Raw genomic sequence first — 57671 nt, forward strand, 5'->3', positions numbered from 1 at the left:
CTGTTGCAACACGCTGCTCAACGACTTTATCAAGCCCAGCAAACGCACCACCACAGATGAATAAAATTTTCGATGTGTCCACTTGCAGGAATTCCTGCTGTGGGTGCTTACGACCACCTTGCGGTGGAACAGAAGCAACAGTACCTTCGATCAGTTTCAACAATGCTTGCTGAACACCTTCACCCGATACATCACGCGTGATCGATGGATTGTCTGACTTACGAGAAATCTTATCGATTTCATCGATGTAAACAATGCCTCGTTCCGCTTTTGCTACGTCGTAATCACACTTTTGCAGTAGCTTCTGGATGATGTTTTCTACATCTTCACCAACGTAACCCGCTTCAGTCAGCGTGGTTGCATCAGCCATTGTAAAAGGTACATCCAGCATACGCGCAAGCGTTTCAGCCAGTAATGTTTTACCACTACCTGTAGGACCGATTAACAAGATATTACTCTTGCCTAGTTCTACACCTTCGCTGGTTGTATCACCATTACGTAAACGTTTGTAATGGTTATATACAGCTACAGCTAGGACTTTTTTCGCATGATTTTGACCGATTACATAATCGTCAAGATTGGTGCGAATCTCTTGCGGTGTTGGAAGCTCATTGCCATCGCGTTTTGGCATTACTTCTTTAATTTCTTCGCGAATGATGTCGTTACAAAGATCGACACACTCATCGCAAATATAAACAGAAGGGCCAGCAATCAGCTTACGAACTTCATGTTGGCTTTTGCCGCAGAAAGAGCAATAAAGCAGTTTCCCACTACCATTCTCTTTTCGCTTATCTGTCATCCGCTAACCTCTTTTCGGGTTTAACCCCATCATTGCCTTGTTTTGAGTGTATAACAACTCTGGTTATTTTGCTCCGTGCCTACGGTGAGTAAGCCCGAACAATTTAACGCAAATTAGTCACGTTTATTCAAAACAGCGTCAACCAAGCCATATTCAACTGCTTGATCTGCAGACATAAAGTTATCACGATCAGTATCGCGCTCAACCACTTCAAGCGGCTGACCAGTATGTTCTGCTAACAAGTTATTCAGTTTTTGCTTGATGGTTAGAATTTCTTGAGCATGAATCTGAATATCAGAAGCTTGTCCTTGGAATCCACCCAATGGCTGGTGAATCATCACGCGAGAATTAGGTAATACAAAACGCTTACCTTTCGCGCCACCAGCAAGTAAGAATGCACCCATAGAACATGCTTGGCCCATACATACTGTACTTACATTTGGTTTAATAAACTGCATGGTGTCGTAAATAGACATACCTGCAGTTACGCTACCGCCTGGAGAGTTAATGTACAGGAAGATGTCTTTGTCTGGGTTTTCAGACTCAAGAAATAGCAACTGTGCAACTACTAAGTTTGCCATATGATCTTCAACCTGACCGGTTAAGAAAATCACACGCTCTTTTAATAGTCGGGAATAAATGTCGTAGGAACGTTCACCACGAGAAGTCTGCTCGACCACCATAGGAACCAGCGCATCCATAATTGGCGACATGGCGTTTTTTTCTTGGTAGCTCATAACGTTATTTCCCTAAAATAAATGGCCCGAATGAAATGACTCACACGGACCATTGTTAGCAGAAGATTCGAAGCAAAGTCAAATCTCTACAATAATTTCAGTAAATTAAGCTGCAGGTTGTTGGTTCATTAGCTCGTTGAAGCCAACTTCTTTTTCAGTAACCTGTGCTTTAGCAATTAGCGCATCGATTGCTTGCTCTTCTAGAGCAACGTTACGCATATTGTTCATCATTTGTTCGTTTTGCTCGTAGTAAGCAACAACTTCTGTTGGATCTTCGTATGCAGAAGCCATTTCGTTGATAAGTGCTTTAACGCGCTCATCATCCGCTTTTAGCTCTTCAGACTTGATTACAGCACCAAGAAGAAGACCAACAACTACGCGACGCTTAGCTTGTTCTTCGAACAGTTCACGTGGTAGCTCAGGCATGTTTTTAGCGTCGCCGCCAAAACGTTGTGCCGCTTGTTGACGAAGAACGTTGATTTCTTGGTCGATAAGCGCAGCAGGAACAGCGATGTCGTTTTGCTCGATTAGGCCGTTAAGTACTTGGTCTTTAATGCGACCTTTAACAGCTTGCTTCATTTCGCGTTCCATGTTCTTACGAACTTCAGCTTTTAGGCCGTCTACAGAACCGTCGTTCACGCCGAACTTAGCAACGAACTCTTCAGTTAGTTCAGGTAGCTCTTGCGCTTCAACTTTGTGTAGTTTGATAGCGAAAGATGCGGCTTTACCTTTTAGGTTTTCAGCGTGGTAATCTTCTGGGAAAGATACTTCTACTGTGAACTCTTCGCCCGCTTTCTTACCTACGATACCGTCTTCAAAACCAGGGATCATACGACCTTGGCCCATAGCAAGTGCGAAACCTTCAGCTTTACCGCCGTCGAATTCTTCACCGTCGATAGAACCGTTGAAGTCGATAGTTACACGGCTGTCAGCAACAGCAGCAGCGTCTGCTTCAGACCATGTAGCTTGTTGCTTACGTAGTGTTTCGATCATAGTGTCAACGTCTTCTGCGTTAACTTCAACTGCTGGTTTTTCAACAGCAATTTTGTCTAGACCTTGAAGTTCGATTTCTGGGAAGATTTCGAAAGACGCTTTGAATACTAGGTCTTGACCTTCTGCGAACTCAACTGGAGTGAAAGTAGGTGCGCCAGCTGGGTTGATTTTTTCTTTAACGATCGCTTCGATGAAGTGACGTTGCATTACTTCGCCCATTACTTCTTGACGAACAGATGCACCAAACATGCGAGCAACCATTTTGATTGGCGCTTTACCTGGACGGAAACCATCGAAACGACGATTTTTAGCGATTTTTTGCAGTTCAACTTTTACTGCATCTTCGATGTTTGCAGCAGGAACTGTGATAGTTAGATGGCGCTCTAGGCCTTCAGTGGTTTCAACGGTAACTTGCATTTTATTTAACCTCAAAACTTACTCAGATCACTGAGTGATGTTGCCGATCAGTTCAATCTGACGGTGGCATCCTTTCGTGTTATGGCGATTTAGATAAACCTACCACAACGCCTTAATTCTGATAATTTCTACCGCTGTCGACAAAAGCCGTTTCAGGGATAGAAATTAAAACGCGGCATTATAACGGTCTGATACTCTCAGGTCGAGACTACAGCCCATAAACCGTGGCATCTCCACAAAATAGGGGCTAAAAATCGATTTTCAAGGGAAATAACGAAAAAAATCAGTTTAAATGCCGATTTTGTGCACAGACCACCAATTGGTAGCAAACGGTTGTTTGAAGTATGAACAGGCTATTGAGGTTGGCGTCGTTGTCATAAACGGCACTAAGAGGAAGTGCATTGGCCTAAACGAAAAAAACCGTACTTAGCTTTCGCTAGGTACGGTTTCTTAAAATAATGGCACGCCCTGCAGGATTCGAACCTGCGACCACATCCTTAGAAGGGACGTGCTCTATCCAGCTGAGCTAAGGGCGCACTGTAACGCTGTCGTGCGTTATGGGTCGGAATTATACGTTGCTACTCTCTAAGGTCAACGGTTTTTCCTTTTTTTTAATTCTTATAACTTCAAGCGGTTAAACTTAAAGCGTTCTATAGAATATCGCGTATGTTATGATGATTCTATCGCCAAGCCAATGCTGTTTTTTTATTCACACCAAAAAGACTACATTGCAATTAAATAAATACTGAATCGACTTTTTCTTTGCTTCAACGCAAGGCAAACGTTTGCGTTATAGATCTTGCTCACAGTATCTGCGACAATATCCCATCAATAAAAAATGGTGAAAACAACATTTAGCTTTCATCCGTTTTTATTATTTTACAGTTGATACGCTACGAGCGTGCTCGTTAGCAATAAGTCAGAAGGAAAACCATGAACGCTCAAATTATTGATGGCAAAATCATCTCACAAACTGTTCGTCAGGAAGTCGCTGCTCGTGTAAAAGCACGTGTTGATGCAGGCCTTCGTGCGCCAGGTCTTGCTGTTGTTCTGGTTGGCCAAGACCCAGCATCACAAGTTTACGTAGGCAGTAAGCGTAAAGCCTGTGAGGAAGTGGGCTTTATCTCAAAATCTTTTGACTTACCAGCAACAACCAACGAAACAGAACTGCTGGCGTTAATTGCTGAGTTGAATGCCGACAACGAAATCGATGGTATTTTAGTGCAACTACCTCTACCTGCAGGTATGGATAGCACGGTTATTCTAGAGAGCATTACGCCAGAGAAAGACGTAGATGGCTTCCACCCTTACAATGTCGGCCGTTTATGCCAACGCATGCCAAAACTACGCTCATGCACGCCCAAAGGCATTATCACCTTACTAGAGCGCTACAACATCCCTACTCGCGGTAAGCATGCTGTTGTGGTTGGCGCATCGAATATTGTTGGCCGTCCAATGACAATGGAATTACTGCTTGCTGGCGCCACCACAACCACCTGTCACCGTTTTACGCAAGATTTAGAAGGGCATGTTCGCCAAGCTGATATTGTGGTCGTCGCAGTGGGTAAACCTAACTTTATTCCAGGAGATTGGATCAAAGAAGGCGCAACCGTGATCGATGTGGGTATCAACCGCTTAGAGACGGGTAAGTTAGTCGGTGATGTCGAATTTGATGTCGCGAAAACAAGAGCGAAGCACATTACCCCTGTACCAGGTGGTGTCGGACCAATGACGGTCGCAACGCTGATTGAAAATACCCTATTAGCCTGTGAGCAATTTCACAGCTAAACCTAACGCTATCGACAGTCAGGTTTATACCGCCCTGGTGCTGATGATGCCGGTATGAGAGAAGATAGTTCAGATACAGATACTAAAAAAGCAGCCCATGGCTGCTTTTTCTATACCCCTAAATCAATAGCAGATTAGAGTGTTTTGGCGAGCTCTTTGATGTAAGCCGTGAAGTCTTCACCTAGTACATCATGGCGCATGCCATATTCAACAAATGCTTGCATGTAACCTAATTTACTGCCGCAGTCATGGCTAACACCTGACATGTGGAATGCATTAACTTGTTGTTTTTCCATCAACATATCAATCGCATCTGTCAGCTGAATTTCATCACCTGCGCCCACAGGGGTCTTTTCAAGTAAGCCCCAGATCTCAGCAGGCAAGACATAACGACCAACAATCGCCAGGTTTGATGGCGCAGCCTCTACCGCAGGCTTTTCAACCACTTTAGTCATCGCCGCCGTTTGACCGGCTTTCAGGTCTGCACCGTTTACATCAGCCACACCATAGTTTGACACTTCGCTCATTGGCACAGGTTCAACCAATACTTGGCTGATACCGGTTGTATTGAACTCCGCCACCATCGCCGCCATGTTTTCACTGCGCAGATCACTGGCCACGTCATCCAAAATAACGTCAGGCAGTACAACCGCGAAGGGCGCATCACCAATCAGAGGATGCGCACACAATACCGCATGGCCTAAGCCTTTCGCTTGGCCTTGGCGTACATGCATGATGGTGACATCTGGTGGACAAATCTTTTGTACTTCTTCAAGCAGCTGACGCTTAACACGTTTCTCTAGCGTTGCTTCTAGTTCAAACGAGGTATCAAAATGGTTCTCAATCGAGTTTTTCGATGAGTGGGTCACCAAAATAATCTCTTTGATACCCGCCGCTACACACTCGTTCACCACATACTGGATAAGAGGCTTATCAACAATTGGCAGCATCTCTTTAGGGATGGCTTTAGTTGCAGGCAACATACGCGTGCCTAGGCCAGCAACAGGGATCACGGCCTTACGGACAGGGGAAGATTGTGTCATGTTCAATTCCATGAATATTAATAAACTGGCGCTACTATAACAAAATAGCTATAGCCGAGTAAGCACCTTATAAGTTGAATGTATTATTCGCTAACTTGCTCGAATAAAAGGGCTAGAAATCTATTTTTTTACAATTTCAGTATTATCCACACTGACTCTGACCTCTTTACCCAGTAAGTTAATCAGCATAAAGGAACGCTTTTCACCATCCGGTTCATGGTACATAGCTTCAATGCCTTTGAATTGCCCTTTTTCAAGCACTAGCGTCTCACCAGGCTGTGGCAACATGGATAATTTTGAACGCTGTTCGTCCGTATTTTCATTGAGCATCAAGCCATACAATAACTCAGCGCGAATAGGCTGTGGCATTCTGCCTTGGCGAATAAAGTCCGCCACACCGCGTGTTGAGCGTATTGTTGTGTAACTGATCTCTTCCGGATCAAAGTAGACGAACATGTAACTCGGGAAAAGTGGTTCTTCTACCTCGATACGTTTGCCTCGTACTAGTTTATTAATCAGCACTTGAGGGTAATAGCATTCTACGCCTTGGCGGTCGAGGTTAAGAACAGCGCGTTCTTGTTCGCTGCGTTTACAATAAAGAAGAAACCATTCTTTCATCATGTATCCATTTATCATTCAGATTACTCGGTAAGGTTATCAGTTTCCCTCATTTTTGCCCAACAGCTTTGTCTCTAATACGTTACTTTAGCGCTGAAACACCTAGTAACATTTGTAACAACCATGAAAAAACGAATTAAGCAGAATATAAAGCCAATATAAAAGTAAAAAACAAAACCTTTAACCACAAGTTAAAGCCAAAGCAGTCAAATAAACCCAAACAGCTGCTGAAAGATTAGATTCCATATTTGACTACAAAGCAGTCAAACCCATATTTTTCAATCACTTGCAATTTTAACGATTTGTTTTGCAAATGTGAAAACTTGCAGATGATTGTTTTGTCCTTTATAAAAACAGGCAAATTAAGCAGACACATAACAAACCTTATAAAGAGAATAATTATGAGCAATCGAAGTAGCGGTACCCTTTTAGGGCACCCAAAAGGCTTGTTCTTACTGTTCAGTACTGAACTGTGGGAACGCTTCTCTTACTATGCGATGCGTGCAATTTTAGTATTGTACCTCACAGATAAGACCATGGATGGTGGCTTAGGTTGGTCAACCCAAAGTGCGCTTGAGTTATATGGTATCTACACCGGTCTCGTTTATATCACTCCCCTTATTGGTGGATGGATTGCCGATAACTTCTTAGGTCAACGTCGTTCAATCATTATCGGCGGTATTTTAATGGCACTAGGGCAGTTTACCCTGGCACTGCCTCACAGCATGATTGACCCGCACGCAATCAATGCTTTTTACTTAGGTTTAGCACTGCTTATCATAGGTAATGGTTTATTTAAGCCAAACATCTCAACCATGGTTGGCGATCTATACACCGATGGTGATAACCGTCGTGATGGTGCTTTTACTATCTTCTACATGGGTATTAACCTAGGTTCTCTACTTGCAGGTATTATTGCTGGTTCAGCATCTGCGGTTTACGGCTGGAAAGCGGGCTTCTTAACCGCAGGTATCGGTATGATTATCAGCCTGATTACCCAGCTAATCTTTGCTGAACGCCTATTAGGTAATATCGGTAAAGAGCCAGCAGCAAAACGTGCTGCAGCAATGAACAAATCAGGTAAGAAAGAGCCACTGACGCGTCAAGAACGTGACCGTTTGAAAGTTATCCTGATTATGGGTTTATTTGTGGTGATCTTCTGGGCAGGCTTTGAACAAGCTGGCGGCCTGATGAATATCTTCTCACAGCAATACACAGATCGCATGATCGGTAGCTTTGAAGTACCCGCCGCTTGGTTCCAATCACTTAACCCGTTCTTCGTTATTACACTGGCACCGGTTATTGCAGCTATCTGGGTTAAATTAGGTCCAAAAGAGCCAAGCTCTCCTGCAAAATTTGCTATGGGTCTATTCTTTCTTGCGCTAGGTTTTGTGTGCATGATGGGTGCGGTAATGCAGCAAGGTGGCGATCTAACCGTTAAGACATCAATGTTCTGGCTAGTTGGCGCATACTTCTTCCACACACTTGGTGAGCTTTGCTTATCACCAATTGGCCTATCTATGGTCACTAAGTTAGCGCCACTTCGCCTCGCCTCTCTCATGATGGGCGCATGGTTTGGCTTTAATGCGATTGCTAACTATGTTGCAGGTATCATTGGTGCCAACGTTGGTGAAGCAGGCCCTATGGCTATCTTTAGCGGTATTGCTATCGCAGCAACAGTGGCTGGCGTGCTGCTACTACTTTGCTCTAATCAATTGATTCGCTGGATGCACGGAGCTGAAGGTCAAATCGTTGAAGATGATGAAAAACTTGAAGTGGAAACAGCAAAAGCTTAGTACTTTCGCTAAATAACACGACTCAATCGAAAAAGGTTGCTCTATGAGCAACCTTTTTTTATTGGTACAGATGACGCGCTACTATCATAAACCGCAGCGCTTAATGGTCACGCTAAAGCTGGCTGAACCAATTTCACTTAAAGATAGACGACCACCCGACTCTGGTAAATACATTCGACTGACACTATTTTTGCTCGCATGATCGCCAAGCCAAGCTTGCGCCGACACTGATTGCGTACCGTCACTGGTCTGTAACTGGGCCCCTAAACCAGTAGAGAGCACTTGAATACTGCGATCACAGGCATCAAACATACCAAAGACACCACGAATTGGTGACGCATACCCTGACTGATGCATGCCCTTTTCTATCAGATTGACTAAATGATTTAAATCACTCTCATCAGCCATCCGGGTGCGGAGGTAATCATTAAAAAAAGCACGGATCAGCAAAGTGGTTGCGGTACTATTTTTGCCAACAGCAGAGTCAATCAAATAGAAGGCCAATCGACCATCCATCAGCCAAGTGTAATCAAGTAACACAGGTTGAACATCGGCAGGTTGCAAAACACAATAATTCAGCTGCCAGTCACCTTGGCGAGATTGCGTTTCTGGCATCAAGCCCATCAATAATTCGCGGGCGGCTTTGGGGTTGTCTTGTAGCTCTTGAATATGCCACTCAAGCTCTTCATCCACCGCGCCGCCATCGTCGGCAATATTGAACCAGGTATTCGAGAAGTCTTGCTCTACAATAGAAGAATCTTGCGATTTCAGCACCGATAACATGGCTGATTTCAAAACCATAATGTTCTCAAGAGGTTTGATGAGAAAGTCTTTCACACCATGGCGCAGTGCCGTCGCAACATCCCCCATGTCACCCGTACCTGAAATCACAATGACTGGGAGCATTGGATACTGAGCCGCAATCTCTTCAACAAACTCCATCCCTGTCATGACTGGCATGGATAAATCACACAGCAAAATATCTGGAATCGCATCTCGCAATGCACGCAACCCTTCAAGACCATCTTCCGCTTCACGCACTTGGCAGCCTTGGCTTTTTAAAAAGCCAACGATCATATTTCTGAAGATAGGATCATCTTCAACCACAAGCACGTCTTTTCCTTCAAGCAACGATTGCGTCCTCCATGATTGGGCAGGAGTATCTACTCCATGGGTCGGGGTTAATCTAGATTTTTGTCTATCAAGTTCACTGTGCATAAGCGTACCAGATTGTCTATCAACCTAATAAAAAGCATAGGTGCTAATTAGTGTTTCGTCAGGATAGATACCAATCCAACGGCAGCAAACGTCAATAATAGAATCTAGTTCAAAAAAAACAGCGAAATCACCTCAAATGGACCGTCAAATTGACTCAATTCAAGCGCTTTACTTGATTCACAGCAAATGAGGCTCTAATTACAGCCACTACATCACATTTTTGTTATACAATTCACCATTATGAGTTTTCAGTATTGATGTTTATATGAAACTTGACGATTTGAATTTATTCCGCGTAGTAGTGGAACAAGGTAGCTATACCGCCGCCTCACGAAAGACCCAAGTACCCGTTGCTACGCTAACGCGTCGTATTCAAGCGCTTGAAGAATGTTTAAGTATTCGCTTACTCAATCGTCATGCGCGTAAATTATCGTTAACTGAAGCAGGACAGCGCTTTTATGATGATTGTAGCCCACTCCTCGCCCAACTCGTAACGACAACACAGCACATCAGTGAAGAGTGCAAGGGTGCGGCAGGTAAGCTCCGCATAGCAGCGCCGTCGAACCTGACCAAGGTGATGCTGCAGCCTATGCTGAATGCTTTTATGAAAGAGCATCCAGCGATTAATCTCGAACTACACATGAGTAGCGAGCCAGAACAGCTCGACCCTACCGACTGGGATGCCATTTTCCGTGTCGGTCCACAACGAGACTCTACGCTGATCGCACGCAAAATCAGTTCAGTGAAAGATATCTTAGTGGCTAGCCCGTTGTACTTGAAAAACAACCCTGCGCCAAAACATGCCCAAGAACTGCATGAGCATACTTTACTAAAAGGCAATCCTCTGCTTCGCTGGCGTTTAACAGATCATCAAGGCGAGACCATTACGATCAATGATCCTGGCCGTTTTGAGGCGAACCAACTTAACGTGGTTCGTAAAGCCTGTTGTGCCGGACTAGGCATTACGCTAATGCCAAATGTGATGCTGGAACACTACATAGAATCTGGTGAGCTAGTGCGGATCTTAAAAAACTGGTCAGCAAATCCGCGAGAGGTCTTTTTACTCTATAACCATCGCGATTATCAGCCAGAAAAGCTGCGCTTATTCATTGAGTTTTCAAGCCATTACTTTGAATTAAGCTAACCGTTAAATACCATTCAGCCAGCAGCTTCCCTGCTGGCTGTTTCATTTCTTGCACCTAATACCTTCCTGGTTACCTTGCGCAGCACCCAATCAGTGACTAAATGTTAATAATGGATACATTCACAGCGAATGTTAACCGTACCATTGTATTAGCCATGGCTGAGGTGTAGTTCAATGCCATACTGACATAACCCGGTAATAACGAGGAAGCGTTATGATTTTGGGACATTTATTTGGGCTATACGCTCACCCTAAGCAAGAATGGAAAACCATCGATAAAGAACATGAGGGCATTGGTAGCAGTATCAGTCATATTCTTTTAATCGCCCTACTGCCATCAGCCTTTGCCTATATTTCCAGTGTCTTTATCGGCTGGCGGATAGGTGTTGGCGAGCCACTATTTCTAACCCCAACCAGCGCGATAGGCATGTCGGTGGCAATGTACTGTGCGCTCGTTGCTGGCGTTTTTGCCCTTGCCTACCTGAGCTACTGGATGAGTCATACCTTTGGCTCAACCCCAACCTACACCCAAGCACTGGAACTGGCCGCTTATACTGCCACGCCACTCTTTATGGTTAGCATTGCGGCGATATATCCACATGTGTGGTTTTTAATGGTGGCAGGGCTTATAGGTATCGCCTACTCCGTATATCTACTCTACACAGGCGTACCGATATTGATGCATATTCCAGAAGAACGTGGCTTTATTTATGCCAGCTCCATTGTTACTTGTGGCTTGGTATTACTCGTCTCTATCATCGCATCCACTGTAATTTTGTGGAATCTAGGGCTAGGGCCGATTTTTAGCCACTAATAAAAACCACCAGTCGCTTATATTTCAATAAAAAAACGGGAGCACCATGTGCTCCCGTTCAATGTTTATCTTTTCTAATTTCAGGCGTTAGCTTAAACGCCTTCGTTATGTAGCTCTAAGTTCGCCAAATCTTGTTGAATTTCACGCTGAGCTTTTGAATCTTCACTACGTAACGAATCAAGGTAATCAAGGTAGGTCTGGTCAATATCACCTGTTACATAGCTGCCATTAAATACTGACGTTTCAAACAGCTTCACATCAGGATTACCTTCTGCGACGGCTGCAACCAAATCGTCTAAGTCTTGGAAGATCAGACCATCAGCACCAATGAGCTTGCTGATCTCATCCACTTCACGGCCATGCGCAATCAGTTCATTGGCTGTTGGCATATCGATACCGTATACGTTAGGGAAGCGTACTTCTGGCGCCGCTGATGCTAAATACACTTTGTTTGCACCGGCCTCGCGTGCCATCTCGATAATTTGCTCTGATGTGGTACCACGTACGATTGAATCATCAACCAGCAGCACATTCTTACCTTTAAATTCAGAACGGATTGCGTTCAACTTACGGCGAACTGATTTACGGCGCATTTGCTGACCCGGCATGATAAAGGTACGGCCAACGTAGCGGTTTTTTACAAAACCTTGGCGGTATGGTTTATCAAGGGTACGCGCGATTTCAAGCGCACTGTCGCAAGACGTTTCAGGAATAGGAATAACGACATCGATATCCATATCATCCCACTCGCGCTTAATTTTTTCGCCCAGCTTAGTGCCCATGCGAACACGCGCACCATACACTGAAATTTTATCGATGAAAGAATCAGGACGAGCAAAATAAACGAATTCAAACACACATGGATTTAAAACGGGATTATCCGCACATTGCTCAGTGAACAACTGACCATCAAAGGTAATGTAAACCGCTTCACCTGGAGCAACATCGCGTACGAAATCAAAACCAACCGCATCCAAAGCCACAGACTCAGACGCCACCATGTACTCTGTATTGCCATTATATTCGCGCTTACCTAAGCAAAGCGGACGAATGCCATTAGGGTCACGGAACGCCATTAAGCCATGGCCAATTAGCATGGCTACGACAGCGTACGCCCCTTTCACTTGACGATGAACAGAACGAATTGCACCAAAGATATCACTCGGTGAAATCGGAGAAGACACCGATTTTTCTAGGTGATGAGCAAGAACGTTCAATAACACTTCAGAATCTGACGTCGTATTTACATGGCGACGGGCTTGGCTAAACAATGAATCACGCACTTCATTGGCGTTCGTCAAGTTACCATTATGCGCTAGCGATAGACCGTATGGCGAGTTCACATAAAAAGGCTGGGCTTCTGATGCGCTCGAGCTACCTGCCGTTGGGTAGCGAACATGGCCAATACCCACATTCCCTTGTAAGCGTTGCATGTGCTTCGCTTCAAATACATCACGAACTAAACCGTTAGCCTTACGCAGACGAAAACGATTGCTTTCTAAGGTAACAATACCGGCAGCATCTTGGCCGCGATGCTGCAGCACGGTCAATGCATCATAAATAGATTGATTTACCGGGTTTGAACCCACGATTCCGACAATACCACACATGTCCTAAATCCTCGTCACGCATATAAAGCCGGCGCTATAGCGCGCCGGGTAAAAAGCTTGATGTGTCTTTGATGTAGGTGAAGAACCATTCAATCACTACGCCAAACTGAGGGATCAATTGTGATTGTTTCCACCAATCAGCACTTGAGAACCCAGTAAAGGCATCAATGAAAAATAGTACCGCAGAGACAATTAACACCCCTCTCACGCCACCAAAAACAATTCCTAAAACACGGTCTGTCCCTGACAGCCCCGTCTTTTGCACTAGATGTCCAATCACATAGTTCACTACCGCGCCAACAATCAGCGTGGCAATAAATAAAGCGGCGATGGCACTGCCATTGCGTACCATTTCGTCCTTGATGTTAGTGAAGTAAGCAGCTAACTGCGTATAAAAATTGCTGGCAACAAAAAATGCCGCAAACCAAATCACTAACGAGAGTGCTTCTTTAACAAAACCGCGGATAACACTAACCAGCGCTGAGAAGCCAATTACGCCTAAAATTACGTAATCAATCCAAATCATCATTTGTTGTTTTCGCCTTGATGGTGCGTATTCTAACAGAAAAAATGAGAACGCAAACGTTTACCTAAGGGTTTAGTGGGTTAAATCTAAGCAATTGACCTTTCAAACCCGTAATTTTTTCTAATTCTTTAAGCTCAGCAGATAGCGCATCTTTTGAAACATTTGGTCCTACCACAACGCGAGCATAATCGCCTTTTTTAGGCTGCTTAGGAAAAACGTGGGCTTGATAGCCTGATTTGCGCAATTTAGCCACCAGCTTATTGGCATTATCAAAATTACCAAATACGCCTAACTGAATAACCCAACCGCTTTCTTTGTAACCTTCTTTAACAGGTGCAACGGTTGGTTTTTCAATTTTAACCGGTGCAATATCCACAGCTGAAGTTGCAGATTCACTGACGCTGTCGTCTTCGACGACAACCATGACAGGCTCATCAGGTAAATCGACATCGACAAACTCTGGCTCGGGAATTGTTTCATAAGCTTGTTCAGCTTCAAATTCTGGCTGCAAAGGTATGCTGGCAAACTGCTCTTGGTAATGCTGCTTTTTACCGTCAAAAAGATCCGGTAAAAAAATCACGCCAAGTGCGACTAATAAAATGGTGCCAACTAATCGGCTTTGAAATTTACTTGCCACAGTTACTCCTGTTTAGCTGTAATATGGCTTGCGATTTGACCTACAGTGTAAAACGAGCCAAACACGATTACCATGTCCTGCTCAGCGGCTTGCGCTAATGCATGGTCATAAGCCTGTTCAGGTGAAGCAAAGCCGGCTACCGAACCTGTGAGGTTAGCAATGATTTCATCTGCTTTCGCGGCGCGAGGGCCTTCTAACGAGGCAGGATACCAAGCATCAACCACCGTTTTCATTTCAGCGATGGTCGCTGGGATGTCTTTGTCATGCAGCATAGCAACAACCGCATGAATACGTTGCTTTCCTTCCGAAGCTTTGATTTTTTCAAGTTGCTGAGCGAAATATTGTGCCGAGTGTGGGTTGTGCGCAACATCCATAATCACCAATGGCGATGTGCTAATGCGTTGCATGCGCCCTGGCAGTGATGCCTTTTTTAAACCATTAACAATGTTACAGTCACTGATATCCAAATCCGCGGTACCCAAAGCCATCAATGCGGTTGCCGCATTAGGTAACGGTAGTGAAGGTATCGGTAAATCGGTTAATTCAAAGCAGCCACTCTGCCACTGCCATTGTTCACCCGTTACTTGATAATCAAACTGGTAACCCACTTGGTACAACTTGGCGTGAATGTCGTCAGCATGAGCAGCAACACTGGCTGGCGGTTGAGGCTGACCACAAACTGCTGGCTTATCGCTACGGAAAATACCGGCTTTCTCAAAGCCAATCACCTCAATATCATCCCCGAGCCAATCAACATGATCGACAGCAAGGCTGGTGATCACAGAAACATCGTGATCAACAATATTGGTCGCATCCAGCCGTCCGCCTAAGCCAACTTCCAGAATGACAACATCAACTTGGTTGGTCTTAAAGAGGTCGAGTGCCGCTAAGGTGCCGAACTCAAACAAACTCAGGCTAATTTCACCACGATACACCTCTACAGCGGCAAACGCTTGGCTGTGACTTGCATCGGCAAGCTCTTCACCATTAATGCGCACACGCTCGTTATAACGCACTAAATGAGGAGAACTATAAACGCCGACTTTGTAGCCTGCATCTAATAAAATGGCTTCTAGAATGGCACAGGTCGAGCCTTTGCCATTGGTGCCCGCTACCGTAATTACTTTTGGCGCAGGTTTGATTAAATTGCCACGCTCGGCAACGGCTTGAGCGCGATCTAGCCCTAAATCAATAGCACTGGTATGTAATTGTTCTAGATAAGTCAGCCATGAGGTAAGCGAGGCTGTCGCTGAAGGTGCTATCAGATCTGTCATCGAAAAATTGTTCACTTAATCACTAACTTGTTGGTACGCACTATACCAAATTGACCGTTATTGCGAAAAACAAAAACGCCGACGAAAGTCACTTCCGTCGGCGTTTTAACAAATATTTACAAAGCGAAGGCTTACTCGGCTTTATCCGCCTTTACTTCTACTTCGACAGCTTTCGGTGCGCTGTCAACCGATACCACTAGTGGCGATGCTTGATTTGTCATCTTAGCAATAAGACCACCGATGCGCTGACGCATTTCACGGCGGTCAACGATCATGTCGATAGCACCATGCTCAAGCAAGAATTCACTACGCTGGAAACCTTCAGGAAGCTTCTCACGTACTGTTTGCTCAATCACGCGTTGACCAGCAAAACCGATTAGTGCTTTTGGCTCACCAATGTTGATATCACCTAGCATAGCCAAACTTGCCGATACACCGCCCATTGTTGGGTCCGTCAGTACCGAGAAGAAAGGTAAGCCTTTTGCTGAAAGACGCTCAAGGGCTGCACTGGTTTTCGCCATTTGCATTAGCGACATTAGTGCTTCTTGCATACGCGCACCGCCACTTGCCGAGAAACAAACAAGTGCACAGTTGTTTTCCATTGCCGCTTCGACCGCTTTCACGAACTTAGCGCCTACAACAGAACCCATAGAGCCGCCCATGAAGGAGAACTCAAACGCACAAGCGATTACATCTTGGCCTAGCAAGGTACCTTGCATGACAACCAAGGCATCTTTCTCACCGCTGTTCTTCTGTGCAGTAGAGATACGATCTTTGTATTTTTTTGAATCGCGGAACTTCAGTTTATCTTTCGGTTCCATGTCTGCCGCTAACTCCACTTGACTATCTTTATCAAGGAAGGTTTCTAAACGGCGACGTGCTTTCATACGCATGTGATGATCACATTTTGGACACACTTCTAGGTTAGCCTCTAGATCAGCGTGATAAAGCACTTGTTCGCAAGAAGTACACTTGGTCCACACCCCTTCAGGGATTGACGCTTTGCGAGAAGAAACAATGTTGCTCTTCGTTAGGATCTTTTCAAGCCAGCTCATGAATGACCTTTTTTATCTAAAAATTCCCCCGCAAAAAAGCAGAGAAAGCAAATTCGTTTAATTATTAAGAGAGGAATTAAAGCACAAAGTTGCCAATCTGTAGATAAAAAACTGGTTGTACCTTGTGACCTCAACGTAAATATAATGAAGTAATGCGCAACTAGGCACATTATTTCACTCGTATTTACTCACATTAATCTTCAATAAACAGCGGCCCAGCAGGTACATGAGGTAAACCATGCTCAGCAGGATAATCGACTTCGATCAGGTATAAACCTTCAGCTTTAGCTGTTACTCCCGCAATTTGGCGGTTCTTTTGCTGTAATAACCACTCAATCCATTCAGGCTTTTCTTCGCCTCGACCAACTTTAATCAAGCTACCAGTGATATTGCGTACCATGTGATGTAAGAAGGCATTGGCTTTGATATCAATCACAATATATTGGCCGTGGCGCGTAATATTGATGTGATGCATATGGCGAAATGGGGTATTTGCCTGACAGTGTGTGGCACGGAAAGAGGTAAAATCGTGCTCACCAAGCAGATATTGCGCAGCTTGGTGCATCAATTTTTCGTCAAGCTCACCATGATAATGGCTCACACCACGCGCCAAAATTGCCGGGCGGAATGCATGATTTGAAATAATGTAACGGTAACGGCGTGCCGTTGCAGAGAAGCGAGCATGGAAGTCTTCTGTTACTTCATGTGCCCAGCGAACAGCAATGTCTTTCGGCAAGTGGGTATTGACGCCCATCGTCCAGGCCGCCAGCTTGCGATTTGAATCGACATCAAAGTGAACCACTTGTCCAGTGCCATGTACGCCAGCATCTGTGCGACCCGCACAAAATACTTCAATCGGTTGATTGGCAATTTTAGACAAGGCTTTTTCTAATTCACCTTGCACACTCACTACATCTAGTTGACGCTGCCAACCATGATAATTTGCACCGTCGTATTCGATACCTAACGCTATTCGCATAATCTACTTCGTCTTGCCTAGGCCCACAGAGCCCTATTAAATGTATATATTGCGGTGATTATAAGGGATGGCAGAGTCAGATGCGATAGCTACACCTACTGCACGCATGCTATCACGGCTTTAATCCGCTTTTTCTGGGCATAAAAAAGCGCGACACTCATTGAGTATCGCGCTTAATCATCATCTGATGAGCCGGTGATTCACTATCAGTGATTGACCATCAACGGGCCGTTTTTAATAAATTGGCTGCTTCTTGAGCGCTTTGGGCATCACCGTTTTGGGCAATATCTTGCAGCAAATCAGCAGCACCTTCTGCATCATTCATTTCAAGGTATGCTTTTGCTAAATCTAGCTTACTTGCATACTCACCTTGGCTATCTACATCGTAGTCAGGTACGCCCGCTAAAATATCAGGAAATTCATCTAGCCCAACATCAAGGTTCAACGGTGCACTATCAAGGTCAATATCTAAATCAATATCATCCAGATCAGACTCTTTCAGTAGCTCATCAATGCTAATGTAAGACGCCGGTGACGGTTTAGCTTCGTCTAACAGCTCACTATCGGCTTCATGGTATTCAGCTTCTGGCTCACGGCTTCCCTCGCTTTGATAAGGGCTATGATTACCAGCCGCTGATTCCGCTTGCGGGGATGGCGCACGCTCTTCAAGGCTGTCGTCACTCGCATCAAGTAACAGCTCTTGCTCATCCGCATCATCCAGTAAAGATTCCGCATCAAATCGATCGACCTCTTCGACTTGCATTTGCGGCTGCTCCGACCAATCTTCACTCACAAGGCGAGGCTCTTCAGAAGCGGCAGCCCACACAGCGGCATCATCTTCTGACATTTCTAGCGATTGATCGTCTAAGAACGGGTCATCATTGAATAACAGCTGATCACGCTCCTGGCTTTCAATATCATCCAAGCCAATTGGGATCTCATCCGTCAGTGTTTCACTATGAGCAACGGCCTCTGACGGCTCATCAAACGCCGTCAAATCAATGTCAGGAGCGGCTGAATGAGAGGGGGCAGCGGTATCGTTATCAGCATCAAGGAACGCATCAGGATCTGTCAGCAAAGCATCCATATCTAAACCAGCACTATCAACAAGTTGCTGATCTATTTTGTTACTTGCTAATGGCGCGGCTTGATCATGTGCCGATCCTTGCGACTCTACGGCGCTATCGACTAATGCGTTCGCTGAAAGTCCTTGCTCAATGTCGTACTGTTCTAGCTCGTGCTGCTCATCGAACGATGCTTGGCGCGCATCATCTTCACTGAATTCAGGCACGCTATTAAGATCTATCGTCTCAAATTCAAAGTCAGGTTCTGTTTTAGCAAGGTTAAAGTTTTCACTCTCTGCTGCGTGAGAAGCCGTCTCTTGCTCTGGCGTTGCAAGCACATCGCTTTCTGACTCAATAGCCTCAGGTTGTGTATCCAGCGCATCTTGCTGTGCTACGTCATGCTTTGCTTCTGAAGCCTCTACAGCCTGTTGCAGCTGCTTAACCACGTTATCGAGCGCTGACTGTTGCTCATCAGCCACATCTTCTAGCTCAGGCTCTAACGCCTCTGCTTCAGGATCAAATAACGCCGCATGCTCATCAAACTCAGGCAATTCATCATCACGAATCACATCTGATGCTTGATAGTCTGTAGATTGAGGCGCATCAGGTTCCACATACTCTGAGGCTTCTGGATCACTTAGCGCGTCGTCTTCTGTAAATTCAGGGAAGTCATCCAAACTGAAAGCTGTGTTTTCTGGCTGAACATGATCGTGTTGCGCCGCTTCAGCATGCTCCATTTCTTCCAGTAACTCATCAACTCGGCGACCGATTGGCGAGCTTTGTTGTGGCGTATCGTCTAGTAGTCCTTCGACTTCAGCAACAATCTCATCATAGTGATGATCGTCTGAATCCTGAGTACTTTCGTCTAAAGAATGACGAGGTTCCGCAGAGTCAAGATCCGCATTATCTGCAGCCAGCTCTTCTGCTGCATTGGCGATATTATCTGGCTCTGACAGTGTATCGTCATGCTCAAGATTGACATCGTCACCGAGTGCGAGGTCATGCGCTGTATTTTGCTCAATATCGTCATCAAATACGACGTCATCTTCCGCGGTTACTGGTGCCGTTTCATCACTCTCAAACGGGTCGCGCTCAGGCTCAACGACAGGTGTTAGTGCATCCGTCAGAATATCGTTAAAGTCAGGTGCAAAATCGGCATCTTCCTGCTCGGTAGCGGCTGCTTTTTCAGACTCTGCCTTTAGTGGCTCTTGCGCTTCAATTGCCGGTGCTTCGAACTCTGGTTCATCATAAACAGATTCGTTAATCTCTACTTGAGGGCTGTACGCCTCTAGTAGAGCGTCTAGATCGTCAGTAGCAACGTCTAGCTGTGGTTGTAGTTGTTGCTGCTCTGACTGAGGCTGTTCTTGTTCTGGCAGAGCTAACTCAGGCTCAGGCGCATCAACTGTATCCAAATCAGGAACAGCTATATCAGCCGCCTCAGAATCAGCTATCTCAGAAATAACAGATGCTGAATCGACAGGCGCTAAACCTTGTTGCGCTAGAATGTCATCAATATCCATTGCAGACATTTCATGCGATGGTGTCTCTGACGCTAACGATGTCGGCTCAAATTCAGACTCAGACTCAGACTCAAGGCTTGAAGGCTCGGCGCTTGTTACTTCACTGCTTGATGATTCAATCGTATCACCCAATAGCTCATCAAGTAACTCAGTGCTATTTTCATCAATGATCAGCTCATCGATGTTGATCTCATCGTTCGATATATCATCTACATCAAGATCACGATCAAAGCTGTTCATTTCATCATCAAGTGATTCATCTTCATCACCCAACAATTCATCTAGCAGCGCAGTACTGTTTTCATCAATTTCAATATCACGGCTAAATAGCTCGCTGTCTTGCTCATCGTCGCCCAGCAATTCATCGAGTAACGCGGTACTGTTTTCATCCAATGTAATATCAGAGGTGTCGCCTAAATCATCATCTTCATCGTCGATAAGTTCATCTAGCAGCGCGGTACTGCTCTCGTCCAGCAGCCGCTCACTGTCATCATCGCTATCAACACTGCTATCCTCTGCGAAGCTCGTCGCAAAGATATCATCGATAAGGTCTTGTTCTGACTGAGGGGAAGCAGGCATAGGCTGTGCCTGCTGCGTGTCCGCTTCGCTAAAAACCGACGCTGCTTTTGCCTCTGATGACAAGGCCGATTCGGGATCTGCCATCGCACTGGCTTCCGCTAAAGCGGCATCAATCGCTGCTTGCTCGGCCAGTTCATCGCTGACCGCTTGTTCAGGCGAGTCAAAATCATCGCCTGAATCAAAGCTATCAAACAGTGCATCTAATTCACTTTGTGCGACAACCTCATTGCTATCATCTTGCTTGGTTGCACTGCTTGAATCTGCTTGCTCGGCTTCAAGCAGTAATTCATCAAGTAGAGATTGATCAAGCATGCCATTATCAAGCAGCTCGTCATTACTATTGTCATCACCGTCAGAGAGATCAAAGTTTGGTTGTTCATCATCTTCTTTTAGCGATTGCTCCCACATCGCCGCAAGCGCTTCATCCGAACTCAGCTCAGAGGACTGATCCATTTCATCCAGCGCACGCTCCATATCTTCAAGGCCAAGCGCTTTTTCATCGCCTGTCACTGAAATACTGCTCGCACCACCAAGTGGACCATCAATATCAAAGTCATCACTTGACGATAAATCTAACGTGTCGTCATCGTCACTAAGCTGTGGTGCAAACAAGCTATCTTCAGGATCGTCGAACAAGGCATCATCTTGCGCAAACAGATCATCAATATCATCACTGTCACTTAAAGCGAGCTCTGCGTCAGGATCAGCCGCACCAGCCAGTAAACCATCATTTGGCGGTGTAATGGCAGGATCGGCCGAATTAGGGCTATCTAACGACTTCACGTCGTCTTCATCTTCTTCTTTACGACGGCCAAATAGGAAATACGAAACCACACCCGCAATCAGGGCGCCAGGAATAAAGGCTGCTGCCGCGAGTGCCCATGGATTCGCAATAAGTTGATCCAGTAACGATGGCTCTTCAACCACAGGTTGCATTTCAATGGTTTTTTGTTGCGCTAAGAAATCTTTAATCTCATCACGCAGTATTCCATCACTGGTTTGCTGATCTTGCAATGCCGCTACTTCGTGTTGCATTTCAGATAAACGCACACGCAGTAAGTGATTGCTTTCCAACAACTTAGTAATTTGAATGTCAGAGGCATCAAGCTGATCTTGCAGCGCTGTCGGTGGCGCTTTATTCGGCTTAGGTGGAATTAAAGTTTCAGTTTCTGCTAGTGTCGATGCACTTATTGGTTCAACCGTCGTCGCTGCTACCGTCGGCTGTGACTGTGTTGTATTCGCCGTACGCGTTGGCGCTGTGGTCGCCGACTCCGTTGTTGTTCTCGAAGAGGTTGTCGCATTCGCTCTTGGTGTCGTCGTAGCGGCGGTATTGCTACGCGCAGCCGTTGAGGTCGCTCGACGTGCGGGTTGCGAAGTCTTATCTTGCTCTAACTGTAATTTTACCGCATCGGTGTTTTCACGACGGATCTGAGTCAGCGTAGGCATATCCAAACGGCTACCCGGAATTAAGCCATGAATATTATTTGCTTCAAATGCTTGCGGGTTAGCACGATAAATCGCACCAATCACTTGATACACAGAAACGGAACTTGAAGGGCGATATTTAGACGAGATCCCCCACAGCGTTTCATTGGCTCGCGTCGGTCCGTATTGATAACTACCTTGGTATCGGCTCACTTCCGCGACGGGTTGGCTAATATCACGGTAACGTTCAGTGACTACAGATGTGGGTTGGTCTTCCTCAGGGCCAAGAATGCGTACGGTATTTGCTTGTACCGGAAAATGAATAGCCGTCGTTGCAATGAATGCAGGAAGAATAAAACGTTTGATCAGGTTAGATACGTCAGGCACGGCCTGCAGTCCTCTCTGGCGGAAACTAAAAGTCGATTAGATAAATGCAGTCTATAACAACACTTATCAAAACCACTTACTCTGGGTATTACTATATCGGACAGACAACCTGAAACTGTAGTATTCCTACCAAAAATGTGGGGTTGCTGGAAAATTTATTAAAAGGAGCAGCAAAGATGCCGCTCCTTGTCTATTACAGCCTATCGCTAAGAAAAGACCGCTGATTATAGGTAATCAGCAATCAGTCGCTCAGCAATTTGGACACTGTTAGTCGCAGCGCCTTTACGTACATTATCCGCAACAACCCACATGTTTAAACCGTGTGAGTGGCTAATATCTTCACGTACACGTGCAACCATTACATGGTCTTTACCTGTCGCATCAGATACCTGTGTTGGGTAATCATTACCTTGGAAAAGCTCAATACCTTCTGCGTTTTCTAGCAGTTGTAGTGCTTCTTCAATATGTACTTCTTGACGCGTTTCAACATGAACCGCTTCAGCGTGACCATAGAACACAGGGACACGTACACAGGTTGGGTTCACACGAATCGTGTCATCGGCAAAAATCTTCTGGGTTTCCCACACCATTTTCATTTCTTCTTTGGTGTAGCCGTTATCCATGAAGCTGTCGATATGCGGCAAACAGTTAAATGCAATTTGTTTATCATAAACACTGTTTTCAGCTGGAAGGCCATTCAATAGCTTCGCAGTTTGACCTGCAAGCTCGTCGACACCTTTTTTACCGCTGCCCGATACCGATTGGTACGTTGATACGTTAATACGCTCAATGCCGTATGCATCATGAATTGGTTTCAGTGCCACCAGCATCTGGATTGTCGAACAGTTAGGGTTCGCGATGATGTTACGGTTACGGTATTCCGCAATCGCATCGGGATTCACTTCAGGCACAACCAGCGGTACATCGTAGTCATAACGGAAGCGTGATGTGTTATCAATCACGATCACACCTTCATCCGCAGCGATCGGCGCCCAGCGGTCTGAAGCTTCTGCACCTGCTGAGAACAAAGCAATATGTACTTGTGACCAATCAAAATCTTCAACGTTGGTAACACGTACTGATTTATTTTTAAAACGCAGTGTTTGACCCGCACCACGCTCAGAGGCTAGCAAGTATAAATTGCGAACAGGAAAATTGCGTTCCTCTAATACCTCAACCATAGCTTGACCTACAGCGCCAGTTGCGCCGAGTACGGCAATATCAAATTCCTGACTCATTGCGTTTCCTCAATTGTAAAACCTAATTTAGCCAGCGACTCTACCCCAAAACTGGCCTCTCCTGCTACCGTAATCGCACTATATTCACGTCGATCCCAGTAATTTTTACGCATCAAATCAAATGCGGTTGCCATCTTGGCTTCATCACCTTGGGTTTGCAGCATAGTACGACGAAATAATGCATCGTCTTTGCGAATATCATAAATCAATTGGATCAGTGAAAATAAATCCTCTTCCGACCAAGAGCGACTCAATGCAACATAAGGGATCGGTGCTTGTGGCAATAAACTCGCCGCTTCGACATGCGCTGATGTTGATTTTGCGTCTCGATCAAGACCAAAATTAGCATCCGCAAGAAAATCACAGTATTGGTTATACACCATAGTGGTGCCGCGCGCTTTTCCTTCTAAACCGTAGCCTGCGATATGCGGAGTCGCAAACGCCAATAAAGGGAGTAATTCCAATTCAACCTGCGGCTCTTGTTCAAACACATCCAATACCGCGGTCAGGGCTTTACCTTGTCCAGTAAGGCTCTGTTGCAGGGCATGTTTTAGGGCTTGGTTGTCCACCACAGGGCCACGAGCCGCATTAATCAAGATCGCGTTATCTTGTAAATTCGCTAAAAAGCTCTCGTCGACCAAATGGTATGTCGGGTATTCGCCATCACGGGTGATCGGCGTGTGCAGCGTGATGACATCGCACTGCTCACGAAGCGTTTCTAACGATGAAAATTCACGGCTATCGCCTGCCGCTTGCTTGATCGGGTCATTCAATAAATAACGAATACCTAAAGCGTCCAAACAGCCTGCGAGGTAAGTTCCGACATTGCCCGCCCCCACAATACCGACGGTTTTATCAAAGATAGAAAAGCCTTGCTGCTGACCCAACACCATCAAGCTGCTTAGCACATACTCAGCGACACCCACTTTGTTACAGCCAGGCGCGGCAGTAAAAGCAATGTTCTTATCAGCCAATAACACTTGATCGACGTGGTCTTGGCCTGCGGTTGCCGTGCCAACAAATTGAAGTCGGTTCGCTTTCGCCAGTAACTGACTATTTACCTTGGTCACAGAGCGGATCATCAAGGCATCAATATCCACTAAATCATCACAGGTCAGCGTACGCCCGGGCTTAGTCATCACATGCCCAAGTTGACTAAAGAGTGCTTTTGCATAAGGCATATTTTCATCGATAAGGATGTTCATTGATTCTCCGAAAGCTAACAACTGCGAGCAGGTATAATACCCTATACCAATCTGGGTAAGTAAGTGGGCAGGTGATTTTAACCAGCAAGACCGATCAAGCCGACATACAGCACAGGTTCAGGTGGCGTATGATAAAAGGCTCTCGATAGACGCTATACGCTAGAGACAAAAAAACCCAGCGTAAGCTGGGCTGAAAGTCCGAGAAAAATCATCTGTTACTCTGAGTAACTAGTACCTACGATACGATGTGCGTCTGTTTACAGGCACCGGCTAAAAATATTGAAATAGTAGAGGCCTCTGGACAAGTCATCTAATCTTTCATTTTAGTCGGTGCCAACCTCGGAAAATAGGTTTAAGGGGTAAACAGGCAAGCCACTTATTTCGCCATTATCTTGCTTACCTGTCGTTTTTACACCTTAAATTAAGCTTCGTACTTCTTGATCACTAGCGTTGCGTTAGTGCCACCAAAACCGAAACTGTTCGACATTACTGTTTTCAGTTCAGTATCGCGCTTCTCAGTCACGATATCTAAACCTTCAGCAGCAGGGTCTAAATTGTCGATGTTGATACTTGGTGCAACAAAGCCGTGCTCTAGCATTAGCGTCGAGTAAATCGCTTCGTGAACACCCGCCGCCCCTAGTGCGTGACCCGTCATTGCTTTAGTTGCTGAAATAGCTGGGCAGTTTTCGCTAAATAGCTCTTGAATCGCACCTAGCTCTTTCACATCACCAACCGGTGTTGAAGTGCCGTGAGTGTTGATGTAATCCACTGGCGCATCAAGATCTTGCATTGCCATCTTCATACAGCGCACCGCACCTTCACCTGATGGCGCTACCATGTCGTAGCCATCTGATGTCGCGCCGTAACCGACAATTTCACCGTAGATCTTCGCGCCACGCGCCAATGCGTGCTCAAGTTCTTCAACCACTAGCATACCGCCGCCACCAGAGATAACAAAACCGTCACGGTCTGCATCATAAGTACGAGATGCTTTTGATGGATCATCGTTGTACTTAGTCGATAGCGCGCCCATGGCATCGAACATCATGGTCAGAGACCAATCAAGTTCTTCACCGCCACCAGCGAAAACAACATCTTGTTTGCCCAGCTGGATCAGCTCTAGTGCGTGACCAATACAGTGCGCCGATGTCGCACATGCAGAGCTCATAGTGTAGTTAACGCCACGAATTTTAAATGGTGTTGCCAAACACGCTGAAACTGTTGAAGACATAGTACGAGGTACCATGTATGGACCTACGCGCTTCACGCCTTTTTCACGAATAATGTCGACTGCAGCAACTTGGTTGTACGATGATGCGCCACCTGAACCCGCCACCAGGCCAGTTCGGTCATTAGAAACTTGTTCTTCAGTTAGGCCGGCATCTTCAATTGCCTGCTCCATAGACAAATATGCAAAGCCTGCAGCATCGCCCATGAAACGCATCTTTTTACGATCGATATGCTCAGAAGGCTTTAATTTAAGATCGCCCCAAACATTGCTGCGTAATTTCATTTCAGCAAATTGTTCAGAGAAATTAATGCCAGATTTACCTTCTTTTAGCGATTCCAGCACTTCGTTTACGTTGTTACCAATGCTGGATACGATACCCATGCCTGTAATTACGGCTCGTTTCATGATGAATTCCTACTGATATTTAACGAAGAGATAATAACGGCTTTCTCACTCAAAAGTGGTCAGCTTTCCCATAGTTCGGGTACAATCGCGGTTAATTTCCAACTTTTTACTCTGTTTGCACCTTCATTTTAGCGCTGTATTTTAGTCTTCAATACAGTTTTTGTAATGTGCAGCACCCCGATTGAAAGAGGTTTCCTTTGTCTGATAAGCCCAATAAGCGCATTGAACACGCTGTTCTTGACTGGAACGAAGTAGGTACGCCCGTCTCTAACGATTTTGATGATGTGTACTTTTCTAACACCAATGGCTTAGAAGAGACGCGTTACGTTTTTCTTCAGCAAAATGGCTTACCAGCGCGCTGGGCACACTTCGAACGTCGCCGCTTTGTCGTAGCAGAAACCGGTTTTGGCACAGGATTAAACTTTCTTGCGCTGTGGCAATGGTTTAAAGCTTTTCGTGCCGCACACCCTGATGCTACCACTAAAGAACTGCATTTTATCAGTTTTGAAAAATTTCCTGTTACCAAAGCAGACTTAATTAAGGCTCATCAATCTTGGCCTGAACTGGCAGATTTAGCCGAGCAGCTGCATGCCCATTACCCTGCTGCGGTTGCAGGCTGTCAGCGTATTGTGCTGGAAGATGGCATGATCACCCTCGATTTATGGTTTGGTGACATCAAAGACTGCATGCCACAAGTATGGTGTGGCGAAGAAGGTATTGTTGATGCGTGGTTCTTAGATGGCTTTGCCCCAAGCAAAAACCCTGAGATGTGGAACCAAAACCTGTTCAACAATATGGCAAAATTAGCGCGAACTGATTGTACAACCGCGACCTTTACGGCGGCTGGCTTTGTTCGACGAGGCTTAATCGAAGCGGGCTTTAGCATGTCAAAAGCCAAAGGATTTGGTACGAAACGAGACATGTTAATTGGCCATATTGAAGTACGTCAATTTGGCTCAAATGTAAAACCTTGGTATCAGCGTAATGCAGCAAAAAGCACTGATAACGTCGCCATTATTGGTGGTGGCATTGCCTCTGCCAGTGCGGCTATTGCTTTGATTCGCCGAGGGATCAAGGTCAGCTTGTACTGTGCCGACAACCAGCCAGCAGAGGGTGCATCGGGCAACCGCCAAGGCGCGGTTTATCCACTACTAAGTGGTGGCCATGACGCTATTCCTAACTTTTTTGCACCAGCATTTTTGTATGCGCGCCAGTTTGTTGAACAAGCAACACAGTACGGTGACTTCGCTCACCAATGGTGTGGTGTTACGCAACTAAGCTGGGATGAAAATACCAAGAAAAAACTCAATAACATGCTCGACAGTGGATTCCCACCAGAGCTGATCACCGCTTATGACAAAGCGCAAACTCAAAGTTTAACTGGCGTTGAATCAGGCCATGCCAGTGTACACTACCCATTAGGGGGGTGGCTGTGCCCACAAGCACTTACGCGTGTATTGATCGATCATGCTGAACAAACAGGCCTGCTGACCACCCATTACGGTTGTGCCATCAACAAGCTGACCCAAAGTGAAAATGGTTGGCAGTTAAGTAATACTGCTGGTGAAATCGTTAACCATGGCACTGTGATTGTCGCCAACGGCCATCGCTTCACTGAATTTGAACAAACAGAGCAAGTGCCGCTCTACCCAGTGCGCGGCCAAGTGAGTCATATCCCAACTAATGAAACCTTAACCACACTGAAGACGGTGCTGTGTTATGACGGCTACCTGACGCCGAAAAATACCACCTCGGAGACTCATTGTATCGGTGCCAGTTACGGACGTAATAATACCAACACCGACTTTAGCGGCGACGAACACGCCTCTAACAAACAGCGTTTAGTGAACAGCCTGCCAGATGCCGACTGGCCAAAAGATATTGATATGAGTGATAACCAAGCGCGTGTGGGTGTTCGTAGCGCAAGCCGTGACCACTTGCCGATTGTGGGTGATGTCTGTCGCATTGATGATTTGATTAGCCAGTATAGCGAACTTAGAGATAACCAAGACACAGCCCAAGCCGTGCCTTGTTATGACAACCTCTATAGTTTCCTTGGTTTAGGATCGCGCGGGTTAAGCTCGGCACCGCTACTGGGTGAGTTAATTGCCTCACAAATTTGCGGCGATCCACTACCACTTCCAAACGATGTGCTAGAAGCCCTGCATCCTGGCCGTTCATGGGTACGCCGCCTCGTGCGAGGCAAGCAGCTCAACCAAGATAAATAAATCGTTCGTTTTACTCCGCATTCACCGTTGCTGGCGGACCAGAATCTTCGCCGCCAGTATCGGCTAACGCCACAGCAACAACCACCGCGGCCACACCGACCGCGATCGCGGTAGCTGTTAATCCACCCGCTGACGCCGCTAATGCGGTGTTAGCCCCAGCCGCCGCACCCGTTGTGGATGCACTTGCAGTAGAGGTTGTTGAGCTAGCGCTCGCTGGTGTTGCGGTTTCTGTTGTCGCTTGAGATGCCGTTGCCGCCTCATCCGCAGCCAAAGCTGTAGACGACAAAATCCCAGAAAAAATAAGCGCAATTACAAATTTATTCATACCATTCCTACTCATTATTGTGAGTTATTGATATGAATATAAGTATAGCTAGGCTTGTGCTTTTCGCCTTACCCATTGAAGAGTAAATAAGACAACCCGTCTAAATAGGCCGCTTTATTGTTTACTTAACTCGGGTAAAAAAAGCAAAACATACACCCTCGCTACCACAAGATCTGAGGCTGATACTGGTACTTGTGCTAGCACTAACTGGCATGATGAATCGTGACATTTTTAATCACAGAGTAAAGCTTATCGGCTAACACCCGCTGCGTCGCCACCTCACCATGAACTAAATAAATATCACTGGGTCCCTGAGCAATATTTTGTACAAACGCGATTAAATCATCTTGAGCGGCATGGGCGGAATAGCCAGATAACTGATGTATTTTGGCTTTGACAGTGATCAATTCATTATTGATATCGACCTTATCTTCACCATCCAATAAAGCTTTACCCAATGTCCCTTTTGCTTGATAGCCAGAAAAGACAATATCGGTACGTGCATCTGGCAATAAAGCTTCAAGATAACGAATCACGCGCCCGCCCGTACACATGCCACTGGCAGCGACTATGATGGCTGGCTCTGCCGATGTTTGAAGACGATTGATCAATGCAATATGTTCAACATGCGATTCAATCACAATGCACTGCTGGAAAGAAAGCGGATGACGCCCTGTGATATAGCGAGACTTGGCCTCCTTAGCCCACAGTTGTTTATAGGTATTATATTGTTCAGTGATCTTGGCCGCTAAGGGCGAGTCCAGCACCACAGGCAGGCTCTGCCAGTTAACATTAGGAGAATTAACGTCGGCTTGGGCGATAATATTTTCTAAATCAAACAGGAGCTCTTGTGTTCTGCCAACACTAAAAGCCGGAATAATAATCGCCCCACCGTCTTGCAGCGAACGCTCGACGATGGCTTTCAATTGTGTTTGCCGCTCAATAATTGACGAGTGATTGCGATCGCCATAAGTGCTCTCTAGCACCAAAATATCAGCTCGTTGCGGTGAAATAGGATCAGCTAATAGCGGTGTATGACAAGGCCCTAGATCGCCAGAAAAAACCACAACACGCTCGTCGGGTAATTTAATTTCAATATAAGCGGAGCCTAAGATATGCCCCGCCTGACGAAAACGCACACTGATTAACTCACCACTAGGAAACGTCAACTGTACCCAGCAATCAAACGGGATAGGCTTTAGCAGTGAACGAACACGGTTAGTAATTTGCTCGCATTGCTTCATATCGAGCCCAAGCTGGATTTTCAAGCCATCTTCAAGCATTAAGGGCAGTAAGGCTGCCGTTGCCTGCGTCGCGTAAATCGGTGAATGAAAACCTGCAGCAAGCAGCCAAGGAATACGCCCGACATGGTCGATATGACAATGAGTCAGAAAAAGTGCGCGCACACAATCTAATGGAAAATCAATATTCAGCGATGCTTGTTGCTCTTCCCCTTGAAAGAGACCGCAGTCGATCAATAAGCTATTGTTTCCAATAAATAACTCATGGCAAGAGCCCGTCACACCGTCTTTGGCTCCATGATGTTCTATGCGCACGACATTGCTCCAACATATCATTAATAAGCGGGCATGATGACAGAGTTTAGGGGCTGGAATTTGTTATTCGTGGTGAGGTTTAGAGCAGTCTCGCAAATTAATCCGTCGATTTTGCGTAATGCGTCAGAATTGATTGAGCGATAACAAAGTCTAACTCCACATCAATATCCTGCGATCTCTGGCTTGGCATGATATATCCCATATTCGCCGACGGATGAATAAGACACTCTTTATTTAAAATATTATCAGCCGAAGTAATATAAATGGCACCATTAAGTCGATAGTGTTGCTCACAGTCTTGGCTACGTTTTAAGCTATCCGCAAACATAGGACTTAGCATAAGATCATCATTCGCTTTATAGGTCCACTGGATCGGATGTTCGACCTCGGTCACCGATACCACACTTTCAACCGTGTTATGACAGTATAGCGCCCAAGCTTGACAAATATCTTGGCTGGTACGTAATGGCGACGTGGGTTGCAGTAATACCAGATCGCGATAAGCTTCTCCTTTGGCGACAAAATATTGTAGCTGATGCTGTAAGACCGCCATCGTGGTTGCCGTATCTGAAGCTAATTCTGCTGGGCGAAGATAAGGCACTTCAGCCCCATAGTGTATGGCAATAGCGGCTATTTCTTGATCGTCGGTATTCACTACCACGCGCTCAAAAATACCACTCTCTAACGCAGCTTCAATTGTCCATGCGATTAATGGTTTCCCCGCTAGCGGCAACACATTTTTCCGAGGTAAGCGTTTACTGCCCCCCCGCGCAGGAATAATGGCGATAGGCTTATTGATGTTAGTTTTGATAAGGTTTGTTGCTCTTACAGAACGGCTTTTAGCGTGAGTCGACATTAGAATATACCCAGCTCTAACATATCCGCTTGAGCACGACGGTAATCATCGATGCGACCGATATCAAGCCAGTACTCGCTGATTTCATAGGGAACCGCTTTTCCACCACGGGCAATGACTTGCTCAAATACAGTTGTGATATCAATCCGTTGATTGGGGGCGATTTGGCGTACCACATCATGGTTAAGCACATAAATCCCGGTATTCACTTTCACTTTGTGGGCGGGTTTTTCGCTTAATGCGGTGATCACACTGCCACTGCTATCGCTGTTAGCACAATCAATCACCCCAAATGGAATTTGATATTCATAATCACGCACACACATGGTGACATCGGCTGATTGCGATTGGTGGAAATCGAGCAACTTTTCAAAATCAAGGTTTGTCATGATATCACCATTCATCATGATCAACGGCTGCTGACTAATATTGTCGGGTAATAACCCTAACGCACCACCAGTACCCAATGGCTGATCTTCATGAATATAGGTGATACTCACGCCCCACTTTTCACCATCACCAAAATGGGCGCGGATCATCTCTGGCAGGTAATGGGTCGAGATATAGAAATGGTGAAAACCAGCGCGAATAAAGCTTAATAAGATACTTTCAAGGATGGGCTTATCCCCCACCTTCAGCAGTGGTTTTGGACAGGCATTAGTGAGCGGTTGTAAACGGGTGCCAAAGCCCCCGGCCATTAAAAAGACAGGGTTAAGGTATTTCGGTTTGCTCAGTACGTGCTGTAGCGTTTCCAGCCCAACAAGTTGACCATTACTATCCACAAGAGGAACTGACAAAATCCCTCTTGTTTCCATTAGCTGAATAAGATCATCCCTGGACATGTTTGCATCAGCCGTTACTGGGGAAGTATGCATAACAACAGAAACAGGTTCATTTAAGCCAACATTTTTTAACAATCCACGTCGAATATCACCATCGGTTATCACACCGAGTAATTCCGAATTGTTATTCACTACCATAACAATCTGTAAGCCAGTGCTATCTAAAACACTCAAGGCTTCACGTACCGAACAAGATGGCTTAACGAGTACTTTCTTCCACTGAGTCATCATGCATCCAAAGTTCCGATAATATTTTCATTAAAGATGAATAAGAGTAACAAAGATGCCGAGCTGGCTGACCTACCGCATCGTAATAAATCAAGTTGCTATTTTCTTCCAAATTCAGCAAATGAATAGAATGCATGCCAACTTGGTTGGGATAAATAAAATCTTTACTTTGGTTATCGCCAATATAGACGCTATCTTGAGGGGAAACCCCAAAAAAATTGAGCACCTTCTCATAAGGTAGAGCCATTGGCTTCGAGATACCCTTCCCAAGTTCAGAACTACAAAGAATAAAATCAAAGTACGGCGCTATACCCAGCGCTTGAATTTTCTGCCTTTGGATGCTGCTATTACCATCTGTGATAATCGCTAATCGATAACGAGATTTAAGCTCAAGAATACAAGATAAGAAGCCGTCGTAAGGCTTAAGTTCAGGTGCATGCGTGCGATAAGCCTGTACCAATTGAGTGAAAATGTACTCTTCTGAAACCTCTCCCCCTTTCGCTTTGATAGCACGGGAAAATAAATCTCGATACTGCCGCTGGTTAAAACGTAGTTCAATTTCAGAATAAAGATCAACACCGTAATCTGCTAAAAACACCTTAGAAGCCGCTTGGTAGCAAGCTAGATTATAAGATGACTCAGGGTAAATAGTGTCGTCTAAATCAAAAATGACTATCTTATTTAACATTTTCATCCACAAATACAGACATATCGTAGCGTAACATCTTTAAATTGGCTTTGATGGTTGATGGCAATTCTGTACCACGTAGCACGTAATGAGGGCTTTGAAGTCCCGCTTCAATTGATAATACACTACCGCCACCAAAACGAGGGTTCACTTCTATGAAATAGATAGTGCCATCGCCAGCGATGATCGCCTGTAGCGTCACAGGCCCATAAAACCCACGGCTTAAAAGTAACTTTTTCGTTTCTAATGCTAATTGCTGATGCTGGACGGTTTTACTCACACTCACTTCGCCAGCTCGAACTTTTAATCGTTCTCGAGCTGAAACAGCCACATATCCACCAGCGGTAACAAAACAATCAATGGTGTACTCTTTACCCTCGATATACTGCTGAAATATTGGCTCGTATACGCCAAACTCAACCAAATAGCTATCAAGCTCACTTTGACAAGTCAGTAACTTAGCCCCAAAAGAGCCGCTTCCTTGTACAGGCTTCGCAAATATAGGAAAGTGAGTGGGCAGAGTAACGAGGCGTGGTGTATTCACCCCTGCCGTTTCAAACAAAGCATGCGTCAGTTTTTTATCCGAAGACGCTTCAATCACATCTTCACTGGATAGCAGCAAATCAACCGTTGATTCCAATGAAATTTCAGAACGGTAACGAGAAAAAAATATCAAGTCAGGATCGATAGTACATACAACAGAATCCACATGATGTTGAGCAATAATCTGCTGATATCTTACAACAAGCTCGGTATTTCGCTCTTTTGGCAATAAATAGGTTTGATCACAAAAATGTAATGCTGGGGCATCGCTCGTAATATCAGTACCAATAATGGTTAACTCAATACCATGATATTGTGCAAACTGACGGAAGCAATTGATCAGTTCAACCCTGCGCCCAACATTAGGAAATAATAAGACTTTCTTCATATTATAATTCAATCAAATCATCTAGCGCGTAATCTTTCTGCGCGACAGTATTAATAACTTCATCCCAACGCATCGGGCTTAACCCTGTAGCTGGACGCTTGGTTGTAATATTGGCAGCGGTAAGACGTTCACCTTTTTTAATCGATTTTAAAGCAACAATAGAGCGGCGGGCTATCTCTATGTTTTTCTGTTCACTTAGAGAGGGGGCTTTTACTCCCGTTCCGGCAATCGCTTTTTCAATATTGCGAATGGCCTTAACCATCGCGGTCAGTTCATGAGGCTCAAGGCTAGCAATATGATCAGGGCCCGGTAAGCTACGATCAAGCGTAAAGTGCTTCTCAACACAACATGCCCCCATAGCAACAGCAGCAATTGCGACTTCGATCCCTTGGGTATGATCGGAATACCCTACTTTCACATCAAGAGAATCGTTAATTGTTTGCATCGCACGCAAGTTAACATCGTGCATTGGGGTTGGATACTCAGTATTACAATGTAAGACCGTAATATTATGTCGGTCGACCCCACCTTGAGTCAGCACGTCAACCGCTTGCTCAACTTCCACTAATGTTGCCATTCCGGTCGATAAGATAATTTTGATACTTGGATCACAATGCATTCGTAAATAAGGCAAATTATTCACTTCACCCGAAGGAATTTTATAAGTATCAACACCAAGCTGCTTCAGTACCATGAGCGAAGGTTCATCAAAAGCCGTCGCTAGAAATGTTAAATTCAGAGCATCACAATAGTCTTTCAATTCTTGATAATCATCGAGCGAAAGGTGCAATTTTTTACACATCTCTAGCTGCGACTCTTGAATGCCGGTATTCGCTGTTTGATACTCAGCTTTGCCCGCCCAGCTCGTCATGACCAGCTCTGGTAAAGCAATTTGGAATTTAATCGCATCGACAGCAGACGCTTTAGCTACATCGATCATCTGCTTGGCCAAGATCATATTGGCATTATGGTTTACACCTGCTTCAGCAATAATGTAGACACGATCAGTCATGGTATTTGATGTCATAGAATTCTTTCTTTTTAAGCTCAGTTAGCACTACGTGTTTTAATGTGTTCACAATTTTATTAGCCGTATCACCATCACCATATGGGTTAACGGCTTGCTTCGCGTTTAATTGACAGGAATCATCTAACGCGCTTGTGATTGCTGCAACAATTTCAGCTTCTTTATATTGGCATTGAATCACAGAGGCAGCACGAACACGTCCTTTTTGCCTATCGCCTACATCCACGGTAGGTATGCCATAAGATGCCACTTCAGTAACACCGCTTGACGAGTTACCGACAACGGCAGAAACATGATTCAATAAAGAGTGATAGCGCACCATTCCTAGCGATTGATGCACACAAACTTGCTCTGGGTGATTTTTTTTCAGGGCATCAATCATAGTAATGATGCTTTCACTGCCTGCATCATGGTTAGGATAAGTGATAATCATGCCAATATCATCTAACGAAGATAAAGCTGAAAAAAAGATCTGGTTAAGCTCATCTTGATCTGAACGTGTTGTTTCAGGGTGTAAGGTCACCAGAATATTATGAGGAAACACCGATAAATCGAAATCTAAAAAACATTCAAGTTCTCGCTTCGTCACAGGTTTAACGGCTTTGATATTATCAATACAGAGGTTGCCTACATTGAAAACTTTACTTGGTTGCTCCCCCAACTGAATCACACGCTTTCTATAACTTTCTGTGGTCGTAAAGTGAAGACTTGCAAGCTTAGTTATACTATGGCGAATGCTATCATCTAGCGCGCCTAGTGTTAGATCGCCCCCCGAAATATGAGCAATGGGGACTTTCTGCAGAAAAGCCGCAAAGGCCACCGATAATATTTCATAGCGATCACCCAAAACGACAACAAGATCAGGGCGATTTTCACTCAACGCATTTGACATCAACTGAAGGCTGTCGCTAGCTGTTAAAGCAACGCCGAGATCACTCGTATCAGAAGTATCAACTTCTAATGCGATTACCCGTTCAATGCCTGCTTGATGGATCTCATCAAAAGTATACCCACGAGAATGGTCAAAGTGACTTCCTGTTGCAATAACCGTTAACTCAGCAAAATCGGCGACTTCTAGCGCTTTAATTAAGGGCAATAAAATCCCAAAATCAGCACGGGTACTTGTTACTACGGATATTTTCACCGTAACACCTTCTCATTCAAAATCGGACTACTTGGTAAATTCACAATGCGATCAGCAAGCCATTCAGAGGTCAATAAATCCCCTCGCAAACAATGCTGATACATAGGCAAAGTATGCATAAGTTGCCACACAGGGCGGGTCATCACACCTTGTTGATTGGTTGCTTCTAGCAGTTGTTGGCGAGCCTCGCTATTTGGGCAAATAACCGCATTAAGCCAGTAGTTAGACAGGGCATACTCAGGCTCGACCACAAACTGATAATCCGCCAAACCAGCATCACTCGAAAATAGCGTTTGGTAAGCCATGGCTAACTGACGCTTAGCGGCAAGGTAGGCTGGCAATTGCTCTAACTGCGCACACCCCAAGGCGGCATTTAAGTTCGGCATTCGATAGTTAAAGCCAGCTTCATCATGATAGAACTCATAAGGATGCGCGACCTTGGCGGTTGTTGTTAGGTGTTTAACACCTTGTCCTGCTTGAGCATCACGACATAGCACCATACCACCGCCACCCGTCGTTATGATCTTATTGCCATTGAAACTCAGCGCCCCAAAGTCACCAATCGTCCCGGTATGCTTGCCTTTATAGAATGAGCCTAAACTTTCAGCGGCATCTTCAACCAAGATTAAGTTCCATTGCAGGCACACCGCCATCAGCTCATCTAATTGCGCAGGATGACCAAAGGTATGCATAGGCAAAATGGCTCGAATCACCTTACCCGTTGCTTGATGAATACACAGGCCACTAGCATCAAAGACGGCGTTATCCGTTAAGTACTCAGATAAAGCTTGCGGACACAACGAGAGGCTTTGACGATTAACATCGACAAACAGAGGCTCAGCGCCCATGTGATGCAAAGTATTACAGGTGGCCACAAACGTCAGTGCTTGGGTTATCACCAAATCGCCCGCTTGCACACCGGCTTGGTGTAATGCCGCATGCAAAGCGGCAGTGCCATTTACTGTCGCAACCGCTTTAGCCGAGCCAGTATATTGTTCAATTTGTTGCTCAAACTGATCAACATAACGACCGACACTCGAAACAAAAGTGCTATCTATGGTATCAAGCAGGTAGCGCTTCTCATTGCCAGTAAAGCTAGGCGCATGCAGAGGGACAAAATCATTGGTTTGATAAGTATCGCGGACAAATTCAACCAGTCGCTGGCTTGCTGTGTTTTTGGATATAGCGTTCATCTAAATACCGCTTTTATCAATAGCACTGTATAAAAAGCCTTCATCGTTCTTTATCACCGCCATTACATTTTGCTGTCGAGGTACTTACCCGTTTCTTTATGACCAAAGTCAGGGATCATGTGATGAAAAAGCGCAACTAATTCGTCTTTGCTCCAACACTGATTAGCTTTCATCTCGGTAATAGCGTGTTCAAAATGAGTAAGCAGTTCAGGGTCGAACTCAGGCTCGTTTTTAATCACACCTAAATTATCAAACCGTGCCATATCAAGTACTTCTTCACCTGTGTAGAATTCCTCAAAGTCTTTTTCACCCGTAGTATCACTAGTGGTAAACAAACACGGCCATTTTCCTTGCTCAGGCAGTATCTTCGCTAACTCTCGGGCTTGTTGTTCCGATTCACACAGGTAAGGTTCAAAGCCACGCTGTTCAAGGTATTTAACGGCAATATCAGCAAACGAAATAAGGTGAAGGGCTTCGCTCAATTTTGGAAAGAAAATATCTCGATTTTCACCAAAGATACAAGACATCAAACACAGCTCACCTGACTCCTGCGGTGTCACAAAATAACGTTTAATATCATTAGGGGCAACAAGGGGCTGTTGCTTCAAGATCCGCTGATTAAAACCATGAAGCAAAGAGCCATCAGAAAAAGCCACATTGGCAAAACGGGCAGTTGAAATGGCAATATCTTGGCTACGACGCATCAAGAACATTTCCATAATGCGCTTAGACGCCCCCATCATATTAACCGGGTTAGCCGCTTTATCGGTTGAGACACAAAAGTACTTTTTAGCACCAAGTTCTGTCGCTTGCTGCACGGTTTTATCGGTATTAAATACATTCACATTGACCATGCGCATCAGGGTAAACGGGTCTTTCTCACTACGGACATGCTTAAGTGCTGATAGATTAAGAACATAATCATAGCCAGCAGCTTTTACTTGCTGCGAGATAAACGCATCAAACTCTACCGAGCCAATATCAAGGGCAAAGGTTTGGAAATCACCATTTATATAGCCAAACGAACTACGAATATCACGGACCAGCTCAACCAGGTTATTCTCGCTAAGATCAACAACATGCAACGCCTTGGGTTGACGCTTAAAAATCTCTTTAACAACCGCCTGACCAATCGAGCCCGCACCACCTAGCACCAAAAAGCGCGATCGCGAAACCTCAGCGGCTAATGCGTGCTGATGAGAATATAAATCAGAACAAAAAAGTGGCGCAGAACGACCAATGAGGGAGAGCATGTGAAGAGTACCCAATTAAGCTAGAGGTGGGTATTCTAGCTTAATTGGGTAGAGAGGTGGAGTGCTTTGAGTCAGCAGCTAATCTAGACCTATTTTAAATTAAGTTACTTTTACGACTTTCAAATTCAATCACATCACCATGTTGTTGAATTTGGCCGTTACATGCGCTCCAAACAAGATCACTGATACCATCAGATGGCTTAAAGCCTGTAGGAGCACTTAGAAGTAACTCTCTGATCTCTTCATGCTTCATGCTGTGACAAGCTGTATCAAGAGTATTTAGAAGCTGGTTATATTCATCTAATGGTAAATGAATTTCACTGGCTGTCATTATTCGAGAGTGTGCAGTTTTCTCTACATTGTCGCCAATAAGAAGTTCCTCATAAAGCTTCTCACCAGGTCTAAGCCCAGAAAATTTGATTTCAATGTCACCATGAGGATTTAGAGCATCCTTCACTTCTAAACCTGAAAGCTTAATCAGGTTTTCCGCTAAGTCAGTGATCTTTACTGACTCCCCCATATCTAAAACAAAGACATCACCACCTTTACCCATCGCACCAGCCTGAATAACCAGCTGAGCGGCTTCAGGTATAGTCATAAAGTATCGAGTGATATCAGGGTGAGTAACTGTCAGGGGCCCGCCAGCAGCAATTTGCTTCTTAAACAGAGGAATGACAGAGCCTGATGAGCCTAAAACATTACCAAATCGCACCATACAAAAGCGTGTACCGCCTTTTCGATTATTTTCTTGTTCAGCAAGAGCCTGTAACCCTAACTCAGCCATCCGCTTAGTTGTTCCCATAACGTTTGTAGGGCGTACAGCTTTATCAGTAGAAATCAAAACAAAAGATTCTACACCTGCCTCTATCGCTGCTTTTGCTGTGAAGTACGTACCATAAATGTTATTACGTACCCCTTCTATAACATTATATTCCACTAGCGGGACGTGTTTGTAGGCTGCAGCGTGATACACAGTATCAACATTATAAGACTTCATAACAGTAACTAAGCGATGAGATCTTTGCACTGAACCCAACAATGGTATTACAGGTGCTTCAATACCATATTCATCTCTTAACTGAGTTAACTCTCGATCAATTTGGTATAAGCCAAACTCAGATAGCTCAAATAAGACAAGTACCTTAGGCTTTTGCTTTATTATCTGGCGACAGAGTTCAGAGCCAATAGACCCGCCAGCACCAGTTACCATTACAACTTTGTCTTTAATGTTAGCTTCCAACAAAGATTGTTGAGGCTCGACAGGATCACGACCAAGCAGATCTTCGATAGGTACATCTCTTAACTGATCAATTTGTGCTTCACCAGAGACAATATCAGCCATAGCAGGTACGGTTAATACTTCTGCAGGCATTGAGACTAACTGATCAAGTATAAGCTTTCTTCTTGCGTTTGACGCACTAGGTATCGCCAGTAAGATTTTCGAAATGCCATATCTTGATATTAATCGACTTGCTTCATCAATATTATGAACCTTTAAACCAAGAATCATGGTATTTTCTAGTGTTTTATCTTCATCTAGAAAAGAAATCACCCGATAATCATCAGATGAGCGTAAGGCTAAAGCTAATTGACGACCTGCAGTACCCGTGCCGTAAATCAGTACTTTAGCCTTACCTTTAACGGTTAGCTGCGTGATTAAAACACGAACAAAAAGCCTTGAACCACCGCACAATATACAGAGAAATGAACCATAAATTAAAGGAACAGAGCGAGGAACAAAAGAATCAATATAATAAGCTAATAAACCTACAGTTGAAGCTGATATAATTGTACCAATACTAATAACTGCTAATGCATGAAATGTTAAATACCTTAAAATAGCACGGTATAAGCCAAGTTTTGTAAAAGCGACTAAAGTTACAAACAAGGTTATAACCATAAGATATTGATTTGAACTATCGCTAAGAGGTGAGATGTGCCCTAATCTTGCCCAGAACGCTAAATAGAATGACAGTATAATAAAAATAGAGTCAAGAATAACGCTAACTAGCCGTTTTTTTATACGAGACATATCCCAAATTAAATTCAAACGTTTCATAATACCCTTGCTGACAAAAAATATGACGATGTGAAAACAATAGAAACAAACAGTCTATTTCTTTACTCTATCGCCACTTCCACTACCAGTAACTGTCATAATGATATATTTAAAATAAGACATAATAGTCAAAGTATCGATCATTTCCCTGTCAGTTTCGGCTAACAACTTAGGTGTTGACATATCAATAGTATTGACCTGAGATAAACCTGTGATACCAGGTCTAACATCATAGATTTTTAGAGACTCTCTTTCTGAAATGAGTTCTTCCTGATTAAATAAATTAGGGCGAGGGCCAACTAAACTCATATCCCCTAGTAATACATTAATCAACTGAGGTAGTTCATCAATTTTAGTTTTACGTAAAAAAGATCCTAACTTTGTAATTGATGCACTATCGGCCATATGACTCGCTACAGATTTAGTATCAATGCTCATGGTTCTGAACTTAATCAATTTAAATGGTTTTTTATTCACTCCTACTCGTGTTTGAATAAAAATAGGAGAGCCAGTATCAAATAAACCGATAATAGTAACTATTAAAAATACAGGCCATAGAAGAATCAGTCCAAAAAAAGCTGCTAAAAAATCTATTAAACGAATCATCTTTATTTCACCCTAATATCACGCAAGCATAAACTTGCCATTGCTTGCTTCATTGTAACTGGAGGTACCCAACCCAGCACATCTTTAACATTTGAAGAACTAACTTCTAAGTTTCCAAGTAATTGTTCAACCATCGCCGATTTCCCGGTTAACTTACCAGCAAAACGCATCAGACTAGTCGGTATAGGTAACTGAATTACTTTTTTTCCTAACCCCTCTGCAATTGCGTCAGTAAACTCTTTAACCGAAACGGTTTCAATATCACTAGCTAAAAAAGTATGCCCACTTGCATCTGGATGTCGAGCACAAGTAACCAATAAGTCAGTTAAATTCTGGACAGCAATGAAATCTCTTCGGTTATTTACCAAACCAAAAGGTAAAAAAGGTGATTTGTTAACAAGTTTAGTTAACATACCAAAATTCCCTGGGGCATTTAATCCGTAGACTAATGTTGGCCTGACAATTACAACTTCAAGTTCCGTTTCATTAGCTATCTTTTTTAATCCAACCTCAGCGTTATATTTTGACCTTGCATATGAGTTATGCGGACAAAGAGGCGAGTTTTCATTAAACGGAGAGCTTGAAGTCGATGTGCCATTAACACCAATTGAGCTAACAAAGACAAAGCGCTTTACACCATTCATTACTGCTGCTTTAGCCAAACAGATGGCTCCTTGCGCATTTACACTCTCATATTCTTCATCAGAGAAATTACTCGAATGAGCTAAGCCAGCCAAATGAATAACTACATCAACACCCTCAAATGCTCCATCCCATTTCGTATCGCTATTTATGCTATTAACCGTAAATATTGAAGCATAATCATGCTGCTCACCTTTACGAACAACATGTCGGTGAACATTATAAGTAGAGGCCAGAGATTTACCTACAAATCCAGTACTACCAGTAAGTAATATACTCATGATTCAATCACATCCTCAGCGACTTTCAAAATTTCACTCAAAGCCATTTGCTCTGAAAATGACTCCTCTAGCACCTTTCGTGGAGTAAAATCATGCTTAAAAGAAGACTTTGATAAGTCTTCAGTGATACGGTCTAACAACTCGGCAAGAGCATCTGGATTATCGCTTGTGCAGTGCCAACCAAGCTTATAATCTGACAATAATAACTCCAATTCAGACCCCTTATCGCCGACATATACAATAGGCTTGTTTGCAGCCATCGAAAAATAAGCTTTACTTGGAACACCTAGTCCAACCATGTCTGAAGATAGTGTAACCAAAGCAACATCACAAGCATTCAAGCCCGTATTATTCTTTTCGAGGTCTAATCGACCGTAGTAGTTAACCCGTTCATAATCTAGACTTTCATTCACAGTTTTTGCTAATTGCTCGACAGCATTACTCTCTGAGCCACAACCAATAAACAAAAACCTAGCATTCTTATGCCCTGTCAATTCAATTGCTTTTAACAGGTTAGGTACACCTTGAAGTCGCCCCATATTACCAAAAAACTGAAAAACAATATTATCTTGCCAATCCAACGATGAAATCAGCTCATTTTCGGCCTTTAGTTGCGGTGTAATCACACTAGTTGAAGCCCAATTAGGCACAAATGTAATTTTGGTGTCTTGCCCAACCTTACCTTTCAGTAAGGTTTTCATATCTCGGCCAATACAGATCAAATGGTCAGGCGCAGAGTATACTTTTTTTGAAAAGTAAGTCAGCAGTCGATACAGTAAACTCGAGCTTCGAAGTACCTTCGCTGGCACTAAATTATTAGGAAATATGTCATGGACTAAAACTAACCACTTAAAATTTTTTTTCAATTTCATCAAAGCCATAGCAAACATAGTCACTATCGGGTTGGTTCCAGAGAAAACCAGATCTACTTCATCAATATGTTGACGAATAGAGCAATAAAAAATGTTAGTTTGCTTAATTTGACCTAGCAACCTAGTAATAAGTTTATTCTTATTGTGTTGAACAAATTGAATATACTGCGTTGGTACGCAGTATTTTTCTGAAAAGCCCCTTGAATGCTCCGTATCTGGCGTGATGAGAATCACATCAAAAGTTTCGTGCAAATGCTTAACAATTTGAGACCAATAATAAGCAGTTGAATTATGATTCTCTCCAATATACTCGGCTATAACTAAAACTTTCTTCTTTTTCACTTTAATACTCTTTCCAAACAACCCGCTTCACATAGTCTGTGTACGAGTGAATAATACGCACAACTTTCGCCGATACATTTGGCATTGAGTAGTCATAAACTTGACGTAATAAGCGTTCTTCGCCACAGGGCTGTGAGCTAATAATTTGAAGTGCTTGCATCACTCGTTCAACACCTAAGCCAACCATCATGACAGAAGCCTCTTCCATTCCTTCTGGACGCTCATGGGCTTCACGCATATTCAACGCCGGGAAGTTCATAATGGATGATTCTTCATTGATAGTGCCACTATCAGATAGAACTGCTTTAGCGTTTTTCTGTAGATGATTGTAATCATGAAATCCAAGAGGCTTAAGTAATTGAATATTCTTGTGAAAAACCAATCCTTGAGATTCGATACGATTACGCGTACGTGGATGCGTTGAAACAATTACAGGTAAATCGTAATGTTCAGCGACTGTATTCAACGTTTCTGCTAATTTTGCAAGCTGATTTGGTGAGTCAACATTCTCTTCTCGATGCGCACTGACTACGAAAAAACGCCCTTTATCTAAACCAAGTCGCGTAAGAACGTCCGACTTATCAATCTGTGGCATGTAGTGGTTAAGCACCTCAAACATAGGGCTACCCGTTTTAATAACACGATCTGCAGGTAAACCTTCCGCCAATAAATAATCTCGAGCGATAGAGCTATAAGTAAGATTAATATCAGCCGTATGATCGACAATTCTACGGTTAGTTTCTTCTGGTACACGCTGGTCAAAACAGCGGTTACCTGCCTCCATATGGAAAATTGGCACTTTACGACGCTTAGCTGGTAGTGCAGAAATACAAGAATTTGTATCACCTAATACCAACATAGCTTCAGGTTGAACTTCTTCTAATACTTGATCAACCTTAATAATCACCTGCCCAATTGTCTCTGCCGCATTTTTGCCCGCAGCATTTAAAAAGTAATCAGGTTTACGAACACCTAAATCACTAAAAAAAACTTCATTAAGCTCATAATCATAGTTCTGACCAGTGTGAACAATGATATGCTCGCAATGTTCATCTAACTTAGCAAGCACACGAGAAAGACGAATGATTTCAGGTCGAGTGCCTACAACAGACATCACTTTCATTTTATTCATTATTTTTTACTCATTAATCTTAAAGTGGCTTTGCAATAGTATCCGGTGCATTTCTATCAAATACTTCATTCGCCCACAGCATAACGATGAGCTCATCCTCACCAGTATTTGTGATGTCATGAGACCAACCAGGTACTGTTTCAACAATCTGAGGGTGTAAGGAATTCACTTCTAAGCTATAACACTCACCTGTTACTACATGTTCAAATTTGAACAATGCGCGCCCTTTGATCACTAAAAACTTCTCATTTTTGGTGTGATGGTAATGACCACCACGAGTAATCCCTGGATGGGCTGTAAAAAACGAAAACTGCCCTGCATCTTTCGTTTTCAACATTTCACAAAAAACACCTCGTTCATCACCATAACTCGGTACGTGATAACTAAATTGCGATGGTGTAAAATAGCTCAAATACGTAGAATAAAGAGCTCGCGCAAATCCAGAACCCACATTTTCGGTAATCAAAGAATCTCGACTGGATTTAAATTGTCGTAATAAATCCGCCACTTCACCAACAGTTGTCGAGTACTCAGGGTAGACTCTTTGTATACCAGACTCTCGCGATTTAGTAAGTAGACTGATTAATTCAAGACACACATCATCGATATATACAAGATCAACAGATGCAGAAGGGTCATGGATATTAATTGCTATGTCATTCGCTATATTATGGCAAAACGTTGCTACAAACGAATTATAATTAGGTCGACACCACTTACCAAAAACGTTTGGAAAACGGTAAATGTAATGACTCGCACCAGTGGCCTGACCATACAACTCAACTGCCTTTTCAGCTTGTGCTTTACTTACACCATAAGGATTATCACGGTCAACTTGAATCGAAGAGCTGATCATGATCGGTGCCTGATTTCCGGCTTGTTGTAGTTGAGCAACAATAAAATCAGTTAGATCCGCATTACCTTCTTTAAATTCAGCCTCATTTTTAGGACGATTAACACCAGCCAAATGAAAAACAAAATCTGCATCTTGGAGGTAACAAGCTAATTGACTGCGGCTTGTTTCAATATCAACCTTAACAAGATCGGTATAACCTTGCTCAGTTAACATCAAACATAGGTTTTTACCGATAAAGCCATTAGCTCCAGTAACAACAATGTTCATATTACGCATCCAAGTTGTATTCTTCACCCGCACAGATTGCGCGAATAAAGTTTAATTTTAACAGTAAATTTTTCATTCCCTCTACATCAAGACGCTCTGTATTGTGGGAATTGTAATCTTCTATTTCCGAAATGCGCTCATCGCCATCTTCCACAAATTTTCCGTAGTTTAAATCTCGTAAATCAGGTGGCACTTGGAAATAATCACCATGATCGATAGCTGCGACCATCTCTTCCCGGCTTAATAATGCCTCGTATAACTTTTCACCATGACGAGTACCAATTACATTAATAGAATGATCAGGTACGCCCAATAGCTCTGTTAATGCTTTAGCTAGCACTTCAATCGTTGCTGCTGGCGCTTTTTGTACAAAAATATCGCCATTTTTACCATGTTCGAAAGCATATAAAACCAAATCTACCGCATCGCCCAGCGTCATCATGAAGCGAGTCATGTTTGGATCGGTAATTGTAAGCGGTTTATTTGCTTTAATTAAGTCAACAAAAAGAGGGATCACAGAGCCACGAGACGCCATAACGTTACCGTAACGTGTTGCGCAAATAACCGTTTTATCTGGGTCAACATTACGAGATTTAGCCACAATTACCTTTTCCATCATGGCTTTTGATATCCCCATTGCATTAATCGGGTATACAGCTTTATCAGTACTTAAACAAACCACTCTAGACACTTCATTGGCAATACATGCCTCTAAGACATTTTCCGTACCTAAAACATTTGTTTTAACCGCTTCCATGGGATGAAATTCACATGACGGTACTTGTTTAAGAGCAGCGGCATGGTAGACAAAATCCACACCACGAGTGGCTGATAAAATCGAGTTATAATCACGCACATCACCAATGTAGAACTTTAGCTTTGCATTATTATACTTCTTGCGCATGTCATCTTGCTTCTTCTCATCACGAGAAAAGATACGGATCTCTTTAATATCAGTATCTAAAAAACGGTCAAGTACAGCATTGCCAAAAGAACCTGTACCACCTGTGATAAGTAAAACTTTATTTTTAAACATAAAAAATTCTTTATTTTCAATTAGTTAAAAGCTTAACATACTGCTCAGCCCTATCTTTCGCTGTTGGTAATGATCTAACATGTAGATAAGCATTATCGACATTATACTTAAGTAAATTCGAATTTGATAACCCTTCAAAAATAACTTTCGCTATTGACTGTGGATCTAGAGGGTCAAAATAGAAAGCGAACTCTTTACATACATTCTTAACAAACGCCCTATCAGATACGAAAACAGGAAGTTTCATCGCCATCGCCTCTACAGGGGTTGCCGAATAACATTCCAACAAACTCGGAAACACAATACCATCTAAACCACGGTAAAAAGTTAGGCATTCAGTAACATTTAAAGAACCAACTGTCGAAAAACCAGATAAGCGTTCAAATCCATTTAGATTCATTTCTTGAGTAGTTAGAGTGAATATAAACTCAACATCAAGCAGATATTTTTCTTTCAAAATATTGGCTACTTCAGGAAGAATGTCGATATTCTTATGCATATACGCTCGCCCCATAACTCCGAGGCGAACTTTAGAAGAAATATCAACACATGAATACTCTCTTTCATCAGAGTCTATATATTGAGAAGAAACACAATTTTCAACAACAGATATTAAATTGTCGCTAAAACCACGGTTGCTAATTAAAGCATTCTTAACATGCTCTTGCTCAACGACCAAATGATCGCTATTTTTAAAAAACATCCACTGCAACTCAAATTTCAATTTAGTCTTGAGTTTATCTATCAGAGAAAGCTTACTATACGCAGAATTATGCGGGTACGCTATCCAAGGCTGTGCAAAACCACACACATGTTTTTGCGTTGGCAATTTATAATAAACAGGCCCAAAGACAGTAAATACAGCCTCTGAATTCGAAATGAAATCAAAAAACTCTCTTCCCGGTTTTTTAAGTCCGAAGATATCATAGCAGAGTGATGACTCAAAATGATTGAAAACACTCATATCTGAAATACTTTCTCTTACAGTATTTGAGTATATAACTGAAATTTTCAAATTACTATCTATTTGCCTACCTAGGATCAACCCCGCTAGCTCTTCAATAAATGAAGCGGCTACTTGAACACCACCGCCAGCGTGTAGATTTGCTGCATTAACAACTACTTTCAAAACGACCTCTCTAACTGCGAGTTTTTAATATACGCACATAAGTTAAAACCATAAATAAAACAACAACAAATAACTTAATCACTAAAGCTAATAAAAGATCAAAATGACTTACAATATAGTAATTGAAGTAGTATACGCCTAATAACATGCCAATAAATTTGAAAATAAAAATAAGTCCCACGGGTACTTCCGCACATGATTTTTTTGCTGCCATATAATACATCACAGATAATAAAACATATGATACCAATGTAGACCAAGCTGCCGCTTCAACCCCCCAAATAGGTATAAACTTAACATTCAAATAAACATTAACAATTAGAGCAGTCAAGGTTGACAACGATATAAATATCGACTTTTTCATATAAAAGATAAAATTTGAAAAAGTAACAGTTAGATAGGTCAATGTATTAGCCATAACTAAAACTGGGAAAATTGTCGCAGAACTAGAATAAGAGTCAGAAAAAAACACAACAATCACCTCACTTCCAAATAGAATAACGAGTGATGATATTGCAATTATAAAATTTGCCACTTTAATAATAGTTTGTTTTATCTCCTTTGTATTATTATCATCAAGTAACTTATACATTCTAGGCTGCCATGAAGAATTCCAGGCCATCACGATAACAAGTAAAATCAAAGACAAATTATAGCCAAAAGAATAAAGTCCAACTGCAGTTGCATTAATATTATGATTCAGAATAAACCGATCAACTTGCGTTAAAAGACTATTTGATAATACATGTGGTATTAGTGGCACTGAAAATGCTATTGATGATAAAACATATTTAATCGAAAACTTAATCTCAATTATTTTTGAAAGGCGTTTAAAAACAAAAACAAGAGCGACTCCAGTAATTACTATTTGTGCATATGCCTTTGACAAATACTGTTCTGACGTTAACAGAAGAGCAAAAACAAATATAAACAGAACTTCAACTAACTTTATTGTAATGTTATACTTGGCATACTTTTTGCTTTGAACTGACGCTTGCAAATAGATAGTGTATGAGTATAAATATGTCAACATACATGATATTACAATAACAAGTACCATGTCATAGCTCGTTAAACCAAAAACCTCTCCTAAGCTGTCAATATAAAGAGGTGCTAATAACAAAGCTATTAACTGGAAAACAGATATTGCAACCAAGTTAGAAAAAAGAAAGCTACCAAATCCAACGGGGCTTTTCATGTATGTATTAAAGACTGAGTTTTGCAAATTCAACCCCAAGAAAACATACATGATCGTGATAGCTGATTGTATTAGCGATAATTTACCATAATCTTCCGGTGTCAATATAATCGTCAACAACGGTAAAGATACAAAAAGAAAACCTCTCACTAGCATTTCAGAAAAAAAGTAATTAATAAAATCAGATAAAGCTTTATTTTTTATATTCACAAGCATCTCATCAATCAATCAAACGAAATAAATTCATCCACTTTTCAGTAACAGAATTCTCACTATAAGCATCAATTGAATTACTCGCATTATTTATAAATTTACTACGAAGCTCATCGGTATTGATAAGTAAATCTATAGCCTTAGCTAGCTTAGCTACATCACCAACAGGAACTAATAATCCATTTTCTTCATGAGTAATGATTGTTTTTGGCCCTGCAGGGCAATCAAAGCTAATACAAGGGAGAGAATGAGCAAGTGCTTCAATCAAAACCATTCCTAGCCCTTCATACCTTGATGATAAAATAAACATTTCTGCAGAATTATACACGCTATCTATATTTTTAGCATAAGGCATCAATGTAATATTTTCAATACGATTATCCTCTATTATCTTATTAAGATAATCTTTATCCTCACCTTCTCCGTAAATTTCTAGTTTCCAACCAGCTTTTAAAGCAGTAGAACGATGCCAAGCATCTATTAATAAATCGAAGCCCTTTTGCTCGCATAGTCTACCGACAGCAATAGCAACTTTCTTTCTAGTGTTTTTTTGCATCGTTTTTGCTTCAACAATATTCGGAATAGTAAATAATTTATCACTATCCATCCAGTGATAAAGATGTCTATCTTCATTTGTTAAAATAACAAGTGCATCAATTTTATTATAAATTTTACTTCTTACCCACTTTAATATTGGATGAGGGACATCGTATTCAAAGTGCTCAATTGCAATAACCTTAGTTTTGATACCAACAGTGGAAAACAATGCTAAAATAACCATTTTAATATCACTACAAATAATGGTGTCAATTTTATTGTCTCTTATATAACGCCTAAAACCAGGCGCTTTTTTCCTTATATAATTAAGGTCAAAAATAATACCTTTAAATGCATTTAACTTTCGATTATACATACTAACTTCATGACTGTGATTCAAGTACTCAACTTTAACACCCTCTGATTTAAATACTTCTTCATCATATGTTTTATAAAGACTTAATATTGAAACATCGAAATTATGCAAAGACTTTAGCTTATTCGACAATGTAACAGAAACACGCTCTATACCACCTCGACCAGAAGCATTATTTAAAGCAAAACATATTTTATTAATCATAACCAATCAAACTACTAAAAGAGATAAAACTCGTTATTGAACTATCAAAATAAAAAATATTATAACGAGTTGAGAATAAATAAAGAAACCAAAATAGACTAGAGATCGTTAAAAACAATGAGAGTTTATAGCGTTCAATAAAAACAAGTATATTTCGATAGTGAAAAGCAAATGCCACTATATATATAACATACATTACCCTATATACTCTAAAACCTAAGTCCGTACCAAGTAGAAGGAGGAAGGACAAGGCTAGAACTGACACAAAGGATGCTTTTATAAAATCAGGAATCAGGCTTCTATATCGATATAAGTAAGCAGAAAAAAACGCTGACTCTACCGTTAACTGTACAAGGGAGCTTAAGTTTCCACCAGGAGGAGGGCTTAAATAATAGCTAAACTTTGCAGAAATTATCGGGCTAACAAAACTCAAAACTTTAACAATAAAAGGAGACAAAACCTTGATCGTTATCAGTACAAAAAAAGATAACGCTATAATTCTCCTTAAAAACGCATTAAAATCAAACTCTGGATCACTTGATGCGAGTTTAGATATTATTAAAAAAGGAGCTATTAGTAGTACCGTTCCATGACTTAGGCAACCTAAGCCAAGAAAGAGATAAAATTTAACTGTACACTTGTACTGACTTAAACAAAGAAATATAAAGCTAAATGCTAACAATTGACGAATAATTGTCATTGTTAATACAAAAAAAGTTATCGTTGACACATATACACAAAGAGCAACTAAGAGAAACTCAGGGCATATTCTCCATATAGCTATACTATATAGTCCTAATGAAATAAAAATCAACACTGACCATATTTCTTGAGGCGTGGAGGCAAATAGAGATATAACATAAACTCCCACCCAATATATAGGCTCCCAGCTACCTGTTTGGCTACTGGCTATCTGCATGACATTACTATATGAAAACTTTTTTAATTCCAGTATATCGTTAAAGGCCAAGAAATAGTGAACAATATCATTACCTAACCCAGAGTCAGTCATCAGCAAGTTTCTTTCTGGAATAACCATCGAAAGAAAGAAGATAGTATAAATAGAAATAGCAATTGATACTGGTCGAAACTCTTTCAAGTTTGTCAATCCTGATAACACTAACACTCTAATTAAAACTATAGGTGAAATCAGAACAAGTAATAAATTTAACACTGCAGCACCTTACATAGCCAGGAATGGCTAGACCGTCATCCTAGATTTACTACATTTTGAATAAGCTTCTTTTAAGAACACGACACTTACACCAATGCTCAAGCCAATTAATAGACCTAAAATAACAATTAATGCCTTTTCTGGCTTATCTTTAGAATGAGGCATTGCAACCTTTTCTACAAAATGAAATGTTTGTATTTCCGAACTGATAATAGCCCCATTAAGCTGGAATAGTTTTACTTTTTCATTAATAGAGTCTAACTTATCGCTAAATACAGCTGGGTCTTTAACTTCATTGAGGATCTTAAGCTTTGCTTTCAGAGCATCGACACCAAGATTAAAAGAAAAAGTATTTTCACCTATTCCGAGTTCAACTGGTTTATCAATAGATGCAGCTACAGCTATCTCTAAAGCATATTTGGTTTTTATTCTGATTTTTTCTAATTCAGAAAAAATTCTTTCCTCAGTGATTTGCTTCTCAATCCCTATTCGTAGAAGTTCGGTACTAACAATAACTTTTAGTTCCTCAAATAACTGTACATACACCTTCTCATTCACGAAATTGACATACTGATTTAACAGTGTGTAACTACTTCCTTTTGATGTCGACTGAAATGACAGCTCATATATGTCTTTATCTGGAATTCGTTCAGCCTTTATTTTATTCAAATAACGAATATAGAAATCGCTTTTTAATTTATCTTCTTTTTCTAACTTATCTTTATTGTCTATTAAAAAAGAAATTTTATTATCTTGAGAGTTGAACTGCTCAACAAATCTTGAAATGATATTTTTTCTATTGATTAAATTTTGATAAGGTTTATACCCTTCGCTTTCTTTAATCTCATCCGCATTACCATCAAATACACTTTTAAATTTAACTGCTTGTAAGTAAAACGCCTCCATATCTTTTATTTGAGGCTCAACTATTTTCGCTCGCGCCGTCCACCACTCCGTAGCACAAAATGCATAAGATGTAAATACAGCCAGGCATATTAGCGTGGATAAGACAAGAGATTTCCATCCATCCTTTAGTACTCTATAAAAAGAAAACACTTCTGAATAGAAGCTATCTCTTGAGTTATCACTTTTATCAGATACAACCACATCCACACCCATAAATCGAACTTCAATAATGAAATCACTCATTATCCTAATTGCAATTATCAATTGCAAGATATTTAAGCCTATAGCAAATATATCATACAAAGGTAGCAACAGATCCTACTCAGAATAACTAATAAGCTAGCAACACTAAGTGGAAAAATAGCCGAAACTGGTCTGTTTTTTGCGTTTGGTTCGGGGATTATTAATAAGGTAGGCCTAAAAAAGAACAATTGCGTTGGTGAAGTAAGAAAATATCAAAGCAATAAATAGGTTAATATATAGAAAAACCATAAACATTCCATCAACAAATCCATCACGGAGCCTTAAAGATGTACTCAAAATCAATCACTCTTTTGTGTTTAATACTCGCTTTCAAGCTCATTTCACTTTTCAGCATGTTTAAAGTACATCAGCCTGATCCTTGCTAAGTTCTCTGCACTATCCTCTGCGCGTTTCGGCTAGCATCTTCACCAAAGCGGTATCTCACATCCACAGCATCGATTCAACCAACCAATGTGAACGCGTAGCATTTAACAATTTTTTAGCACTTAGGTTTTTCGAGCTGATATAGTCTCTACATTTCACTTTGATAGAGACTGCTCTTCCACGCTCATCTGCAGCGGGCCTGTTCGGCCAAACAACTTATGTACCCAAGTTGTGATTTTCCAAATGTAACTAATCACCATAAAGTACACAGCAAAAATAGCTAAGAAGGTGGCAAACATGACACTTTCATCAATGCGCATCACATCAGACCAAATGCCAATACCGGCCATAATAGAGGCGCACAAACAAATTACAAACAAAGACATATTCGATGTCATACCGATGCGTTGGCAAATATGGTGTAGATGCTCGCGATCGGGTTTAAACGGAGACTGTCCTTTTCGCATGCGACGTACCATGATTGTTGCCATATCCATGAGCGGCAAAGCAATTAACCACAATGCTGTCACAGGGCGGATCGGCGTAGACTGCTCAACTTGCGTTGCTTCAATCAATAGCCAAATAACCGTAAAACCAATAAAAATACTGCCGGCATCACCCATAAAGACTTTAAAGCGTCGACCTAGTGGAAAACCGAGGTTCAGCAGAATGTATGGCAGCATAGCGGTAACGAGTAAGGCACACACCATGGCTAAATCGTAATTACCATCGATGAAGAATAAATAACCGAGCGCACCAAAGGTCACCGAGGCTAAGCCACCTAATAGGCCATCGATACCGTCAACCATATTAAACGCATTAATTGCACCGATCACAGCCAAAATGGTGATAAGGCCACTGGCAATAGGCGAAAGCTGGATCGCCTCACTGCCCATCAAATACCCCAAACTGTGTAAACTTTTATCACCGATTAGCATCATGGCTACCGAAACGCCCGCTTGAATCACTAAACGTAACTTAAAGCTAATATCATAGCGATCATCAATAACGCCAGTGATCACAAGTATTGTGGCGCAGCTTAAAAACAACACAACATCACGCTCTAAACTCGAAAAGAGCATCAGCGATATCGATAGAGTAATAAAGATAGACACACCGCCAATTAAAGGAATAACCCCTTGGTGATGTTTACGAGCATTGGGCTTATCAACAAGACCTATGTGTTTAGCGACTTTACGTAAAATAAATAAACAACAAAATGACAACGTAAAGACAAAGAGAAATGCATGTGTCATAACAAACAGTCTTAATAATAAAGTGGATACATAGGGTATGATTTTAGTATCGAAATATTAACATATAATGATGGAACTTTAGAACTAAGTCTCACTAAAGTTCCACTTAAACTTAGCAAGTATTCACTTGTATCATAACCATTTAATACAGACCAAAATGGCAAATGTACCAACAAAAATCTTATGTGAGGTACAGCCAAACCACGCGCCTAGACAAAAACACTTTTGTGTGAAGACATGGGTTAAGGATCTACCTGATTACCACCATCAATCAGCATTTTAGCCTATACTTTAAGTAGAATGAAAACTGAGGATGAGCTCATGCCTAAAAATAGGGTTCAATTTCAAAAAAGTATTTCTATTCAGGACTTTATCAACAAGTATGGTACTGAAGACCAGTGTCGGAAGAGGTTGTTTAATATGCGATGGCCTGAAGGGTTTAAGTGCCCTAACTGCCACCATAATAAGTATTGTCAGCTCAAATCTCGCAATTTGTATCAATGTAACCGCTGTCGCTATCAAGCTTCATTAACATCAGGAACCCTTTTTGCTAATTCGAAATTGCCTCTAACGACTTGGTTTTTAGCCATTTATCTAATCACACAAGAGAAGAACGGGATATCCGCACTAGAATTATCGCGCAACCTTGGTGTGTCTTATAATGCAGCATGGCGGTTAAAGCATAAGTTAATGCAAGCAATGAAAGAGCGTGATGATGAGTATCAACTTGCTGGTTTTATTCAAATAGATGATGCTTATTGGGGCGGTGTTCGTCGAGGCTCTCGCGGTAGAGAAGCAAAAGGGAAGCGTCCATTTGTTGCTGCTGTGTCTATCAATGATGAAGGGCACCCCATTCACATGCGTTTTTCTGTTGTTAAAGGCTTCCAGAAGCAAGAGCTAACTCAGTGGGCCAAAACTCATCTACGACCTAAATCATTAGCAATATCAGATGGTTTAGCTTGTTTTCGAGGGGTTGATGATACTAAGTCGTTCCACCTCGCTATTGTCACTGGCGGCGGCGCTGATTGTGTCGAATTACCGTACTTTAAGTGGGTAAACACAATGATAAGTAATGTAAAAAACGCAATGCACGGAACTTATCATGCGATAAATAACAAACACTTACCAAGATATTTAGCTGAATTCTGCTTCAAATTCAATCGCAGGTTTGATTTGGCAAAAATGATAGATAACTTGATTTATTCAAGCCTTCAAACAGCCCCTATGCCTGAGCGCTTACTCAAATTGGCTGAGGTTCGATGGTAATCAAGAGGATCTAAGTCCACAAGAAAAAGATAGCCTGCTTATCAAACCCTTTGAACAGGGAGCTATTAACACCTCATCTGGCGCTCTCGTTCACCCCAAAAAGACCAAACACCCCGCCAATTTTCAGCACTGGTTACGCTCAGAGATCTTTGAGCCATATATCGATACCGCTCATCAACTGAGAGAAAAAACAAGCGCGCAAGCACATGAGAGAAAGCACAAAACCAAGCTGGGGATATTAGTGATGTGAAAACCCGCTGTATATATCGCACATGCTCGGCCATAGCGATACACGGTTACTGTTCGAGGTGTATGCCCCGTATGTCGCCAATGCATCACGCAGTGACGGCAGCGCCTTTGATGCACTCATGCAAAAGGGGATCGGCTAGCTGTATCTATCTTATTTCATGGGTATTACATTGTATGTCATAGATTCATTCATGAATGCGTTCATGGCGACCATAGATAATTTAAGCTTAGAAACAAAAAATGCCGTACCCGAAGGCACAGCACTTTTATTCAACGACTACCGCTAGATTTTACCTATTAATAGCGCCAGTATCATTCTTTCGATATTGGCGCTATTGCGCATTCTATTTATCCGAGCCCGCATTGCTCGCTTCCATATCAAAGCTGATGGGCTTGTTGGTCCCGAACAACTTGTGAATAAACGTGATGATGCGCCAAATGTGGCTAATGGCAAAAAAGTAGACCGCAAACACTGCCAAGAAACTGAAAAACATCACGGACTCACGGATATCGTTCATATCGGCCCAAATACCAATCATCGCCATGAGTGATGCCATGGTGCAGATGATCACCAATGACATACCAGAAGAGAAGCCAATGCGTTGGCAAATATGGTGAAGGTGCTCACGATCTGGCTTAAACGGTGAATGGCCTTTGCGAACACGGCGGATCATAATGGTCGCCATATCCATCAGGGGTATCGCGATTAGCCATAATGCGGTGACAGGTTTAAATGCATAAACGCCTGGCTCTTGCGTGCCACGGATCAGCATCCACACGGCGGCAAAGCCAATAAACACACTACCTGCATCGCCCATGAAGACTTTAAAGCGACGCCCCAGCGGAATGCCTAAATTCAGCATAATGTATGGCACCATCGCAGTCACTATCAGTAAGCACACTGCTGCTAGGTATTCATTGCCACTCGCGTAAAAGACCAAGCCCAATGCACTAAAGGTGACAGAAGCCAAGCCGCCGAGTAAACCGTCAATACCATCGACCATGTTGAAGGCATTAATTGCCCCTATCACGCCCAGCACAGTAATGATACCACTGGCCAGTGGTGACAAGGTGATGGTGTCACTGCCCATTAAGTAACCCAAGTTATGCAAACTGTGATCGCCCAAGTGGATCATGGCAAGTGAAATAGCCGCTTGCACCAATAAGCGCAGTTTAAAGCTAATATCGTAATAGTCATCAATGGCGCCCACGACGACTAATACAAAGGCACAGCTTAAAAACAAGATCAGGCTTTGACTGATAGGCAGAAAAATAAGGAAGCCAATACACACAGTGGTGAAAATAGAAATTCCCCCCACTAATGGAATAACCCCTTGGTGAAGTTTTCGGGCATTAGGTTTGTCAACCAAGCCAATACGTTTTGCCACTTTGCGGAAAATAAATAAACTGCAAAATGATAAAACAAAAACAAATAGAAATGCGGTAGTTGTCATAATGGTTTCAATTAAGAATAATTTTTTAGAGCTATAATCAAACGTACTAGTCTTAGCTAAGCTGAACTCAAGCAATAAGGGATAATGGTTTGTCGCTTATCGCCACAATCATGGGATACCAGTCATGTGGAAGGCTTCAACGGTTTCTTCCGCCATTAGCATATCAATCGCATCAGTAAGCTGAATTTCATCGCCCGCACCAGAAATAACAGATTT

46 protein-coding genes, 1 tRNA gene and 2 pseudogenes (1 of these 49 running past the window's edge) are annotated in these 57671 nt (G+C 42.7%); 7 read left to right on the forward strand and 42 right to left on the reverse strand.

All coding sequences use genetic code 11. The features are described from left to right. The 4 genes from clpX to L4C35_RS11935 form a co-directional block, all read right to left on the reverse strand. Positions 1 to 799 carry the 5' portion of an ATP-dependent protease ATP-binding subunit ClpX gene (gene clpX, locus L4C35_RS11920; RefSeq protein WP_048899104.1) on the reverse strand. Its footprint begins 482 nt before the window's first position, so 799 of the gene's 1281 nt are visible here — the first part of the coding sequence; the start codon lies at positions 797 to 799; its stop codon lies off the left edge, out of view. Between the two features lie 113 nt (positions 800 to 912). After that, positions 913 to 1536 carry an ATP-dependent Clp endopeptidase proteolytic subunit ClpP gene (gene clpP / locus L4C35_RS11925; protein WP_048899103.1) on the reverse strand — a complete coding sequence of 208 codons (624 nt, stop codon included), beginning with the start codon at positions 1534 to 1536 and terminating at the stop codon, positions 913 to 915. A gap of 105 nt (positions 1537 to 1641) precedes the next feature. Next, complete coding sequence (gene tig, locus L4C35_RS11930; protein WP_428463064.1) at positions 1642 to 2946, reverse strand: trigger factor; 1305 nt, start codon at positions 2944 to 2946, stop codon at positions 1642 to 1644. 459 nt (positions 2947 to 3405) lie between these two features. After that, positions 3406 to 3482, reverse strand: a tRNA-Arg gene (locus L4C35_RS11935). A 397-nt stretch (positions 3483 to 3879) separates the two neighbouring features. Between L4C35_RS11935 and folD the strand changes: the two genes are divergently transcribed. Then, the gene (gene folD / locus L4C35_RS11940; protein ID WP_428463065.1) at positions 3880 to 4734 is read left to right on the forward strand and encodes a bifunctional methylenetetrahydrofolate dehydrogenase/methenyltetrahydrofolate cyclohydrolase FolD; all 855 of its coding nucleotides are present in this window, start codon (positions 3880 to 3882) and stop codon (positions 4732 to 4734) included. 134 nt (positions 4735 to 4868) lie between these two features. Here folD and galU read toward each other — a convergent pair whose 3' ends face one another. Together galU and rfaH are read right to left on the reverse strand one after the other, a co-directional pair. After that, positions 4869 to 5777 carry a UTP--glucose-1-phosphate uridylyltransferase GalU gene (gene galU, locus L4C35_RS11945; protein ID WP_428463066.1) on the reverse strand — a complete coding sequence of 303 codons (909 nt, stop codon included), beginning with the start codon at positions 5775 to 5777 and terminating at the stop codon, positions 4869 to 4871. Between the two features lie 120 nt (positions 5778 to 5897). Continuing rightward, positions 5898 to 6395 carry a transcription/translation regulatory transformer protein RfaH gene (gene rfaH, locus L4C35_RS11950; protein ID WP_428463067.1) on the reverse strand — a complete coding sequence of 166 codons (498 nt, stop codon included), beginning with the start codon at positions 6393 to 6395 and terminating at the stop codon, positions 5898 to 5900. Positions 6396 to 6796: 401 nt separating this feature from the next. On the opposite strand from rfaH, the gene L4C35_RS11955 reads away from it, so the two are divergent. After that, positions 6797 to 8191, forward strand: coding sequence for a peptide MFS transporter (locus L4C35_RS11955; RefSeq protein WP_428463068.1), 1395 nt, complete (start codon positions 6797 to 6799; stop codon positions 8189 to 8191). Between the two features lie 84 nt (positions 8192 to 8275). Here L4C35_RS11955 and L4C35_RS11960 read toward each other — a convergent pair whose 3' ends face one another. Continuing rightward, positions 8276 to 9322 (reverse strand): response regulator, encoded by a 1047-nt coding sequence (locus tag L4C35_RS11960; protein ID WP_428463069.1) that lies wholly within the window; start codon positions 9320 to 9322, stop codon positions 8276 to 8278. 352 nt (positions 9323 to 9674) lie between these two features. Here L4C35_RS11960 and L4C35_RS11965 point away from each other — a divergent pair, with 352 nt between their 5' ends. After that, positions 9675 to 10553, forward strand: coding sequence for a LysR family transcriptional regulator (locus L4C35_RS11965; RefSeq protein WP_428463070.1), 879 nt, complete (start codon positions 9675 to 9677; stop codon positions 10551 to 10553). Between the two features lie 214 nt (positions 10554 to 10767). After that, on the forward strand, positions 10768 to 11367 hold the full coding sequence (locus L4C35_RS11970) for a Yip1 family protein (RefSeq protein WP_428463071.1): 600 nt from the start codon (positions 10768 to 10770) through the stop codon (positions 11365 to 11367). A gap of 92 nt (positions 11368 to 11459) precedes the next feature. Here L4C35_RS11970 and purF read toward each other — a convergent pair whose 3' ends face one another. From purF to fabB, 10 genes are all read right to left on the reverse strand, one after another. After that, positions 11460 to 12977 carry an amidophosphoribosyltransferase gene (gene purF / locus L4C35_RS11975; RefSeq protein WP_428463072.1) on the reverse strand — a complete coding sequence of 506 codons (1518 nt, stop codon included), beginning with the start codon at positions 12975 to 12977 and terminating at the stop codon, positions 11460 to 11462. A gap of 34 nt (positions 12978 to 13011) precedes the next feature. Continuing rightward, entirely contained in the window at positions 13012 to 13503 is a 492-nt protein-coding gene (locus L4C35_RS11980; RefSeq protein ID WP_048899173.1) for a CvpA family protein, read from the reverse strand. Between the two features lie 64 nt (positions 13504 to 13567). Continuing rightward, positions 13568 to 14140: an SPOR domain-containing protein gene (locus L4C35_RS11985; RefSeq protein ID WP_428463073.1), complete on the reverse strand. Its 573-nt coding sequence runs from the start codon at positions 14138 to 14140 to the stop codon at positions 13568 to 13570. 2 nt (positions 14141 to 14142) lie between these two features. Further along, on the reverse strand, positions 14143 to 15414 hold the full coding sequence (gene folC, locus L4C35_RS11990; RefSeq protein ID WP_428463123.1) for a bifunctional tetrahydrofolate synthase/dihydrofolate synthase: 1272 nt from the start codon (positions 15412 to 15414) through the stop codon (positions 14143 to 14145). A gap of 131 nt (positions 15415 to 15545) precedes the next feature. Beyond that, a complete protein-coding gene (gene accD / locus L4C35_RS11995) occupies positions 15546 to 16469 on the reverse strand; it encodes an acetyl-CoA carboxylase, carboxyltransferase subunit beta (protein WP_428463074.1) in 924 nt (307 codons plus the stop codon). A 193-nt stretch (positions 16470 to 16662) separates the two neighbouring features. Further along, positions 16663 to 17448 carry a tRNA pseudouridine(38-40) synthase TruA gene (gene truA, locus L4C35_RS12000; protein ID WP_428463075.1) on the reverse strand — a complete coding sequence of 262 codons (786 nt, stop codon included), beginning with the start codon at positions 17446 to 17448 and terminating at the stop codon, positions 16663 to 16665. Between the two features lie 220 nt (positions 17449 to 17668). Then, positions 17669 to 22423: a FimV/HubP family polar landmark protein gene (locus tag L4C35_RS12005; protein WP_428463076.1), complete on the reverse strand. Its 4755-nt coding sequence runs from the start codon at positions 22421 to 22423 to the stop codon at positions 17669 to 17671. Between the two features lie 224 nt (positions 22424 to 22647). Further along, positions 22648 to 23661 carry an aspartate-semialdehyde dehydrogenase gene (locus tag L4C35_RS12010; protein ID WP_428463077.1) on the reverse strand — a complete coding sequence of 338 codons (1014 nt, stop codon included), beginning with the start codon at positions 23659 to 23661 and terminating at the stop codon, positions 22648 to 22650. Beyond that, positions 23658 to 24866: a 4-phosphoerythronate dehydrogenase gene (locus L4C35_RS12015; RefSeq protein WP_428463078.1), complete on the reverse strand. Its 1209-nt coding sequence runs from the start codon at positions 24864 to 24866 to the stop codon at positions 23658 to 23660. Before L4C35_RS12015 ends, L4C35_RS12010 begins: the two co-directional genes overlap by 4 nt. Positions 24867 to 25287: 421 nt before the next feature. Next, positions 25288 to 26502, reverse strand: coding sequence for a beta-ketoacyl-ACP synthase I (gene fabB, locus L4C35_RS12020; RefSeq protein WP_428463079.1), 1215 nt, complete (start codon positions 26500 to 26502; stop codon positions 25288 to 25290). 197 nt (positions 26503 to 26699) lie between these two features. Here fabB and mnmC point away from each other — a divergent pair, with 197 nt between their 5' ends. Further along, the gene (gene mnmC / locus L4C35_RS12025) at positions 26700 to 28730 is read left to right on the forward strand and encodes a bifunctional tRNA (5-methylaminomethyl-2-thiouridine)(34)-methyltransferase MnmC2/FAD-dependent 5-carboxymethylaminomethyl-2-thiouridine(34) oxidoreductase MnmC1 (RefSeq protein ID WP_428463080.1); all 2031 of its coding nucleotides are present in this window, start codon (positions 26700 to 26702) and stop codon (positions 28728 to 28730) included. A gap of 10 nt (positions 28731 to 28740) precedes the next feature. Here the strand turns inward: mnmC and L4C35_RS12030 are convergent, their stop codons facing one another. The 23 genes from L4C35_RS12030 to wecA (L4C35_RS12140) form a co-directional block, all read right to left on the reverse strand. Then, the gene (locus L4C35_RS12030) at positions 28741 to 29055 is read right to left on the reverse strand and encodes a hypothetical protein (protein WP_428463081.1); all 315 of its coding nucleotides are present in this window, start codon (positions 29053 to 29055) and stop codon (positions 28741 to 28743) included. Positions 29056 to 29258: 203 nt separating this feature from the next. Continuing rightward, a complete protein-coding gene (locus L4C35_RS12035) occupies positions 29259 to 30611 on the reverse strand; it encodes an MBL fold metallo-hydrolase RNA specificity domain-containing protein (RefSeq protein ID WP_428463082.1) in 1353 nt (450 codons plus the stop codon). A 97-nt stretch (positions 30612 to 30708) separates the two neighbouring features. Next, positions 30709 to 31467 (reverse strand): acylneuraminate cytidylyltransferase family protein, encoded by a 759-nt coding sequence (locus L4C35_RS12040; RefSeq protein WP_428463083.1) that lies wholly within the window; start codon positions 31465 to 31467, stop codon positions 30709 to 30711. Next, complete coding sequence (locus L4C35_RS12045) at positions 31467 to 32540, reverse strand: nucleotidyltransferase family protein (protein ID WP_428463084.1); 1074 nt, start codon at positions 32538 to 32540, stop codon at positions 31467 to 31469. The genes L4C35_RS12040 and L4C35_RS12045 overlap by 1 nt, the downstream gene beginning before the upstream one ends. Continuing rightward, a complete protein-coding gene (locus L4C35_RS12050; RefSeq protein WP_428463085.1) occupies positions 32509 to 33225 on the reverse strand; it encodes an HAD family hydrolase in 717 nt (238 codons plus the stop codon). The genes L4C35_RS12045 and L4C35_RS12050 overlap by 32 nt, the downstream gene beginning before the upstream one ends. Beyond that, on the reverse strand, positions 33215 to 34156 hold the full coding sequence (locus tag L4C35_RS12055; protein ID WP_428463086.1) for an ATP-grasp domain-containing protein: 942 nt from the start codon (positions 34154 to 34156) through the stop codon (positions 33215 to 33217). The genes L4C35_RS12050 and L4C35_RS12055 overlap by 11 nt, the downstream gene beginning before the upstream one ends. Before the next feature lies 1 nt (position 34157). Continuing rightward, complete coding sequence (gene neuB, locus L4C35_RS12060; protein ID WP_428463124.1) at positions 34158 to 35168, reverse strand: N-acetylneuraminate synthase; 1011 nt, start codon at positions 35166 to 35168, stop codon at positions 34158 to 34160. Continuing rightward, entirely contained in the window at positions 35161 to 36327 is a 1167-nt protein-coding gene (gene neuC / locus L4C35_RS12065; protein ID WP_428463087.1) for a UDP-N-acetylglucosamine 2-epimerase, read from the reverse strand. The genes neuB and neuC overlap by 8 nt, the downstream gene beginning before the upstream one ends. Next, positions 36324 to 37520: a LegC family aminotransferase gene (locus tag L4C35_RS12070; RefSeq protein WP_428463088.1), complete on the reverse strand. Its 1197-nt coding sequence runs from the start codon at positions 37518 to 37520 to the stop codon at positions 36324 to 36326. The genes neuC and L4C35_RS12070 overlap by 4 nt, the downstream gene beginning before the upstream one ends. A 62-nt stretch (positions 37521 to 37582) precedes the next feature. Further along, positions 37583 to 38773: a UDP-N-acetylglucosamine 4,6-dehydratase gene (locus L4C35_RS12075; protein ID WP_428463089.1), complete on the reverse strand. Its 1191-nt coding sequence runs from the start codon at positions 38771 to 38773 to the stop codon at positions 37583 to 37585. 94 nt (positions 38774 to 38867) lie between these two features. Continuing rightward, positions 38868 to 40832 (reverse strand): polysaccharide biosynthesis protein, encoded by a 1965-nt coding sequence (locus L4C35_RS12080; protein ID WP_428463090.1) that lies wholly within the window; start codon positions 40830 to 40832, stop codon positions 38868 to 38870. A gap of 54 nt (positions 40833 to 40886) precedes the next feature. Next, positions 40887 to 41438, reverse strand: coding sequence for a sugar transferase (locus L4C35_RS12085; protein ID WP_428463091.1), 552 nt, complete (start codon positions 41436 to 41438; stop codon positions 40887 to 40889). Positions 41439 to 41440: 2 nt separating this feature from the next. Further along, positions 41441 to 42361 (reverse strand): NAD-dependent epimerase/dehydratase family protein, encoded by a 921-nt coding sequence (locus L4C35_RS12090; RefSeq protein ID WP_428463092.1) that lies wholly within the window; start codon positions 42359 to 42361, stop codon positions 41441 to 41443. After that, the gene (locus tag L4C35_RS12095) at positions 42358 to 43575 is read right to left on the reverse strand and encodes a glycosyltransferase family 4 protein (protein ID WP_428463093.1); all 1218 of its coding nucleotides are present in this window, start codon (positions 43573 to 43575) and stop codon (positions 42358 to 42360) included. Before L4C35_RS12095 ends, L4C35_RS12090 begins: the two co-directional genes overlap by 4 nt. A 1-nt stretch (position 43576) precedes the next feature. Beyond that, entirely contained in the window at positions 43577 to 44707 is a 1131-nt protein-coding gene (gene wecB / locus L4C35_RS12100) for a non-hydrolyzing UDP-N-acetylglucosamine 2-epimerase (protein ID WP_428463094.1), read from the reverse strand. 19 nt (positions 44708 to 44726) lie between these two features. Beyond that, positions 44727 to 45830: a UDP-2-acetamido-2,6-beta-L-arabino-hexul-4-ose reductase gene (gene wbjC / locus L4C35_RS12105; protein WP_428463095.1), complete on the reverse strand. Its 1104-nt coding sequence runs from the start codon at positions 45828 to 45830 to the stop codon at positions 44727 to 44729. A gap of 1 nt (position 45831) precedes the next feature. Continuing rightward, on the reverse strand, positions 45832 to 46866 hold the full coding sequence (locus L4C35_RS12110) for a polysaccharide biosynthesis protein (RefSeq protein WP_428463096.1): 1035 nt from the start codon (positions 46864 to 46866) through the stop codon (positions 45832 to 45834). 16 nt (positions 46867 to 46882) lie between these two features. After that, complete coding sequence (locus L4C35_RS12115; protein WP_428463097.1) at positions 46883 to 47995, reverse strand: glycosyltransferase; 1113 nt, start codon at positions 47993 to 47995, stop codon at positions 46883 to 46885. A 10-nt stretch (positions 47996 to 48005) separates the two neighbouring features. Continuing rightward, a complete protein-coding gene (locus L4C35_RS12120; protein ID WP_428463098.1) occupies positions 48006 to 49403 on the reverse strand; it encodes a lipopolysaccharide biosynthesis protein in 1398 nt (465 codons plus the stop codon). Between the two features lie 10 nt (positions 49404 to 49413). After that, the gene (locus tag L4C35_RS12125) at positions 49414 to 50523 is read right to left on the reverse strand and encodes a glycosyltransferase family 4 protein (RefSeq protein WP_428463099.1); all 1110 of its coding nucleotides are present in this window, start codon (positions 50521 to 50523) and stop codon (positions 49414 to 49416) included. Further along, complete coding sequence (locus L4C35_RS12130) at positions 50516 to 51697, reverse strand: EpsG family protein (RefSeq protein WP_428463100.1); 1182 nt, start codon at positions 51695 to 51697, stop codon at positions 50516 to 50518. Before L4C35_RS12130 ends, L4C35_RS12125 begins: the two co-directional genes overlap by 8 nt. Before the next feature lie 27 nt (positions 51698 to 51724). Beyond that, a complete protein-coding gene (locus tag L4C35_RS12135; RefSeq protein WP_428463101.1) occupies positions 51725 to 52846 on the reverse strand; it encodes a Wzz/FepE/Etk N-terminal domain-containing protein in 1122 nt (373 codons plus the stop codon). Between the two features lie 539 nt (positions 52847 to 53385). Continuing rightward, positions 53386 to 54486: a UDP-N-acetylglucosamine--undecaprenyl-phosphate N-acetylglucosaminephosphotransferase gene (wecA, locus tag L4C35_RS12140; RefSeq protein WP_428463102.1), complete on the reverse strand. Its 1101-nt coding sequence runs from the start codon at positions 54484 to 54486 to the stop codon at positions 53386 to 53388. Positions 54487 to 54807: 321 nt separating this feature from the next. Between wecA (L4C35_RS12140) and L4C35_RS12145 the strand changes: the two genes are divergently transcribed. Both L4C35_RS12145 and L4C35_RS12150 read left to right on the forward strand, forming a co-directional pair. Next, complete coding sequence (locus tag L4C35_RS12145; protein ID WP_428463103.1) at positions 54808 to 55752, forward strand: IS1595 family transposase; 945 nt, start codon at positions 54808 to 54810, stop codon at positions 55750 to 55752. 248 nt (positions 55753 to 56000) lie between these two features. Continuing rightward, positions 56001 to 56141: pseudogene (locus L4C35_RS12150) on the forward strand (integrase); the annotation flags it as partial. A gap of 204 nt (positions 56142 to 56345) precedes the next feature. On the opposite strand, the gene wecA (L4C35_RS12155) reads toward L4C35_RS12150, so the two are convergent. After that, the gene (gene wecA, locus L4C35_RS12155; protein WP_428463104.1) at positions 56346 to 57455 is read right to left on the reverse strand and encodes a UDP-N-acetylglucosamine--undecaprenyl-phosphate N-acetylglucosaminephosphotransferase; all 1110 of its coding nucleotides are present in this window, start codon (positions 57453 to 57455) and stop codon (positions 56346 to 56348) included. 95 nt (positions 57456 to 57550) lie between these two features. Continuing rightward, positions 57551 to 57656 (reverse strand): annotated as a pseudogene (locus L4C35_RS12160) (UTP--glucose-1-phosphate uridylyltransferase); the annotation flags it as partial. Positions 57657 to 57671: the final 15 nt, after the last annotated feature.

The sequence above is a fragment of the Photobacterium kagoshimensis genome, assembly GCF_050337045.1.
GTDB classification, from domain to species: domain Bacteria; phylum Pseudomonadota; class Gammaproteobacteria; order Enterobacterales; family Vibrionaceae; genus Photobacterium; species Photobacterium kagoshimensis.

Coding starts and splice junctions, on each gene's coding strand:
- clpP (WP_048899103.1), bottom strand. CDS start 1,536: ATGAGCTACCAAGAAAAAAACGCCATGTCGCCAATTATGGATGCGCTG.
- tig (WP_428463064.1), bottom strand. CDS start 2,946: ATGCAAGTTACCGTTGAAACCACTGAAGGCCTAGAGCGCCATCTAACT.
- folD (WP_428463065.1), top strand. CDS start 3,880: ATGAACGCTCAAATTATTGATGGCAAAATCATCTCACAAACTGTTCGT.
- galU (WP_428463066.1), bottom strand. CDS start 5,777: ATGACACAATCTTCCCCTGTCCGTAAGGCCGTGATCCCTGTTGCTGGC.
- rfaH (WP_428463067.1), bottom strand. CDS start 6,395: ATGAAAGAATGGTTTCTTCTTTATTGTAAACGCAGCGAACAAGAACGC.
- L4C35_RS11955 (WP_428463068.1), top strand. CDS start 6,797: ATGAGCAATCGAAGTAGCGGTACCCTTTTAGGGCACCCAAAAGGCTTG.
- L4C35_RS11965 (WP_428463070.1), top strand. CDS start 9,675: ATGAAACTTGACGATTTGAATTTATTCCGCGTAGTAGTGGAACAAGGT.
- L4C35_RS11970 (WP_428463071.1), top strand. CDS start 10,768: ATGATTTTGGGACATTTATTTGGGCTATACGCTCACCCTAAGCAAGAA.
- purF (WP_428463072.1), bottom strand. CDS start 12,977: ATGTGTGGTATTGTCGGAATCGTGGGTTCAAACCCGGTAAATCAATCT.
- L4C35_RS11980 (WP_048899173.1), bottom strand. CDS start 13,503: ATGATTTGGATTGATTACGTAATTTTAGGCGTAATTGGCTTCTCAGCG.
- folC (WP_428463123.1), bottom strand. CDS start 15,414: ATGACAGATCTGATAGCACCTTCAGCGACAGCCTCGCTTACCTCATGG.
- accD (WP_428463074.1), bottom strand. CDS start 16,469: ATGAGCTGGCTTGAAAAGATCCTAACGAAGAGCAACATTGTTTCTTCT.
- truA (WP_428463075.1), bottom strand. CDS start 17,448: ATGCGAATAGCGTTAGGTATCGAATACGACGGTGCAAATTATCATGGT.
- L4C35_RS12010 (WP_428463077.1), bottom strand. CDS start 23,661: ATGAGTCAGGAATTTGATATTGCCGTACTCGGCGCAACTGGCGCTGTA.
- L4C35_RS12015 (WP_428463078.1), bottom strand. CDS start 24,866: ATGAACATCCTTATCGATGAAAATATGCCTTATGCAAAAGCACTCTTT.
- fabB (WP_428463079.1), bottom strand. CDS start 26,502: ATGAAACGAGCCGTAATTACAGGCATGGGTATCGTATCCAGCATTGGT.
- L4C35_RS12030 (WP_428463081.1), bottom strand. CDS start 29,055: ATGAATAAATTTGTAATTGCGCTTATTTTTTCTGGGATTTTGTCGTCT.
- L4C35_RS12040 (WP_428463083.1), bottom strand. CDS start 31,467: ATGTCGACTCACGCTAAAAGCCGTTCTGTAAGAGCAACAAACCTTATC.
- L4C35_RS12045 (WP_428463084.1), bottom strand. CDS start 32,540: ATGATGACTCAGTGGAAGAAAGTACTCGTTAAGCCATCTTGTTCGGTA.
- L4C35_RS12050 (WP_428463085.1), bottom strand. CDS start 33,225: ATGTTAAATAAGATAGTCATTTTTGATTTAGACGACACTATTTACCCT.
- L4C35_RS12055 (WP_428463086.1), bottom strand. CDS start 34,156: ATGAAGAAAGTCTTATTATTTCCTAATGTTGGGCGCAGGGTTGAACTG.
- neuB (WP_428463124.1), bottom strand. CDS start 35,168: ATGACTGATCGTGTCTACATTATTGCTGAAGCAGGTGTAAACCATAAT.
- L4C35_RS12070 (WP_428463088.1), bottom strand. CDS start 37,520: ATGAACGCTATATCCAAAAACACAGCAAGCCAGCGACTGGTTGAATTT.
- L4C35_RS12075 (WP_428463089.1), bottom strand. CDS start 38,773: ATGCTCTCCCTCATTGGTCGTTCTGCGCCACTTTTTTGTTCTGATTTA.
- L4C35_RS12080 (WP_428463090.1), bottom strand. CDS start 40,832: ATGAAACGTTTGAATTTAATTTGGGATATGTCTCGTATAAAAAAACGG.
- L4C35_RS12085 (WP_428463091.1), bottom strand. CDS start 41,438: ATGATTCGTTTAATAGATTTTTTAGCAGCTTTTTTTGGACTGATTCTT.
- L4C35_RS12090 (WP_428463092.1), bottom strand. CDS start 42,361: ATGAGTATATTACTTACTGGTAGTACTGGATTTGTAGGTAAATCTCTG.
- wecB (WP_428463094.1), bottom strand. CDS start 44,707: ATGAATAAAATGAAAGTGATGTCTGTTGTAGGCACTCGACCTGAAATC.
- wbjC (WP_428463095.1), bottom strand. CDS start 45,830: ATGAACATTGTTGTTACTGGAGCTAATGGCTTTATCGGTAAAAACCTA.
- L4C35_RS12110 (WP_428463096.1), bottom strand. CDS start 46,866: ATGTTTAAAAATAAAGTTTTACTTATCACAGGTGGTACAGGTTCTTTT.
- L4C35_RS12125 (WP_428463099.1), bottom strand. CDS start 50,523: ATGATTAATAAAATATGTTTTGCTTTAAATAATGCTTCTGGTCGAGGT.
- L4C35_RS12135 (WP_428463101.1), bottom strand. CDS start 52,846: ATGAGTGATTTCATTATTGAAGTTCGATTTATGGGTGTGGATGTGGTT.
- wecA (WP_428463102.1), bottom strand. CDS start 54,486: ATGACACATGCATTTCTCTTTGTCTTTACGTTGTCATTTTGTTGTTTA.
- L4C35_RS12145 (WP_428463103.1), top strand. CDS start 54,808: ATGCCTAAAAATAGGGTTCAATTTCAAAAAAGTATTTCTATTCAGGAC.
- wecA (WP_428463104.1), bottom strand. CDS start 57,455: ATGACAACTACCGCATTTCTATTTGTTTTTGTTTTATCATTTTGCAGT.